This is a genomic window from Psychrobacillus mangrovi (assembly GCF_037104765.1).
Classification (GTDB): domain Bacteria; phylum Bacillota; class Bacilli; order Bacillales_A; family Planococcaceae; genus Psychrobacillus; species Psychrobacillus mangrovi.
The window spans coordinates 217,885-275,555 of the sequence record NZ_JBAWSY010000003.1 but is presented as its reverse complement, the minus strand read 5'-3'; the positions used below and the strand labels follow the sequence as shown (position 1 = coordinate 275,555).

The following is a 57,671-nucleotide window of genomic DNA, read 5'->3' as shown; positions in this document are numbered from 1 at the left end:
GTCAAGGTTATAACGCTGTTTTCTCATTTCTTTTTCATTGATGATACCATCTTTCATTATAATGGATGCCTTTCCTTCCATTGCGTCTCGAAAATACTTGCTTTTTAATGAAAAATAAGAAACCCCAACTTGAATTATTAATAATATAACCATAGGCACTACAGCATGAATAAACTTACTCTTAGGATCATCTAAGGCTAGAGCTCCAATTTCGGCAATTAATAAAAAAACAACTAAATCAAATATACTAAGCTCGCCGACTTCCCGTTTTCCCATTAACCGAAGAATACCTAAAATAATCCAATATAATAAAAAAGTACGCAAAATAATGATTAGAATATCGTTCATCCTATCACCTCATTAATACTCTGCCCAAAATAAAAGAACTTACTCACAAAAATGAGTAAGTTCTTTTTTTATTGTTCTGAGACAACTCGTCCTACTGCAACACGCTCAAACTGCAAACGAGTTCCATCTGCTACTACTACAAAAATAGTTGTATCATCTACTGCATCTATCTTCCCGTGTAAACCACCAACCGTAATAATTTGATCTCCACGTTTTAGATTATTTTGCATTTGTGACGTACTTTTTTGACGTTTTTGTGCTGGTCGAATGATAAAAAACCACATCACTGCGAACATAGCAATTATCGGCAATAAGCCTGCTAATGAATCCATATTAAATATCCCCTCCTTTTTCTCTCTATCTAGTATACAAGAATCAGAAATTTTTTGCATTTGGTTTATTATACCCATATTCTTCAAAAAACTCTTCTTTGAAATCTAACAAGCGATCTTCTCGAATTGCTTGTCGTACATCTTTCATAAGATTCATTAAAAAATGTAGATTATGATATGACGCTAATCGTAACCCAAAAGTTTCATCCGCTTTGAACAGATGACGAATATATGCTCGTGAGTAGTTTTGACAAGTGTAGCAATCACATTTCTCATCAATTGGTCCAAAATCACTTGCAAATGCTGCTCCTTTAATAACTAAGCGACCTTTTGATGTAAAAAATGTCCCGTTACGCGCTATGCGAGTAGGAAGTACGCAATCAAACATGTCGACACCACGAATAGAGCCATCAATTAATGAGTCTGGAGAGCCCACTCCCATTAAATAACGCGGTTTGTTTTCTGGCATCATTGGTGTAGTGAAATCTAACACACGATTCATGACATCTTTTGGTTCCCCAACTGATAATCCACCAATCGCGTAACCAGGAAAATCGAGTGACACTAAATCTTTTGCAGATTGACGACGTAATTCTTCATATTCTCCACCTTGAATAATACCAAATAAACCTTGCTTGTCTGTGTTAGTATGAGCAGTCAAACAACGCTCTGCCCAACGTGAAGTACGCTCTACCGAAGCTTTCATATATTCAAAAGTTGCAGGATATGGTGGACATTCATCAAATGCCATCATAATATCTGAGCCTAAAGCATTTTGAATTTCCATTGATTTCTCAGGACTTAAAAATAATTTATCCCCATTCAAATGATTGCGAAAATGAACTCCTTCTTCTTCAATTTTACGCATATCACTTAAGCTAAATACTTGAAATCCACCGGAATCTGTCAAAATTGCACGGTCCCAATTCATAAACTTATGTAGCCCACCTGCTTCCCGAATAATATCATGTCCAGGACGGAGCCATAGGTGATACGTATTACTTAAAATAATACCTGCTTCCATCTGTTTAATTTCTTCTGGAGCCATTGTCTTCACAGTAGCTTGGGTACCTACAGGCATAAATGTAGGTGTTTCAAACGATCCATGGGGCGTATGAACAATTCCTAGACGAGCCCCTGTTTGTTTATCTTTTTTTATTAACTCATACGTTATTGCAGCCATTTAATAGTTCCTTCCTTTTATAAACATAGCATCACCAAAGCTGAAAAATCGGTATTGTCGTTCAATTGCTTCTTGATATCCATTTAATATAAATTCTCTTGATGAGAGTGCGCTAACTAACATCACTAGCGTTGATTTCGGTAAGTGAAAATTAGTAATCATCCCATCAATACATTTAAACTCATAGCCAGGGTAAATGAAAATAGATGTCCAGCCACTATCTTCTTGTATTATGCCATCAAATTTTGTAGCGACAGTTTCCAACGTTCTTGTCGAAGTTGTTCCAACAGCAATAATTTTACCGCCAGCTTTTTTTGCCTCGTTGATTGTGTTAGCAGTATCACTAGAAACCCGATAAAATTCAGAATGCATTTCGTGATCATCTATTGAATCAACACTTACTGGACGAAAAGTTCCAAGACCAACATGGAGTGTTACAAATGCTATTTTAACACCTTTTGCACGAATTTCATCTAATAGCGCTTCAGTGAAATGAAGACCGGCAGTTGGTGCTGCTGCTGACCCTTGTTCTTTTGCGTAAACTGTTTGATAACGATCTTTATCTTCTAATTTTTCATGTATATACGGTGGTAGTGGCATTTCTCCAAGCTGATCAAGTACTTCAAAAAACACGCCTTTATATTCGAAGTTAAAAATTCTGCCGCCGTGGTCTTTTATTTCAGTACATACAGCTGTTAACAAGCCATCGCCAAATGATATTTTCGTTCCTACTTTTACTCGTTTAGCAGGCTTAACAAGCGTTTCCCAGTGGTTACCTTCTATTTGAGTTAATAATAATACTTCAACATGCGCACCTGTTTCTTCTTTTGTTCCCATTAAACGAGCAGGCATAACTTTAGTATCGTTTAGTACGAGGCAATCGCCTTCGTTTAACTCTTCAACAATCGAAGAAAAGGTTTCATGTTTAAATGTATTGGCTGGATAATCTGCTATCAGAAGCTTGCTACTTGTTCGTTCCAAAAGTGGGGTTTGTGCTATTAATTCCTCTGGTAATTCAAAATCGAAATCTTCTACTCTCATATTACTTACTTCCTTTATTTATTAGTTATCTCTTTCAATTGGTAATGGTATCCCTAAATGTTCATAAGCGAGGGGTGTAACAATTCTTCCTCTTGGAGATCGTTGAATAAATCCTATTTGCAATAAATAGGGCTCATATACATCTTCAATCGTTGTAGATTCTTCCCCAATGCTTGCAGCAATGGTGTCTAGACCAACAGGACCTCCTCTAAATCGCTCAATCATAGCTGTAATCAGTTTATGATCGATATGATCTAAACCTCTAGGATCAATTTGTAATAGTTCCAATGCTTCGCGGGCAAGTTCGATGGAAATATGTCCATTTCCTCGCACTTGAGCATAATCTCGAACTCGTTTTAATAAGCGATTTGCAATACGTGGGGTTCCTCTTGCACGTCTCGCGATTTCACCAGCAGACTCATGGTCAATCGACGCATTAAATAACTCTGCACTTCTGACAACAATGGATGTCAAAGCCTCTTCATCATAAAATTCAAGTCTTAATAACACGCCAAAGCGGTCTCGTAACGGCGCAGACAATGCCCCTGCTCGAGTCGTCGCACCTATTAAAGTAAATGGTGGTAAATCCAAACGAACACTTCGTGCAGTAGGACCTTTTCCAACGACGATGTCTAAACAGAAGTCTTCCATTGCAGGATATAAGACTTCTTCGATTGACCGATTTAAACGGTGAATTTCATCAATAAATAAGACATCCCCGGGTTCTAGTGAACTAACAATCGCAGCTAGATCTCCTGGTCGTTCAATTGCAGGACCGCTAGTCATACGAATTTGTACATCCATTTCATTTGCAATAACTGCTGCAAGAGTAGTCTTCCCAAGCCCAGGAGGTCCATACAGTAGACAATGATCTAAACTTTCATTTCTCATTCTAGCTGCTTCAATAAAGATTTCTAGATTATGTTTTATTTGATCTTGGCCAATATATTGTGATAATAATTGGGGGCGAAGTGATTGCTCAAACGGCTCATCATAATTAGAAATCTCACTTGAAATTACACGTTCCGTCATGCCTTGAACCTCCTTTCTTATTTACCTGAAAATAATAATTGAAGTGCTTTTTTCATAAAGTCATCTGTTTTTTGCAAGGATTCATTTCCTTTTAGGAGTGGGCGGATTTTTGATAGCTCACGTTCAGAATAGCCTAACGTAGCTAGAGCTAGCATTGCTTCTTCCAATTCATGATTAGCTTGTCCATCCTCAAACAAAGTTGGTTCGTCTTGTGTAAAATCAAAATGTTCAATATCAATTAGTTCATTTAATTTACCCTTTAAATCAAGAATCATTTGACGAGCAGTTTTTTTTCCTACTCCAGGAAATTTCACCAAATAGGACTCATCTTCACGTTCGATTGCTTGAATAACATGAGTTGGTTCTCCACTCGCTAAAATAGCAAGCGCTCCCTTTGGACCGATACCAGAAACGAGGATTAGTTTTCTAAATAACTCTCTTTGTGATAAATCCAAAAAACCCATCAGTTGCTGCGCATCTTCCCTAACATGTAAATACGTGTAAACTTGAATCATTTCTTCGCTTCTACGAAAAGAAAAAGGATTCGGGGTTAATAGTTGATACCCAATCCCTTGTTGTTCTATAACGACATACTCAGGTGTAACTCGTGTTACTTGACCTTTTATATAATCATACATAATTTATCCCTCACTATCGACAGTCCTATTATAGCATATTTAGAAATATGCACGTATACGAGAAAAGACATAAGTACTTTGAACACAAGAAAAAAGGTCGCTCTACTACAGAGCAACCTTCTCCAATTCTATTATAATCTGCTTAAATTATAGCATAGCTTTGGCCATTCTGTTAACGCTTTGTTAGTATACGGTATTAATTGGTCTATAAATTTCTGTTTTCTTTCCATTGGCAACGCGTACGCATAAAGCCATTCTCTATATAATTCATTTGGATACATCAAAGCTTCCTTATGCTTGGATGCAACCTTTTCTAACATAGGAAACTCACTGATCAATAAAAAAATGTCATAGTTAATTGCAGGAAGAACGCGGTGCATCCATAAAATTTCTTCCATTTCTTTTGGACCAATGACAGCAAGATCAAAATCAATAATCTTATATGCTTTTTCATTTGATAAAAAATTATGATGTACTACATCACCATGCAATATAGTATTATCTTGTTTGTTAAACAATTGCATATTTTTTAGAGCTATATCACCTAAGTGTAGTAGCATCCTTGTTTTTTTTTCACCCAAATAAAATTCCACAAAATAAGAGATCTCTTTCATTTTCAAAGAACGATTTTGCCATTTTGCGTATAAATCAAACGGCTGAAGCAGGTTCTGATTATCCCAATTAATACTTTTGTTTGTGTCATGTAACTGTTCTAACAGTGAAAAAACTTCCAAACGATCCATTTTAGTCCCATAATCAACTGGATGAGTTCCTTTGAACCAAGGCTGAATGATAAAGTCTTCCTGTGCGGATTCTAAAACTGGCAAAACAAAAGACTTATCAATTTGCTGTAATTTTTGATGAATTATTCGAATTTTTTCTGCATGTTCAACAGTCGGGTATTTTTTTACAGAAAAAAGTCCATTTTCATTTTCCCATTTCCATACATTCTTTTTTATTTGCCGAATGTAATTACTCACTTTTTAAAAGTGCTGATACGGATGAGGTGGACATGTACATACGGGTACGAAGCAAACATGAACGTATGGGTGACCACTCCATGGTTGCATATGTTGTTGCATTGGAGCCTGCATATATGGTTGCATTTGTTGGTCCATGTGTGGATGCATTTGCGGTTGCATGTATGGTTGCATTTGTTGATCCATACAGCCACAAGGATTCATTGGCTGATAGTGTTCAAAATGTTGCATTTGTGGGTACTCTTCAAATGGTTCCATCTCTTCGAATTCTGATGATACTTCTTCCATGGCTGGACTCACAAATTGTGGACTAGGTTCCATCGCTGGCATATGTTTTATTGGACTTTCTTCTTTTTCACTACTTTCATTGTGAATATTTATATGAATAGATGTAGACTCGATTAGTCTCCACCCCTGTGGTGATGGAGTCATATCTAAATCAGGAACTGGCATTATATGAAATGGCATTGAATAAGGTTGTGGCTGTTGTTGAACATGTTGAATTTGTTGAATATTTTGAACTGGTGGAGCTGGCGGTGCCATTGGAACTTGTTGTATATGTTGTACTGGTGGTGCCATTGGAACCATTTGAATTGGTTGAATCGGCATAGGCATAGGCATTGGAACAGGTTGCATCTGCTGTGCCTTTTTAACGGGTTGGACTTGTTGTGCCTTATGAACGGGTTGGACTTGTTGTGCCTTATGAACAGGTTGGACTTGTTGCTTTTTCATGTTGCTACCGGTTTGCGGCTTAATATGGACTTCCTCCTTTTTTAACATATCTTTTTTTACTGGTCGATCATCGGTAAATGGATGTCTCATAGACTCCTTTTTGCTCTTTTCAGGAATAAATATCTTCATTCCTGGCACAATGTATTCTGGGTTTGCAAGATGTGCATTTAATCTCTTTAACTCATCAAATGAAACGCCATATTTTCTTGATATTTTCCAAAGAGTATCCCCTTTTTGGACAATATGAGTTTGCACAGACTTCCTCCTTCCTTCCCTTTAAAATATGTACATCAATTTCAAATGGTCACATCTTTTTAAAACAATCTAACTACCCTTCATGTTAAACTTATGAAAAGACAGTAGACAGTTATGCAAGTTCGGAGGGTTTATTAATGAAAAAGTTAAAAGGGCCAGAGAGAAGAAATTGGATTTTTTCTTATTTAAAGGAGCAAAATCATCCAGTAACAGGTGGGGAGTTGTCAAAGCTAGCAAATGTGAGTAGACAAGTAATCGTAAATGACATCACCTTATTAAAAGCAACCAATATACCGATTGTATCGACTAGCCAAGGATATATTTTGTTGCCAGACAAAGAAATGAATGCATGCGTTTCTAAAAGAGTTGCATGCAATCACCAATCTAAAGATTCTGAGGATGAATTACAAACATTGGTAGATGCAGGTGTAACAGTTGAAAACGTTACTGTAGAACATCCCGTTTATGGAGAAATCACATCTTCCATTATGGTTTCCAATCGTCATGACGTTGAAATGTTTTTAAAGAAGGTACGAGAAACAGATGCTCCTTTCCTACTGGAGCTTACTTCGGGAGTACATCTACATCTATTATCTGCTCCTACAGAAGAAATATTGAATCGTGGAATTGATGCAATTCGAAAAAAGGGATATCTAATGGAGGAATAACTCATTAGGGATTATAAAAGCTAAATTTCTTATGGAATATACTTCTCTCCCAAATTTTGAAACAAGATATACGGATGTGCGCTTGCCGCACGTTACGTATGAGCCTCCGCAGGTTGAAATCGCTCCTTTACCGGATCCATACTCCGTGTATTGTGGCTTGTAAGGCGTACATCCTACATCCGTTGTTTTACATCAATAATCAGTTAACGCTGGATTGGCTAAAAGTAAGCATACAATAGTTGATTTCCGTTCCAGGCGGACGCTTTCCGCCGGCATGGCTTCAGCCGATTCCCTCGCTCCTGCGCAAGCTCGTCGCAAAAATTAATTTCGCTACGCTCAGTCCAGGGTCTTCAGCTCATGCACCTGCCGCTTCGCTTTCGGTGCAGAAAACATTTGCTATTCAGGCTGGAGTCGCCGCCTGAAACGAAAATCAACGGGGCCAGAGTATTTGAACGAAATGTCGTTAACATACTCGCTAAGAAATACCTTGAAGAGTTTTTCAGTGCCTCCTCCAAGCTTATAATTATCGAAGAATTTGCTAGCGCAAAAGATCGACTCATGGTGAGTAACCTTTCAATCCAGATATGTTCAATGAAGTTTTACATAGCCAATTAAAAAGAGCTGACCAAAAGGGTACCTTTCAGTAACCTTTTGTGTCAGCCTCTTCTTTTTTTTCTGTTTCATATGTATTGTAGGACCCAAGTGATTTTACATCACAACCTAAAGCTTTTAATTCTTCTATAGCACCAATCATCATTGGCATTTTTTCATCTTCTAACACATCCATAACGAAAAAATATTGTCCTAACCCAGTTTTTAGAGGACGGGACTCAATTTTACTTAAGTTGAGCTGTCTCCATGCAAAAACAGATAGCACTTGATGCAATGCTCCAGAACGATCATCTTTAGGTAAAGTAATCATAATGGTTGTTTTTATTTGGTCAATATGCCCTGACTTTTGAATACAATGATTTTTTTGGGAAAGTACAAAGAAACGTGTATGATTAAAATGGAAATCATGAATATTATGCTCTACAATTGCCAGGTTGTACTCACTCGCAGCCGAGGAATTCCCAATTGCTGCAATACATAGCTCCTCATTTTCCGAAACATACTTTGCTGCAGCTGCTGTAGAAGTCGATTGTTCCAGAGGAACTTTTCCAAATCGGTAATATAAATATTTATGACATTGCGCTAATGCGTGTGGATGAGAATAGATAGTTTTTATTTCTTCCCAATTTTTTTCATTATTTGGATGAACCATTAAATGCTGCTCAATTGGAACTTGAATTTCTGCAATCACATATAAGTTCGCCTCATGAAATAAATAATCTATCGTCAACGGAACAGTACCTTCTAATGCATTTTCAAGCGGCACGACAGCAATATCAACGCTCCCATTTGCTACTGCTTCTATGCATTCTGGAATAGTTCGAGTTGGAACAAGTAATTCATCTTGAAACAACGCTTTCGAAGCAAGGTGTGTAAAAGATGCTTCTGGCCCAAGGTAAGCCACTTTATTTGTACCCATTGTAAATCCTCCTTACAAAGCACCAGAGCTAATAACTTCAGCAGATTCCACAAAGTCTAGTCGCTTCATTTCATTTATAAATTCGTCTAATTGTTTGGTCATCGCCGTTACATCGAGAGACAAGGTAACGCTTGCCCTTCCTTGAATAGGAATCGTTTGATGAATTGTTAAAATGTTTATAGTCGAATCCGCAACAAGTTGCAAAAGTCTTGCAAGCGTGCCTTCTCTGTCCTCTAATTGCAAAAATATAGTTATTATTCTCTCCTGGACAATCGAATGGAAAGGAAATACCGCATCTCGATATTTATAAAAAGCACTTCTAGATAAATCTACCTCTTTAACTGCATCCCAAATGGAAGATACTTTACCAGATTGGAGAAGATGCTTTGCTTCCAAAGTTTTTTGCATTGCTTCGGTAAGCACATCCTCCCTTACTAAATAGAATCGCTGATGTGTAACATCTTTCATACGGTTTCCTCATTTCCCTATTCGATAAATTCAAACTCAAATTCTAATAGACGTACTGTATCTCCATCTTTTGCACCACGCTCGCGCAGTGCATCATCAATTCCCATTCCACGTAATTGTCTAGAAAATCTACGTATAGAATCTTCACGACTAAAGTCAGTCATTTTAAATAAGCGTTCCACTGTTCCTCCAGATAACACAAATGCACCATCATCGTCTCTTGAAATTGTGAAATCATCTTTTTTCGCTTCATGTTTATACATTACAGATGTTTCTGTTTCTTCTTCGGTTAAATCATGTAGAGGGAATTCAGGAGCCACTTCTAACATATCCGCAATTGCGAATAGTAAATCTTGTAACCCTTGACGTGAAATCGCAGATATTGGGAAGATTTTCACTTCTTTCCCTACTTTTTCTTGGAAGGTTTTTAAGTTTTCTTCAGATTCTGGCATATCCATTTTATTTGCTACAATGATTTGAGGTCTTTCAGTCAAACGAAGATTATATTGTTTTAACTCTTCATTAATCGTTACGTAATCTTCATAAGGATCTCGCCCTTCAAGTCCTGACATATCAATTACATGTACTATTACTCGTGTACGCTCAATATGACGTAGGAATTGATGTCCTAGACCTACACCTTCGTGTGCGCCTTCAATTAATCCTGGTAAATCTGCCATCGCAAAACTACGATGATCTTCCGTTTCCACCATTCCTAAATTAGGTACGATCGTTGTAAAATGATAAGGAGCAATTTTAGGCTTCGCAGACGATACTACGGATAATAAAGTCGATTTACCAACGCTTGGGAACCCAACTAATCCAACGTCCGCTAGGACTTTAAGCTCTAAAGTAACACTTAACTCCACGCCTGGCTCACCCTTCTCAGAAAGTTCTGGAGCTGGGTTTGCTGGAGTAGCGAAACGAGAATTACCTCTACCCCCACGTCCACCTTTAGCTATAATAGCTTTTTGGCCATGTTCTACTAAGTCAGCGATAACTTGTCCTGTTTCTTCATTCATTACAACCGTACCCGGTGGAACTTTAACCAACAAATCATCTGCATTAGCTCCGTGCATATTCTTGCTATGACCATGTTCTCCGCGAGTCGCTTTAAAATGTCGTTTGTAACGGAAATCCATTAGCGTACGTAATCCTTCGTCTACTACGAAAATTACATCTCCACCATTTCCTCCATCACCGCCTGCTGGACCTCCCATAGGCACATACTTTTCACGACGGAATCCTACCATTCCATCTCCGCCGTCTCCACCTTTAACATATATTTTCACGTGATCTACAAACATTTAATTCACTCCAACCTTTCCCTTGCAATTAATTTATATTTAATATGGGAATTTGTATTAATTTCTTGCTCCACTTCCATTAAACCATTAAACATTCCATCCACCCATGTATAAGATGACCATTCACCTTTTAATTCTACTTGTACTTCCAATACTTCCGCAGTTAGTATACAGACTTTAAGTATCTGTTCCTGATAGCCTTTAAGCAATGGATAAATTGTTTGTACAAACCGCTCTAAATAATCCTTTACTGGTTCATCGTATTTTTCTGCCCCTACTTGTTGAATAGAAGTTTCAAATTCCAATGTTATTTTATTGTAAGCTAAACTAAACGTTTGTAGCCACTCATTTGTATGAAGTAACCCAGCATTATTGACGTCGAAAAATTGAGTACACTTTAAAGAATACGTACGTATAAGATTTTTTGCTTCATCATATCTTTCCATATCTAAATTCATTTGAATCAGATGAAGATTATTTAAATAATCGTGCATCGTTTGACGCAATACTTCGTTTATTGTATTTTGTTTAGACTCCATATTTATATACACGCTCCGTATGTATGCTTTCCCTCTTTAGTATAACAGGTAAAACTCTTTTTATCTCAAAAGAAAACAAAAAGGACTGCAAAAATGCAGTCCTTTTATTTTTTGATTAAGCTTCTTGAGCTACAGGATATACACTTACTTTTTTCTTGTCACGACCGAAACGCTCAAAGCGTACTACACCGTCAACTTTTGCAAAAAGTGTGTCGTCTCCACCGCGTCCAACGTTTTCACCAGGGTGAATTTTAGTACCGCGTTGACGGTATAAAATAGATCCGCCTGATACGAATTGTCCGTCAGCGCGTTTAGCACCTAGACGTTTCGCTTGAGAGTCACGACCATTACGAGTCGAACCTACTCCTTTTTTGGATGCGAAAAACTGAAGATTCAATTTCAACATATGTTCCACCTCCTACTTTTTGAAGGTTATTTTTATATACTTACCATAGTCTTGTTCAATCGTTTGTAAAGATACAATCATCGCTTCAAGAATCAGCTGTATATTTGCAGCTTTTTCAAGGTTTGAAATACTTGGTACTTCGACGTATAAATAGCCTCCGTCACCTTTTTGCTTAATAATAGGTGTGATTTCTGTTAGTGATATGACAGCATTTACTGCACCAAATGATACAGCAGACGCACCTGCACAAACTAAATCTTTCCCATGTTCAGCAAAATCAGCATGTCCTTTCATTTCAAAAGAATGAATAAGACCTGATTGATCTCTTGTAACAGTCACTTTAATCATCTTATAAACTAATAGATTCTACTACTAATTTTGTGTATGGTTGACGGTGACCTTGTTTTTTACGATAATTCTTTTTCGCTTTGTATTTGAAAACGATGATTTTTTTAGCTTTGCCATTTTTTACAACTTTCGCTGTAACTTTAGCACCTTCCACGAATGGAGCACCAACTTTAACATCATCTCCACCTACGAATAAAACTTTGTCAAAAGTTACAACATCCTCAGCAGTTACATCTAATTTTTCAATGTAGATTTCTTGCCCTTGTTCAACTTTGATTTGTTTTCCACCTGTTTCAATAATTGCGTACATACCTGCACCTCCTCTTAGACTAAGACTCGCCTTCTTAAAGGTGATTCGATTACTCGAATGCTTAAACCTTTTCAGAGCGGTTGTAGCAACGGGTGCTGCTACAAACAATAACATTTAAATATTACTACATCTATAAAGCTACGTCAAGCACTTCTCGTGATATTATCAAATGCTAGCTTGTACTTTCGGAATCTCCAAAAAGAAATGTTTAGAATGAACAAGTATAAAAAGATTATACTGACTGATAGTAACCTAGGAAAGTAATACAAGCTCGCACAAAAGATCAAGAAGCTAAAAACTAAAGAGAATCCAACAAGATCATTATATCTAGTTGGATTAAATATATATAATACTCGTCCACCATCCAAAGGATAAATAGGAAGTAAATTTATACATAATATTAAAATTTGTGTTATTACAATGATATTTTTTTGAGGAATATCAATAATAGTAGTGAAAGCTAACAACAGCAATGTAAAGAAAGGACCAGAAATTACAATTAAAAATTGGTGTACTTTTTTAAATTTGGAAAACTGCTCTATTCTGATTTCCCCACCATAAGGCAATATAGTGCACGAAATAATTTTAACTCCAATTAGTTTTGCAGCCAATAAATGACCAAGCTCATGGAATAGTAATGATCCAAACACTATAGAATACACGGCAACTTCTCCAGATAAGTAAAAAAATATAAAAAAAGGTATCATAATTGGATGCACTCTATACATTTTACTATTCATCTTCAGGTGATAGCCATTCCACTAGTTCGGTTGTATCTAGTATCTCCCCATCTTTTTCTACTTTAACATACAGTAAGTTACTAGCAACAGACGCAAAAATATCTCCAGTATTGACCGTAGTATATGGTAATTGATTGAACTCTCCTAAAAACCCAAATGTCGCAGTTTCTCCAGTATCATACAAAATAGAAAGAGTCTTTCCTGTTCTTTTCGTATAACCCGTAAATATAATTAAGCCATTTTCTGCAGCAAAAAGCTCTTGTGCGTCATTAATAGATAAAATAGCTCCCTCTTCAAATGGTTGAATTGATTTATATTCAATTAATGGAGGAGTTGTAACAGGTGCACTTACACTTATTACGTCATCCGGTTGATTCACCCAAGCCATTATTTTATTATATACTTCACTTGGTTTTTGTGGTTCAAGTAGTGCAGTAGAGTAATTGGTTGATAGGACATCATTCTTTTCAAATTTAGACAGCGCAAAAAATAGTATGACAAATACAAATGCGAACATCCATTTTTTTCTCGATAGCATAACATTCCCCCTAGTAGGAATGTATGATGGCTAGGACAAATTCATGAACAAAATAAAGCCGACTTCCAAATTATTTGAAAGTCGGCTTAAAATTATTTAGAAAATATAGATTTAAGTATAGACATAACACCTTTTTTAGGCATGTCCATAGACATTAATGGTACAGACTCCCCTAGGATACGTCGGGCAATATTACGATACCCTAATGCCGCTCTATTCGACGGATCCATTACAACAGGTTCACCTTTGTTGGAAGATGTGATAACACTTTCATCATCTGCCACAATCCCTAATAAATCAATAGATAAATGCGTAGTAATCTCATTAATATCAAGTGCTTCACCTTTCGTCATTAAATGTTGACGAATACGGTTAATAATTAACTTCGGTGGATCAATTGATTCCTCTTGTTCTAATAAACCGATAATTCGGTCTGCATCACGGACTGCAGAAATTTCAGGTGTTGTGACAACTATTGCTTTGTCAGCACCAGCTATTGCATTTTTATACCCTTGCTCAATACCTGCAGGACAATCAATTAAAACATAATCATAATCACGTTTCAATTCGGTCACGAGCTCTTTCATCTGCTCCGGTGTAACTGCATTTTTATCTGTTGTTTGAGCTGCTGGCAACAAATATAATTTATCCTCAAAACGCTTATCTTTTACTAACGCTTGATGAACTTTACAACGACCTTCAACAACATCTACTAAATCATAAATGATTCTGTTTTCAAGTCCAAGTACAACATCTAAATTTCTTAAACCGATATCAGTATCCATTAAACAAACTTTTTTACCTTGAAGAGCCAATGCAGTTCCAAGGTTTGCAGTTGTAGTTGTTTTACCTACCCCACCTTTACCAGAAGTTATTACGATTGCTTCTCCCACATTAGCTTCCTCCTTTAAATGTCGATAGATTCGGTCTGATTAATCGAAGTTCTTGTAATCGATCTATTGCTATTGATCCATTTGTATGTAAATAAGCACATTCCATTTCTGGATGCTCCGATAAAACACTTAACTCGTCTGTCATCGTTTCTACTACATTATCAATTATTAAATGCGTGGCTTCTAACCAAGAGGCTGCAATAACAGCATCCCTTTTTCCATTAGATCCAGCATGTGCAATCCCTTTTAATCTACCTAGTACAAAGACATTCCCACCAGCGACTACTCTTCCGTTAGGATTAACATCACCAATTACCACTAAGTCACCTAAAGCAGTAATTACCTGACCAGACCTTACTATTCCTACATAAGTTTCTGACTGATTTTCAAGCAATTTTTTGTTGCATTCTTCTACAGTCATTACTTCACTTTGAATCTTCGATACTCGAAGATGTTCTGTTTGTTCTACACAGTTAATAATTTCTTTGGCCTGTTCATCGTTGCAATAACGATTTCCAAGTTGTAAAAGCACTTCAGCTTGACCTTCAAAACCTTCATCCGAAACCTTTTTGGCTAACTCTTCTAAAAGCTCTGCATATGAACACTGATCGTCTAGCCGTAATACAAGGCCCTCTTTCGTTCCTTTAATCGATATTAACTGCTTTTTTGTCAATCAAGCCACCTCAGATCCACTGTCTACCGAAAAGCTTTATTTTTGCATTAATAACGCCTTTTGATTAAACCGATTTAGAAGAATATATTTAAAACCCCACCCGAACATAGCTAAGAATACTAAATTTGCAATCATTGTCGGGAGAAGATTAAACTTATAAAAATCTACAAACGTCATACTTTTTATTCCAATAAAAGTATAAAAGAAAAATAATAATAACTCTACAACCGCTACTAAAACTAATGTTAATACTGTAGCCACTAGTAAATGCTGATGTACATATTTTACAACTAAACTAGCAACTAAACACATTAATGGATAAATAAAAGAATATAATCCAATAATATCAATGAAAAACACATCATACAAGAGTCCAAAAAACAATCCATATATCATTGCACGCTTTCGATCATAATAAATGGATACAAATATTAAATACATGATTAAAAAACGAGGAACTAAAACATAGAAATCCTCATTTATTTCAATAGGCGAGAAAAGTCCAAAAATCGGTTCCATATAAAATAATAGAACCGAAATGATAATAACTAAGAAACGAATCATGAGCCGTCCCCTGCGCCTTCTGTTAAATCTCTCTCGGTATTTTCTCCATCCGTTCCATCAATTGTAGACATAGAACGCTTAGAAATAATCACGTGGTCTAATATAGAAAAGTTTGCTGCTGGTTTAATATACGCTAGTTTTGTCAAACCATAATCATCCGTCGTTACTTCGGTCACTTCTCCGATTAATATACCCTTAGGAAAGATTCCACCTAATCCAGAAGTTGTCACCTTTTGACCTTTTTTCACATCAAAATCAGAGTCAATTCTCTTTAAAATAAGCTCTTTTCGCTTTTCATCATAGCCTTCTATTAATCCAAAAATCTCTTCTTTATCTGATATAACCGCGGACACTCGGTAGTTTGGATTTTGTGTAGATAAAAGCTCAATAGTAGAGGTGTATGGCGTAGTTAATATGACTTTCCCAATTAACCCTTGAGAAGTCATGACAGCCATGTTCACTTTTATTCCCTGTAATTCTCCTTTATCAATAATAAGCTTTTCTTCCCATTGGTCCGGATTTCTTGCGATAACTGTTGCTTGGACGGGATCATAAGCTCGAAGATTTTCTTCTTTATCAACAATATCTCGTAACTTCTGATTTTCATTTTCTAAATCATTGACATCTGCTTGTAACGAGGCATAATCCTCTAATCTTGCTTTCAATCGTTTATTTTCATCGTATGTATTAAGTAATGACTCTACATTATTAAAAACACCAGTAACATACTGAGTCGGCTTGGAGAAAAAGGATTGTCCAAGTCCGACCACATCTTTAATAAGTTGTTCTGGCATAGATGCATGATTCCGATCGCGCAATGAAAAGCTGATGAGTGCCACAAGAAATATCATCCCTACAAGCAGCAATATTAATCGCTTATTCGAAAAAAATTGTGGCATGGCTCACTTCCCCTTACTATTTCGTTCGTTGACGTTTTAATAATCCCATATGATCAAGTGCTTTACCAGTACCAATAGCCACACAATCTAAAGGATTTTCTGCAATAAATACAGGCATATTAGTCTGTTCACTTATTACTTTATCTAAATTTTTAAGCAGTGCTCCACCACCTGTAAGCATAATACCACGTTCCATTACATCTGCAGATAATTCTGGAGGTGTTTGTTCCAGTGTTTTCTTCACTCCATCAATAATGGATGTAATCGATTCACGAAGTGCGTTGGAAATTTCCTTAGAAGTGATGTCAATCGTTTTAGGTAAGCCAGTTACAAGGTCTCGTCCACGTATATCCATCGTGTCTTCCTCTGTCGTAACTCTTGCAGAACCAATTTCGATTTTAATCGCTTCCGCAGTACGCTCACCAATTGTTAGGTTATACGTTTTACGTACATAACTTGTAATAGCTTGGTCCATTGCATCGCCACCTACTCTAACCGACTCGCTAGTCACGATACCACCAAGTGAAATTACAGCTACTTCCGTCGTCCCCCCACCTATATCAACGACCATACTTCCAGTAGGTTCCCATACAGGTAAATTGGATCCTATCGCCGCTGCAAAAGGTTCTTCAATCGTTAACGCATCACGAGCTCCTGCTTGTTTCGCTGCATCGATTACTGCACGCTGTTCCACAGAAGTAATACCATAAGGTACACAAATCATTACATTTGGTTTGCTCCAAGACATGCCAGAAGCTTTCATAGCATTTTTCAAATAATATTCTATCATCGCAGATGTAGTATCAAAATCGGCGATTACCCCATCTTTCATTGGACGAATAGCTACGATTGAGCCTGGTGTACGCCCTATCATATTTTTTGCATCATTTCCAACTGCAACAATATCTCCATTTTGTACATTTTTAGCAACTACGGAAGGCTCTCTCAACACAATACCCTTCCCTTTAATAAAAACAAGCGTATTCGCTGTTCCTAAATCAATACCTACATCTCTTGATCCAAATCCAAACACTATTTTTTACTCCCTTTCCATTTAACGCAAGTTTCATTTAATTGATACAAAGTCATAACTCCCATTATAACGGAAAGAATGGAAAATGCACAGTGTCACATGTACCCCTTTTCTTTTAAACTAATAAATTGATGATCTCCAATGATAACATGATCGAGTAATTCGATTCCCATAATCTGTCCAGCCTCTAGTAGTCGTTTAGTCACGTCAATATCTTCTGATGATGGGGATGGATTACCGGAAGGGTGATTATGTGCACATATAATAGATGCTGCTGATCTTTTTACAGCTTCGCGGAAAATCTCTCGAGGATGAACAATCGACGCATTAAGCGAGCCGATGAAGATTGTCTGTTTATGGAGAATTTGATTCTTTACATTAAGGAATAATACAACAAAATGCTCTTGAGTTAAAGAAGTCATATCAGTCATTAAATATGCTGCTGCATCTTTTGGAGAGCGAATCGTAAACTTTTCATCTGTTTTTTGCTGTGATAATCTTCTACCTAGCTCAACCGCCGCAAGTAGCTGGACAGCTTTTGCTTGACCTATGCCTTTTACCGACATAATTTCTTCTAACGTGGCATTTTTTAATTCTTGGATTTGTTCTATAAAATTGAGAACACGATTTGCTAAGTGAAGCACAGACTCTTGCTTCGTACCAGTACGAAGCAAGATGGCTATCAATTCTTGGTTTGACAAACTTTGAGCACCCTGCCTTATCAATCTCTCCCGAGGGCGATCAGCTATATGGACATCACGAATCATTAGCGCTGGAGTTAAATCTACAGTCATTTTGTAGTCTCCTTAGCAAATTCTATTACGCCAAGTCTTAATAGCGTTTGATATAATCGACTTATAGGAAGGCCTACAACATTGTTATAATCACCTTGAATCTTTTCAACAAAAAGTCCTCCCATCGTTTGAATACCATACCCACCTGCTTTATCTAATGGATCACCAGATTCTACATAAGCATTCACTTCTTCATCTGAAAGCTCATAAAATTTAACTGAAGTAGTTTCAGAAAATGCAAGATTGATATCTGGTCCTATAATAGAAACTCCAGTAATCACATGATGAACATTCCCAGATAAGAGTTTGATAAACTTTTTCGCCTGAGCATTATTAGTAGGCTTAGTTAATAATGCTTGTCCTATTCGAACAGTTGTATCAGCAGCAATGACGATTGCTCCTGGATTACTCTGCGCAATCTCATTCGCTTTTAAATCCGCAATTGCTATAGCAAATTCCTCTGGCCCATAAATACTATCTAACTTTTCATCAACCCCAGCAGGCTGGATCTCAAATGGTACGCCTAATTTACTAAAAAGTTCTTTTCTTCTCGGAGACTCACTAGCTAAAATTATTTTATCTTTTGTAATAAGATTCATTCTTATTCCCCCTTTTTAATAGGATACAAAAGTTTAGAAGAAAGGGAAATTGTGTATAAATCCATTACAATTCCATTTTGGTCAGATTTTCATATCAAAAATTCAATTTTACGCAATCATTCAGCTCCAAATAATGCGTCAAAACATGTAATCTTATAACAGATGAAATGTCTGAAAACGTTGATACAGCAGTCACTATATTCATCATATCCTCTGGATAATCTTCTTTTTTGGCAATAGAGTCAAAATAATTTTTTGATAGTTTTTCTTCCTGTAATATATTAATGATATTTTTCACCTTAGGATCCGCACAAGCATTTGCGGAAATATTGATTGTTTTAAGAAACGTAGGAAGAACTTCACCTTCGCTTGTACTTACCTCATTTACAAAAAGCTCACTCCACACATAAAATTCGTTTCCCACTCGGACAATACTTGCTTTTTCAAGACTAGGTTGAGTGCTAATAAAGGACATTGCGCTGTCCTTTGAAGTAAACATACCATATTGCTTTGCTTTAAATGGTAGAGCAGCCTCCCCAGTTACTTCAATTTTCTCTTCTTGTTCTTCCTCGATTGCAGGGCTTGAAACTTGTTCTTGCTCTTCCACTTTCTTTTCATTCGACATGTTTAATATGAAACCAAATAACAATACTCCTACGACTCCAATAACTAATCCTTGTATACCCGCTAAAATTACTTTTTTTCTCGGGTTTCGCCTTCTAATCGGCATTTGCTCACCCCTTTTACCCACAACCTTATCACTAAGTACATAAAAAAAGACGAGACCTATGTCGGCTCGCCCAAAAAACTTATCGAGTTAAAAAAACATATTCATATACCAATCGACAAGGGAATTGCCGAAAAAGTAAGCAATAATAGCAGCAATTGCAATAGAAGGTCCAAAAGGTATTGGTGTTTTACGACCTTTTTTAGCTATTCTCAAAGTTATAACACCCACAATCGCTCCTATAAGAGAAGCTAAAAAGAGCGTCAATAGCGTATGCGTAGTACCTAAAACAAGTCCAATCACAAAAAATAATTTAATATCCCCGCCGCCCATACCACCTTTCGACAATACGGCGATTAGAAACAATATCCCAAACCCAATAATAGCTCCTAAAATACTATCCCACCAGGGAGTTAAAGGGGAGAAGATTCTAAAAACTATTAAAGGAATTAAAAAGAATAGAAGAATTTTATCAGGAATGAGCATATACGCTATATCAGAAATGGTAATAATGACAAGCAAAGAAATGAACAAGATTGCCACAGCCAACTCTAAAGTAAAACCAAGTTGAAAATAAGCAAAAGCAAATAAGAGTCCGGTGACAAGTTCCATCACTGGATACATCCAATGAATCTTCGTCCCGCAGCCACGACATTTTCCTCTTAAAAACAAATAGGAAAAGACAGGCACCAAATCACGAGTAGTGAGGTTCCGATCACAGACAGTACAATGGGAAGGTGGACGTACAATTGACTCCCCTTTTGGAATGCGTAATCCAACCACATTGAAAAAAGAGCCAAAAATTAGGCCGTATATGAAAAATAATATAGTTATTACTATTTCCATGTAGTAAACACCTTACTTCTCTCCATCGTGATAAAACGTGGTTACTTGAATTTCAGCATATGCAGTCTTCTTTGAATCTATGTCGTAATTTTGTTCTTCACCTGGCATATTAAATTCTATTCGATCAACACGGACTATTCTTTCTAATTTCTCTAGTTCCTTTATAAAAACTATTAACTGGTCATAATCTTTTGTTAACAGCGTTATATTAAATGTTATTAACTTAAGCTGAGGAGGTAATGAAATATTAGCCATTGGCGATACGGGAGTTACTATTTCAGATTCAGTTAAAGTTCCATCCTCCAAAATTTCTGTTTCTGTTGAAGTATCACCTTCTAAATTCCCTGTAACTGTCTCTTCGTCATTTTGTGTGTGAGCTAGATTAGATTCAGCGACAACCTCGTCATAGTTATTAAAACTAATAGATTCTATTTTTGATTCACTAATAAGATCAACTTTTTCTATGGAACGAATTAACCTGTCTAATTCTCGAGTAAGTGGAACTTTTTTCTCTAAAGAAAACGTATTTACTTCACTTTCTTCTACTTCAGGAGAAGCTAATTCTGATTGCAACACAGCAACCTCTGTTCGCACATTATTGACAGCTACTTCTTTTAATTGCTTTTCTTCATTGAGAGGATATATTAGAAAATAATAGATTGCACCAATAACGACAAACACTAAAGCAACAACTATGAGGAAACCCGTCTTCTTATCACTAAATAATTCATTCACTAGCGGGCACCTCACTTAAATATGTTTGATCAATAGTTAGTTTTATTTTGGCAGAGTAACGAGATTGAATATCAAAATCTATAATTGCACTTTCTTCTGTACTTCCTGGAGGGACAAAATTATTAATCTCTTGTACTTGCACATCTGTAAAGTATTCACTGTTTAATAACTTTTCCACATATATAGAAATATCATTCATTGTTTCAAAATCCACGTCGAAGATAATCTCTGATTCCCCAAACTCATAATTACGCAAGTATGTATTTAAAAGCAAAAGCGAATGAATTTCCTCTATTAATGGACTAACAGGATAGGAAACACTTTCTACAAAAGAAACAGAATCAGAAAGACTCCCTTGGTATCCTGTATTTGCTGATGAGACTTGAGCAACTAAAACATCACGTTCAGCAACAATTTTAGTTTCTTCAGTAGTTAAAGTGCTTATATCTTTCTTTAAAGATAAAAATTGAATGCTTAAAAATAAAATAAGAGCTCCTACCAAAATAATACTCAGTATGATTATAAGGTTATTGGACTTTTTACTTTCCATCTTGGGAAGTAAATTTATTTCAGGAACCATTACAATACCTCCTTCAAAGCAAGTCCAATAAGTGGTACATGTTTAGCTTTAAAATTCGGATAAATAGATTGTACAGTACTATCATCAATAAGCTTAATCGGGGTTACATAATTCGAACGCAATTCAGTTACTATAAAGTCCATTTCAGTAGAATCACCTAAAACAATTATTTCGTCTACTCCCTTTTCTCCCTTATTCAATGAAAATAGGTAAAAGTTTAAGATTCTTTCAATCTCAGCAATTTGATCGATCAATAGCACACGGTAGTCTTCTGTTTCTCCTTCATAAACAGATTGAACCTCTTGCTCACTAACTTGTCGACTCTGCCATTTTTGCATAGGAGTATCAATTGTTTGATATCGAAGAAATTCAAGATTACCCGGTGTATAAATACTGATGGACACACCTGTAATGGACCAATCTGTGATCAGGTAACTTTTTTTCTCAATAAACATGTTCATTCGTTCCAATAATCGAATCGTTGATAATGAGCGTACATCCGCTACTGTTGGGGTTAAAAACAAATCATCAAATAAACCAGACATTTTAATAACTTCCTCAGAAGGAGCGGCAAATAGAGTCGCCTCCCCGTCATTTGGTTTGTCATCATACACATCAATCAGTGGATAGGAAAAAGGCAAATGAATGGTCTGTCCTAATTCCATCTCCACAAAAGCTTTTAATTTATCAGAAGTCACATCTTTTGGATGTTCAAATGTCTTCATCATCACAGAACTATCAGGTACAAAAAAACGCACCTCATTTCGTTTAATCCCCCAAGTATTTACAAGCTGTTTCAACTCATCATACAAAGCCATTTCATCACGAATTGTATCATCTTCAATAATTCCTAATCTTAACTGGTGCTCATAAACTTTTGCTTGATTGGGATCTTGGCTATTCATCACGAACGCTCTTATTACGTATTCATTTATTTCTAAAGCAATAAAACGCTTCTTTTTTTTACTTTTGAACATAGCTAGTAACCCCCATTTATTCCTTTAATCCGTTGGTGTTATTTTCACGTTTCAGAAAACGATTGTTCGTTTGCTCAAGGGTGAAAATAAGGGAGAATACAGCAGACTGGGTCTGCTGTATATATTATTAATTGTTTAAATTTGTGTTTAATTCTGTTTCAGACATTGTTGTATCACTTGTTCCTAAACCTGTTTTATAATCAGTACCTTTAATATCATCAAACTTCGAATATGTTACACTCCAAGCATCTGAGGTTTTGGCAGCTGAATAAGTAATACCTGAGCCAGTAATTCCTTCAACATAATCTTCCAAAACGGTTTGATCACAAGAAATAGTACCTGCGGTTGTAGTATCATCACATTTATTATCGATTACAGCGAGTTTAGCACCAGCTAAAATATTTGAAGCATCAGCTAATATAGCTTTATCTCTAGAATTGCTTATAATATTTCCAATCGCAGGCACAGCAATTGCTGCAACAATAGCTAAAATTACGATAACTGCAAGAAGCTCGATAAGGGTTAAACCTTTTTGATTTTTAAGTATTTTATTAAATTTTTTCATTTTCATATTCCTCCTCGTGTTGATTTCATTCAATTCATATGGTGGTTCAAGACACTTTAATTTTACAGCTTATCACCCCTTCCAATGGAAATTAATTATTAAATTTGCTCATACATACTAAACATCGGTACCATAATAGCCATCACAATCGTTCCAACAACCGCCGCTAAAAAGACAATCATGAGTGGTTCGATTAGTGATTTGAGGGTATCCACTGTTCGATCAACATCATCCTCATAAAAATCTGCAATTTTTTCGAGCATATAATCTAATGAACCAGTCTGTTCACCAATTGCCGTCATTTGAGTCACAAGTGGTGGGAAAATCCAACTTTTTGCAAGTGGTGCAGAAAGTGTACTTCCTTGTTCAAGGCTTGTCCGTGATTCTCTAACTACTTTCCCTATCACTGGATTACCAATTACATTTTCTACAATTGTTAATGCATGTAAAATTGGAACAGAACTACTAAATAAAGAAGAAAGAGTTCGAGTCATTCTTGCAAGCGCTGATTTCTGAAGCAATTTACCAAATACAGGAATCTTCAATAATATCAAGTGAATGGTATAATTAAATGAATCATTCTTTTTATACAAATAGTTAAAAACGATTAATATGATTAGAATAAACCCCAAAAAGATATACCAGGATGATTGTAGGTATTCACTTAAATTCATCACTATTTTTGTTATTAAAGGGAGTTCCGCACCCATATCGTTAAACATCGATACAAACTGCGGTACGATTGTTAACATTAAAAATACTGTGACGATCATTGTGAGAAATAATAAAATAACTGGATAAGCCATCGTAGATTGTACTTTTTTCTTTAATTTAAATTGTTTTTCATATGAAAAAGCTAAGCGCTCTAACGATTCATCCAAATTCCCTGTTGCTTCTCCAGCCCTAATCATATTTACAAACAATGTAGGGAAAACTTTTGGATTTTTGGATGCTGCATCTGAAAATGATACCCCTGAACGAACATCCTCTTCTATTGCCTGTAGTCCCTTTTTTAATGTCTTACTAGAAGTCTGTTCGGCTAATATTTTAGTAGATTCTAATATGGAAACACCCGCACGTATCAAAGTTGCAAATTGACGACTATAAATAACAAAATCCTCATTTTTTACTCTGCTTCCAAACGAAAGTTCTTTGTGCAATATACTCTTTGACTCTTCTATTTCCCTTGGATTTATTCCTTGTGCTCGTAATTTAGATATAGCTAATTGTTTACTGGAAGCATCAACTACACCTTTTTTTACAATTCCTCTGGACGTTCTTCCACTGTACTTAAAGACAACCATCAATAGTCACCTACCATATAAGGCTGAGCTGATTCCAGTGAAATTTTACCTTTTAGAACCAATTGCTGAATAGATGATTCAAGTGTATGCATACCAAGTGCTCTACTAGTTTGCATAACATTTTGAATCTGATGTACTTTTTCATTACGAATAAGATTTGCTACGGAAGGAGTTTGAACCAAAATTTCTGTAGCTACAATTCGGCCTTCCATATCTTTTCGAATAAAAAGTCTCTGTGAAATAATTCCTTGTAGAACATTTGCTAATTGTATTCGAATTTGTCCTTGTTGATGTGGTGGAAATACATCAATTATACGGTCGATGGTAGTAGGCGCACTGCTTGTATGCAATGTAGCCATGACTAAGTGTCCTGTTTCAGCTGCAGTAATTGCAGTTGAAATTGTTTCTAAGTCACGCATTTCTCCAACTAAGATAACATCTGGATCTTGTCGTAAAGCCGCGCGTAACCCATTGGCGAAGCTCTTCGTATCAGCACCAACTTCTCTTTGATTAATAATCGATTTTTTATGTGAATGCACATACTCGATTGGATCTTCAAGTGTGATAATATGTTTAGATTTTGTCGAGTTAATATAATCCAGCATAGAAGCGAGTGTCGTTGATTTCCCTGAACCTGTTGGGCCAGTCACTAAAATAAGACCCTGGGGTTTATCCGCGAGTGTATAAAGAAGGTTCGGCATTCCAAGATCTTCAATCGAAGGTATCTTGGATTCAATCATACGTATAGCTATAGCAACATTACTTTGTTGGTGATACGCATTTATACGAAATCGACATAATCCTGGCAATTCAAAACTAAAGTCCAATTCTCCTTTTTCATTAAACTCCTCTAGCTTGTCCATAGGTAGTAATTCTTGCAACATTGTTTTTGTATCATTTTCCAAAAGATTAGTATCACCATAGTTTCTTAATTGCCCGTGAACCCGAAAAATTGGTGGTAAACCAACTGTTAAATGAAGATCAGAAGCTTTATGTTGATAAGTCGCTTCTAGCAATTCTAAAATTGTTTTTTCCATATTTATTCACCTCAATTAACAGTAGCAACCCGAAGTACTTCTTCTGTAGTTGTTAATCCATCTCTAACTTTTAATAATCCATCATCTAATAAACTGTAATAGCCAGTTTCTTTCATATAGTCATTTAAAAGTAAGGGACTTTTACCTGTAAGGATAATATCTTTTACAAAGTCATCCACTTTTAACACTTCATGAATGGCAATTCTGCCTCTATATCCTGATTGATTACAAGCAGGGCAGCCTCTGCCACGCCTTACTTTCTCAACCGATATTTCTCGACTCTCAAATATTTCCTTTTCCCGAGCATTCGGTAATACATATTCTCCACAATCTCTACACACTTTCCGAACTAATCGCTGAGCAACAATTCCAACTAAAGAGGAAGAAAGTAAGAACGGTTCAATACCCATGTCTCTAAGTCTAGTGACAGATTCAACTGCACTATTCGTATGAAGCGTACTTAAAACTAAGTGACCTGTTAAGGATGCACGAACGGCTATTTGTGCAGTATCCAAATCACGTATTTCTCCAACCATTACGAAATCAGGATCTTGACGTAATATAGATCGAAGTCCTGCAGAAAAAGTAAGACCAACCTCTTCACGAACTTGTATTTGGTTTATGCCTTCAAGTTGATATTCAACTGGATCTTCTACCGTAATGATATTAACATTCTCATCGTTTAGCTTATTTAGAGCTGCATATAATGTAGAAGATTTTCCTGACCCAGTAGGACCGGTAAGTAAAACAATTCCGTTTGAATAATTAATCATTTCATTGAAAGCTTTAAGATTTTTTTCATTAAAACCAAGTTTGTTCAAATTATTTAATGCATTACTTAGATCTAAAATACGCATTACTACTTTTTCGCCATAGATTGTAGGCAATGTTGATAGTCGAATATCTATGTCCTTCATATTAACGGTCAACTTTATTCTTCCATCCTGAGGAATTCTGTTTTCTGTAATGTTTAAATTCCCCATAATTTTAATCCGAGCAATAATTATATTTTGCATATACTTTGGAATTGAACGTTCCGTCTTTAGCATTCCATCTACGCGATACCTTACCCGCAATTCATTTTCTTGAGGATCAAAATGTATGTCACTCGATCTCTGAGCAACCGCACTTGCAATAATTTGATTTACTAACCTAACAATTGGAGAATCATCATCTGTGATTTGCGTATCATTCTCTAATTCAGTTGGTGTCATATCTATTAATGCTTGGTCCATAGACTCTTGCAAGTCATAGTACTTTGTAATGGTTCGATACAAATCATCTTTTGTTGCGATACTTGTCTCTATTTGACATCCCGTTGCCATTCTAACCTCTTCTATCGCGAAGTAATCCATCGGATCTGCCATGGCGATCAAGAGTTTATTTCTCTCTTTTCTAATTGGCATAATATTAGCTCGTTTTGCTAACTCTTTAGGAACTAATTGTATAAGTTCAGGATTAATCGAAAATTGGTTTAAACTAACATGTGGAATCCCTAATTGAAACTCTAGCACCTCAATCAATTGTTGCTCAGTTAACAAATTCTCTCTAATTAAAAAGTCTCCTAATTTTTCTTCACGACTTTTATGGGACAGTGCATAATCTAACTGTTCATTGTTTATCACATGGGACTCAACAAGTAAATCGCCTAATCGTTTACGTGCATTGTTTTTCATTATACGACCCCCACATGGTATTATTTTGATTCTGGATGGATAATATTACCGGCTTTATCATAATAACTACCCTCTGGCAATTCCTCAGAAACATTTTCATTTGGTGATTCTTCTGAGATATTCGCGTTATTTGAATTAGAAGATGGGGAGGTATTAATATCTGATAACCCATCTCCATTCATATCAATGTCCAAGTCAGAATCAGTTATAGATGTGCTTTCAGGAATTACAGAAGATGTTAGTACTATCCTATTTACTGGTGGATAAAAATCTTGACTGATTAAATCTTCTTTTTCAAATGGACCCGACTTTTCAGAAATTGTACGATTCAAAGAAACACGAAGTCCGGCCACTCCTTCTTGAACAAGTTCCTCTTGACCTGGATTCAGATCAGAAGAATAACGATAAATTGTTCTTGGCTTAACTTCTAAACGATCTCTAACTTGGTAACTAGCAGTCGTCTCAGAAGGGATAGAATATATTTCGATTAATAAGCTTGAATCTTTTAAAGTTAATTTTAGCGTTGCTTGGGTATTATTTTGATTAATAAACTTCAAATCTTCATTAGAGCTTTTGCTAATTTTAGCTTCCACTCCAGGTTCTAAATAAGGAGGGATTACACCTTGTGAATACCGCTCCACTATTTCAAAGTTCGTTTGAAGTAAAACGCTGTATAAAATAGAAGCAACAAAATCAGCACTTTCATTATTATTCCCAAAGTTAACTTCCTCTAAGTGTTCTAACAAAGAAAATACCTCTCCACTTTCAATAACCTGATCATTTAACTTAGAAATAATATCGTTTAATCCACTCGAATTAATCGAAATTTTTTCTATATCAAAAGCAATACGTTCCGATTGAAATACTGAAGAATCCAAAGCAGCCGTTTCTATGGGTTTAGTTGATAAAATCCCTACTTGGTTTTTAATGTTAGCCATTGTTTCTTCTACATTTAAATGCCCCTGTTTTTCAATTAAACTAGTTAACTCTGAATCTATAGAAAATTGAAGTGGTATATGTACTGTTGGTGGAGATTTCCAAAAAACATACCAAGGTGTATCAACTTGATTAAAATATTCATTTACCGACGCTTCGACATCGAATGAAAACCACTCAGGGAGTAAACTTAATTCAATACTATTTCCAATTAATAAAATAGGTTTTTCTTTCCACTCGTTTATTTGAGTATTTAACAATGAAATAACTTCTTCTTTATTTAGAGACTCTACTTCTAGACCACCTATTGTTGAACTAGATAGGTTGTTTTCTGCTTTGACATTTTGATTAAAAATTACGTAATTACTTGTCCATATATATAATAGAAAAACTGTTAATGTAGTGAGGATCATAGTTTTCCAAATAATTTTCATTAGCCAGTCTCCATTTCAAGAAAATGTTAATTTCTAAATCCAAACATCACGCAAACATAATAGGTAAAAATACTTATAAAAAATAAATCTTAAACGAAAATTTCGTGATGGCATCAATTAAATAGAACTAATTTTATTAAAAAAATTGAATCTATTTCCTTATTTATATATGATTATATTATAAAACTCAGTAGAAATAAATGGGTTAAAACTAAAAATCTAGTCTAAAAGGAAGTAACTATATGAAAAAAAAGCTATCTAATCAAGAAGCTGGATTTACACTAATTGAAATAATTGCATCTGTTTTACTTCTTACAGTTGTAATAACCCTATTTATAACACTAATCCCTCAAATGTTTAATATGAACATTCGCACAGAAGAAAATTTGTCTGCAGTGTCTATAGGTAAAAAAGTATTAGCTGATATAAAAGAAAACAAATATGATTCAGAGATAACTCAATTAAAAAACTCTTCTGCCATTGATACAAATTTAACTATAACTTCATACAATCCTTATAAGGTAGTTGTGACTTTTTCACCTACCCCTGATGTAGAAGGTTCTATCCAAACCCTTTATCCCTTAAAAATTAGTATAGAAGATAGTTCAGGCAAACAACTAACTACTACTTATGGATATTCCGATTGATTAGGAGGAAGAAAATATGGCTAGTAAACAAAACCAAAATGGTTTGACGCTTGTTGAATTGTTAGCTGCTATCGTAATATTCAGTGTTATTTCTCTTATACTTTGGCGTTTCTTTTTCCAAACAATTGAATTTAGCGATGATGCTATGTCTAAGAATCAATTACAAAAAGAAGCTAACATTATACTTAATACGATACAACAAATGCATACCCAATCAGATTTGAAATCGATTAAAATTAATAATGATTCAACCTCTCTTACTTTAGAGAGTAATTTAGATACTGTTGTTTTTAATAACCCTGGGATCATCTATCAAACTTCTCAGTATACTTTTAATGAAAATCCTGTTTCCTTTAAATTTGAAATCTTACTTTCTTCTTCAAAGAATCCATCAATTACTTATAAAACTAATACTACTTTTCGTAAACTAACAGCAAAATAGAAATGGAGGATTCAATTTGCAAGTAATAAAGAACAATAAGGGATATACGTTATTACTGACTCTTATAATAATCGTCGTACTAATAATTTTATTTTCTAGTTTTACGTTAAGTGCATTGAGTCAACAAAAACAAGTTGAAAACACCGATGATTCTTTTGAAGCGACGGCACTTGCTGAGATGGGAGTTGAATACTATCGTGCCAAAATTATTAATATGACCCATGATCAAGGAATCCTTCTAGCACTCGAATTACAAAATAATCAGAAAAAACTTCCTAAAGATAGAGAATCAGAAGAAACTATAAAAATTAGACATATGAATTTATTGATCAATAATATTAAAAGCTTAATAACTTCAGATTCTACACATACAGTAGACAGTATAAATAATTCTACAAAATCTTTTAAATTGCTTAAAACACCTAATTACATGGGAAATAATTCTATTGAAATTGAGGTACAAGGGGCATTGTTAAATAAAAAGAAAGATATTACTGCTGAATTCAAAATACCTGATGATTTAGTAGTACCCAAAGCCTCTGATTCAAACAACGAGAACCCTATGGACGGGAGAAAAAATTTAATAATCCTGCCTCCAAAGCCAACCAACTTATGTAACGGTATGAAAGTAAATCCTTGCTACACTTCTGAAACACCTGATACTAAATCAATTAGTAATATTAAAATGTGGATTGAAAATACGTCTATAAATTTTAATAATGACACAGGTAAATATCAGAACTTTAATTCAACTCTTTATCTATTTGGACAAACAACTTTTAATCATATTAACGGTTCTAATTTAAATCTTTATTCAAATCAAAATATAACTTTCGATAAACATGTTTCTTTAGTAAACTCTAAAATTGAATTGGCAGGACAATTAAAACTAAATTTCAATTCATCGGGTAATAACAATAAAACGTCATTTTCTGCTAGCACAATTTTAGCAGATGGTATCTATATAAATACACAGAACAAAAACTATTATTTAAACCTTACAAATGGATCTAAGCTGTGTTTAAGAAACAAGAGTTTTAGTGCTGATCACAATAAAATTAAAAAAGATAATTCTAGTTTTGTTTATATCCTTGATCCATCAATTACTGGAAAACCAGTTAATGTAGGCACTGAAACAAATACAAAATATGTGTCTGAAGTAGATTTTAAAAACTTATGTGGTCTAACAGATACTTCTTCTACGGAATATATAATTAATAGCCCAACACTAGATAATTTCACCAAGAAAATAATATATAAATAAAAAAATCGAGAGAAGCTTTAACATAAAGCCTTCTCTCGATTTTTCATCTCACATATTCCGCAACCCTATTCCTACCAGCCTGCTTTGCCCCAATATATAGCGCTCGATCGGCGTTTCGAAGAAGTGACATACCTTCATCACTATCTTCAGGTGCTGTAGAAACTCCAATGCTAGCGGTGATGAAAATAATTTCTTCCTGTGAAACTTCATCTAGGTCCAATTCGACCATAAATGGTGTTTGTTCAATTTTTCGTCGTAATCTTTCGGCAATATTTGTGGCTTCCACTTTCGTGTAGTTTGGAAGTAAGATTACAAATTCTTCTCCCCCATACCTTGCTACAGTTCCATTCGACCCAATTTCATCCTTTATCACTCTTGCAAACTCTTTTAAAATAATATTTCCGCTATGATGCCCATATGTATCATTGACTGATTTAAAATGGTCGATGTCCATCATTATTAATGATACTGTTTTATATTCACCTAGGGATAATTTTTCCATAAAAAATTCCAATCGCTTGTCTAGGTAACGATAATTATATAAATTAGTTAATTCACAGCGTTCACTTCTTGCCAATGCGTTTCTCACATACTTTGCTTTCTCCACGGAAACAGCGAAATATGAACATAATAAATGCACCATTTTTAGTTGGTATGCCTCGAAAGCATATTTTTTACGTGAAGCGAGTACTAGAATACTCTCTATTTTTTGATTTCGATAGATCGGTACGCACATGACACTTTGCATATCCGATGCAAGAAATGGAGGTTTCATATTAATCCATTCGCTTTGTTTATCAAATAAAGTTGGTATCCCTTTTTTATATATGACACCAGCAAGACTATTATCCAAATCCTCCGGAGCAAAAAAGAGTTCTACATTTTCTCCGTCTTCTCTGGCGCGTAATATTTGAAATTTACCATATAAATCATCGACTATATATGCCGAATCTATAGGGAACATCTTCGTAATACGCTCCATGAACATATCGATTATCTCTTTACCAGTCATACGCTCAGCAAGTTCATGCCCAAATTGACTTGCCTCATTAAGATCCGCATTTACTTTCTCCGAATTACTATATAGACGAACTAATAAAGTAATCATTAAAAAGGGTAAGCCTAATAATACAAATGCTATGGTTCCTATGTAGCTTTCTAAAAAATATAAGCTTATCCCAAAAGGCAATGTAATCGTTAATCCAATTACATCCCAAATGGTAGACTGGTCTACTAATTTTGGACTATTTCCTGTCGAAGAATCTCTCAAATAAATGAGCGCATGGTTTAAAATTACATCACAAAGAGCATAAATTGTACCAAAGAGAAGTAAATCTTTCACTTCTAGCGAGCCTAGATTGTAACCAAGTAAGTGAACAACAACACCACAAACAACTGAAATAATGAAGAACATCAATGAGCTAAAAGCGATTCGATAGAAATTATCTTTGTTAACTTTTATATGATAGGCTATCGGTAATATACTCAATTGCATAAGAATCATTTCTGCAAATATCCCATAATTCAGAAAAGCTGCAAGCGATACCCATTGACTAAGAAACATAGTATTTCCAGAGATAAAAAACGGAAAACTTGATGTTAATAGCATTAATAACAAGAGTATTAAATAAGCATCCCATTCAACATGCCTGCTAGGTGCATATTGATAAACTAGAATAGACCCTAAGGGTACGACTAATAACCACAGTATGAAAATATTTCTTTTGGCTTTTACTGATATATTCATAGGACTATTTTTCTCCCCTTAATATTGCTTTCTATTACTATTAGCTTATTACTCGATTATTTAAATTATATCACTTAAATCTCTGAAAATTTCAACTACTATTTACCTGTTTTTAATCTTAGTTCCGATATAAAATATAATGAACCCGTGACAATAGTAATATCATTATTATGTGATTTTTTAAACTGAAAATCTTCTATATCTTTAGTAATACTTTTTTCATCGTGTAAACAGTGTTTATACAATACATTAGGTGGTAATGCCCTTTCATGATGAAATTCTACAAATTCAAAAGATGTACCTACTTCCTCCAATTTTCTTAGCATATATACATAATCTTTGTCTTTTAGAATTCCTACAATAAAATGAATATTATTATGTGGGAAATTAAGCTTTATTGTGTCGACTAATGCATCAACGCTCGCTTTGTTATGAGCACCATCAAAATACAGATCTTCCCCTACTCTTTCCATTCTGCCCGGTATACAAGCATGTCTAACAGCCTGTTGCACTTTATTTTCATCTAACAGAAAATTACTCTCCAATAAAGCGGTTATTGCCAAAGCCATATTGGATTGCTGATGTTTCCCTAGCATAATCGGGTTTAACCCTTCAATATGAGTCTTGTCATAAGTATATGAGTTATTATGTAGGAAAAAATCATTTCCATATTCAATTATGATACCGTTCTTTTCTAAAGTTTCTCGGAGAAAAACAGTTTTTGCTTGTTGATCCAATTGACCTATAATTAATTTGCTATCTTCTTTCAATATTCCTGCTTTATGCCAACTAATTTTTTCTATTGTATCACCTAAAAATTTTGTATGATCAATAGAGATGCTTGGTATAACAGCAATCGATTTTTGTAATACATTTGTACTATCAAATCTACCACCCATTCCAGCCTCTATAAACACAATATCTAATTTTTCGGATTCAAAAACTAAAAATGCTGCTACAGTTAATAATTCAAAATCAGTAAGCATACCACTTAGATTAGCTCGTTGAATCTTTTCGAATGCCATATCCATTTGTTCTGTCTTAACATTTACACCGTTTAATTGGATTTGGTCATGCACATCAATAATACTTGGTGAAGTAAAGGATCCGTATCTTAAACCGTGTTCCTTTGCGATTGCTCTCATAAATGCAATGGTTGAACCTTTCCCATTCGTACCTGCGACATGAATGGTTCTGTGTTTATTTTGAGGATTACCAAGCTTCTCTAGTGCTTTCTGTATGGAATCTAATCCAGGTTTAATAACAGATTCACTTTTTACATTCCATTTATTTTTATATAAATTAAAATTATTTATTTCCACGCCGTTCACCCTATTCCTTCTGTTATAATTTCATGCTAAACTTCTTTATAAACAGTATTATATCACGCACTAGCGGAGGTCAATCATTATGCAAACATGTTGGATTGTATACAACGGAAGTCTTACAGATGAAAAATTTATCGACCAGGCTCTTCTTCTTCAAGAAGCAGCAATTAAACAAGGCATACAAGCAACATTAATAAGGAATTATGAATTATTAATGGACGTCCAGCTAGGATTAAACACTAGACCTGATTTTGTCATCTTTTTAGATAAAGACATATTATTAGCGAAGTTCTTAAAAAATGAAGGTATTCCTGTCTTCAATGATCCCGATATAATTGAAATATGTGATAACAAAGCACGCCAGTATATGTTACTTGCAAAAGCACAAGTTCCATTGCCTCGAACAATCATTGCGCCAAAAGTGTACACAGACTTTACAATTCAGCATACTGGTTATTACGAACAGGTATTAGAAACAATTAAATTACCTATGATTATAAAAGAAGCACATGGCTCTTTTGGTTTTAAAGTTTATTTAATAGAAACTAAAGAACAATTTTTTGAAAAAGTAGAAGAACTTAATGGAAAAGAATACGTTTTTCAAGAGTTTATTGAAAATAGTAGAGGTCGTGACATTCGAGTAAATGTTGTAGGCGGTCAGGTAATAGCTTGTATGCATCGCCATTCTGAAACAGATTTTCGTGCAAATATAACAAACGGTGGAACTGCCTCACAAATAGAGCTTACAGAAAGACAAAAAGAAGTGGCTATTCTTGCTGCTCATGCGCTTAATGCAGAGTTTGCAGGAGTAGATTTATTATTTGGAGAAGATGAAGAACCACTTGTATGCGAAGTAAATGGTGTAGCTCATATTCGTAATATTTACAATGTGACTGGTATTAATGTTGGTGACGCTATGATTAGCTATGCCCTTTCAAAAGTAGGTCATGTTCTTATATGAAAGGCTTACTAATTTACGAGTTAAATGAAATTGAAAGAAATAGAAGCTTTATAGATCGGCTTATAAAAGCTGGCGAAAATTATAGTCTTTCCATTACAGTGATAGATGATCAAAGTTCCTCTATTCCTGATGCAGATTTCATCTTTTTCAGAGCAAGAAACCCTCAACTTTCAAAACAATTAGAACAACGGAATATTCCAATGTTTAATCGTGCGGAAGTAAATGTAGTTGCGAATGATAAATTGAAAGCAATACAGCTAGTACAGCTACTCGGAATTCAAACAGTGCCTACTAGAAAAATAAAATCAGTATCAGATATTCCTCACTATCCGATTGTAGTAAAAACAATCGATGGTCATGGTGGATCACAGGTAGAATTATGCCATACTGAAGAGCAAGCCAATGTTTTTATTAGTGAGCATGATTCTAAAACGATTATTGCTCAAAAGTATATCGAAACAAATGCAACAGATGTCCGAGTATTTATGCTTGGAACGGAAGTAGTCGGAGCGGTAAAGCGAATTGGTGCAGAAAACAGTTTTAAATCAAATTATACTCTTGGCGGTACCGTAGAAAAATACGATTTAAATAGTAGCCAGATTAAAGATGTGGAAAAAATAGCTAGGTCATTAAAAAGTGATTACATTGGCATCGACTTTCTTTTGCTACCTGATGGTAGTTGGTTGTTTAATGAATTAGAAGATCCCGTAGGTGCAAGATCTTACTTTGCAACAACGAATAAAGACATTGCCATCCCGATCATGGAATATATTAATAAGAAATTAACTGAAAAAGAGTGAGCTGAATTTTTCATTAGCTCACTCTTTTGTGTTTTCCAACTAAACTCATTAATATTCCAACTAAAGCGTCAATTTTTCCAACTAAATGCTCAATTATTCCAACTAAAGGTCATTACTTCAAACTAAAAGAGTGCGCGATTAATAATCGACACACTCTTCTTTAAATTACATGTTTTTAAGTTCTTCTAATCGTTTTAATACCGTAGCTTGTTTTTCTAGGTAATCTTGTTCTTTTGCACGTTCTTCTGCAACAACAGCTTCTGGTGCTTTGGAAACGAAGCGTTCGTTCGATAATTTTCCTTGAACTAATTTCACTTCTTTTGTCCATTTTTCAAGTTCTTTTTCTAAACGAGCTTTTTCTGCATCGATATCGATTAGTCCTTGTAATGGTAAGAATAATTCTGCACCTGTTACTACTGCAGACATTGATTGGCCTGGTGCTTCAATACCTTGCCCGATTACTAATGGCTCTGGATTACAGAAACGCTCTAAATATTTCGCATTTGCTTCTAACACTTCTAAAGTGTCAGCATCTTTTGCTGAAATGTATAACGGCACTTTTTTACTCATTGGCGTTTGTACTTCCGCACGGATATTACGAACAGAACGGATAATTTCAGCTAGTAATTTCATGCTGGCAGCTTCTTCTTTATTAGATAAAACTTCGTTAACAGTTGGCCAAGCTGCTAATGTAATTGACTCCCCTTCATGAGGAAGGTTTTGCCAAATCTCTTCTGTTATGAATGGCATAAATGGATGTAATAATCGCATAGTATTATCTAAAACATATGCTAGTACTGAGCGAGTCATCTTCTTCGCTTCTTCATCGTCACCATTTAAAGGAAGTTTCGACATTTCAATATACCAGTCACAGAAATCATCCCAAATGAAGTTATATAGTGCGCGTCCTACTTCACCAAATTCATATTTATCGGAAAGTCTCGTTACTTGTTCAATTGTTTCATTCAAACGAGTTAAGATCCATGCATCTGCAACAGATTTTTTACCGTCTAGATTAATCTCTTCAAATTTTAATCCATCCATATTCATTAGTGCAAAGCGTGATGCATTCCATATTTTATTGGCAAAATTCCAAACAGCTTCTACTTTTTCTGTAGAGAAACGTAAATCTTGGCCTGGAGATGATCCTGTACTTAAGAAATAACGAAGAGAATCTGCGCCATACTGAGCAATAATATCCATCGGATCTACACCGTTGCCAAGTGATTTTGACATTTTTCGTCCATCTTCTGCACGAACAAGTCCATGGATTAAAACATCTTCAAATGGACGAGTACCTGTAAATTCAATTCCTTGGAAAATCATGCGTGATACCCAGAAGAAAATAATATCATATCCAGTTACTAGTGTATTTGTTGGATAATATTTTTTAAATTCTTCGTTTTGTGCATTCGGCCAACCTAAAGTTGAAAATGGCCAAAGAGCAGATGAGAACCATGTATCTAAAACATCTTCATCTTGTTTCCAGTTTTCCGCATCAGCAGGAGCTTCATGCCCAACATATACTTCCCCTGTTTCATTATGGTACCAGGCAGGAATTCGATGTCCCCACCATAATTGACGAGAAATACACCAATCATGAATGTTTTCCATCCATTGTAAATAAGTTTTTTCGAAACGGTCTGGAACGAAGTTTACTTTACCCTCAGTTTGTTGTAATTTAATCGCCTCATCTGCTAGCGGTTGCATTTTTACAAACCATTGAGTTGATAAATATGGTTCTACAACTGCTCCACTACGCTCCGAATGCCCTACTGAATGTAAGTGCTCTTCAATTTTGAATAAAACTCCTGCATCTTGTAAGTCCTTAACGATTTGTTTACGGCATGCAAAGCGGTCCATTCCATCGTACTGAGCGGCATTATTATTCATCGTACCATCTTCATTCATTACCAAAATGCGTTGTAAATTATGTCGATTACCTATTTCAAAGTCATTAGGATCATGTGCAGGTGTAATTTTAACTGCCCCACTACCAAATTCCATATCAACGTAATCGTCCCCTACAATTGGGATTTCACGATTTGTAATAGGTAGGATAACAGTTTTGCCTATTAAATGTTTATATCGTACATCTTCTGGGTGAACTGCAACTGCACTATCCCCTAACATTGTTTCCGGTCTAGTTGTAGCTACATCGATTGTTCCAGTACCATCTGCAAGTGGGTAATGCATATGATAGAATGCACCCTGTACATCTTTATGAATTACTTCGATGTCAGAAAGAGCCGTTTTTGTCGCCGGATCCCAGTTAATAATATATTCGCCACGGTAGATTAACCCTTTGTTATATAACTTTACGAATACTTCTTTAACTGCATTCGAAAGGCCTTCGTCTAATGTGAAACGTTCACGTGAGTAGTCTAATCCTAATCCTAGTTTTGACCACTGCTCGCGAATATGACCAGCGTATTCTTCTTTCCATTTCCATGTTTCTTCTACAAATTTTTCGCGACCTAAATCATACCTCGAGATATTTTGTGATCGAAGCTTCTCTTCTACTTTTGCCTGTGTTGCAATTCCTGCATGGTCCATACCAGGTAACCAAAGAGCATCGTATCCTTGCATACGTTTCATGCGTATTAAAATATCTTGTAATGTTGTATCCCATGCATGACCTAAGTGTAATTTACCTGTTACGTTTGGTGGTGGAATTACAATCGTATAAGGTTCTTTTTCACTTTCTGGATGTGCTTCAAAGAACTTTCCTTTTAGCCACCATTCATACCGACCTTTTTCAATTGATTGCGGATCATACTTAGTTGACATCGTTGTCTCATTTGTCATATTTGTTCCTCCTAAAAAAGAATATAAAAAAACTCCTGTCGTCATTAAAGGACGAAGGAGTTTGTTCGCGGTACCACCTTTATTCGCAGATGCAAAAAATAGCATCACGCTCTCAATTAGATAACGGCTTCAAACCGGCAATTGCTACTGTTAGTTCACAAAAGCTGCTCTTGGGCTACCTTCAAATGGCCGTTAACAGAAACATTTCAGCAAATTGTTTCCTTTCTTTCGATAACATACTCATTTTACTCTTCCCATTCATAGCATCCATATTTTAATCGTATTCACATTTAAGAATAAGAATAATGCCTTTAGCGGATGCCACAGATTTAAAATCTGTGCAAAAATACGCCAAGGCGAATTTGATTATTTGTTCATATTGTACCTAATCTTATGATATGGCGTCAAGTCTAGTCTCGTGAAAGGAGAATTTCTAATGAGAAAAGGATATAACCCGTATTTATTACCCGATTGGCTTAGAAGAACACGTTTTTATTGCAAAGGAATTATTATTCCTATTTGTGGTTTTCAGCTTATCCGTGTATTAATCGTTCCAACTACATGGGATTTTATTTTACTTGTCTTTTTGTTATTCCTCTGCTTCTTGCTTTACAAAGACATAATTTGATGGAAACGTAAGTTTTGACATTCCATCATCCAAATCAAAAATAAATTGAAGCTCCGATTCCACACTATTTGGACTTTCTACCATCTCTACTTCATTCGATGCTTCTTCTCTATTTACCTCTTTCTCAACTACCTTTGGAGCTTCATATTCACAATAAACAGACCAACCAATTTCAACAGCTGCATGATCTGTTGTCTTTGAATTTACGCGGCGAACATCTAAAGAAGGGGTATATCCTTCTTGTATTTTATCTTTAGATATTTCTACACTCATTGGTACAGCATATTCAAAATAACCTACTTCTCCTTGAACGTCTAAATCCTCTATTTGAGTAAATTCACTTGTGGCATGATGCTCATGCTCTCCTTCTTCAAATTCCACATGACATGTTATGTGATAGATCCCATTTATTTGAATCGTGTCCTCTGTTTCACTTTGCTCATATTGTGGAGTAACTTCCACTGTTTTTATCTCTTTTGGAATTCCAAAACTTGCAGGAAAAAGAAACTGTTCTTTTACATCCCATACTTTCACTTCCATTTTTTCATCCTCCTTCATATAGGACAAATTATGATAGAAACTCATGAAATATGAAAAATGCTCGCAAAATAATTACGAGGACAGATTGTCTACAAAAGGTATCAAAGATGTCCATTCGGTACCAATTGTCATTATATTAATAATAAATGAAGAGGTTATGCTCTCTACAAGGTATACTCTTAGAGTATTTTTCACCATCATCTCGAAAGTAATGTTCATTTTATAGATTTTATTTTTATGGAGCATTCAGTAGACTGGACGGAGGGTACTGAAAAACCTACGTTTTATATGAGATAATTTTTTTTTGAACAGAAATTGACTAATTTCTTTATCTATTTGTAAATCACCATGTATGTACTTAAATTGAGGGTTTCTTGGATTGAGGTCATTGGGAGCACCTAACTGCATTTTCCTTAATTTATTTTTCCGAAAAACGTTTTTTTTAATAGAAGAAAGGTTTAATTGTAAGCATACAATAGTTGATTTTCGTTTCAGGCGGCGACTCCAGCCGGAATAGTATGAGCTGAAGACCCTAGACTGAGCATAGCGAGGGAAGCGGCTGAAGCCATGCCGGCGGAAAGCGTCCGCCTGGAACGGAAATCAACGAGGCCAGACAAAAAGCGTCCTCCTGGAGTGTAATCAATGATATTATTAATCAAATATTAAAAGCCTCGCAAATAATTGCGAGGCTCATCTTTATTTATTTTGTAGATAATTTTTCAAACACAGTATGGAATGCTGCAATTGTTTTTTCTATATGTTCTTCCGTATGAGCGCTAGATAAGAACAATCCTTCAAATTGGGAAGGTGGTAAATAAATGCCCTCTTCAGCCATTAGTCGGAAGTATTTAGCAAACAACTCTAAATCGGAAGTTTTAGCCGTATCAAAATTAATAACATCCTCATTCGTTAAGAAAAATCCTATCATTGATCCTGCACGATTCACCGTATGTGGGATATTATATTTTGTTGCAGCTTCACGGAAACCTTTTTCGAGTAAATCACCAAGTTTAATAAAATACTCATAAGACTTCTCATCTAAACGAGATAATGTCTCATATCCTGCTGTCATAGCAAGTGGGTTACCAGAAAGAGTCCCAGCCTGATAAACAGGGCCGCTAGGGGCAATTAGTTCCATTATTTCACGTTTCCCGCCAAAAGCTCCTACTGGAAGACCCCCACCAATTACTTTTCCTAAGCATGTTAAATCAGGTGTAATTCCAAAGTAACCTTGCGCACAATTATAACCTACACGGAAACCGGTCATTACTTCGTCAAAAATCAATACCGTACCATGTTTTTCTGTTAATTCGCGAAGACCTTCTAAGAATCCTTCGACTGGTGGTACAACACCCATATTTCCTGCAACTGGTTCTACGATAACAGCAGCTAAGTCGTCTCCGAAGTTTTCGAACACATGACGTACGCTTTCTAAGTCATTATAAGGTACAGCAATCGTGTTTTTTGCGATTGACTCGGGTACACCAGGACTGTCAGGTAAACCAAGTGTAGCAACTCCAGAACCCGCTTTAATTAGTAAGCTATCACCATGCCCATGGTAACTACCTTCAAATTTTAATATTTTATTTCTTCCTGTGTACCCTCTCGCTAAACGAAGTGCACTCATTGTCGCTTCAGTACCTGATGAGACCATACGCACCATTTCGATAGATGGAACACGTTCCATTACGAGTTTTGCAAGTTGGTTTTCAATTAACGTAGAAGCACCAAAACTAGTGCCTGATTCAGCAACTTGTTGAATTGCTTTAACAACGTTTGGTTCTGCATGTCCTAAAATTAGAGGTCCCCATGATAAAACATAATCGATATATTCGTTTCCATCGATATCTTTTAAAATAGCTCCTTTTCCACTTTCCATGAAAATAGGATCCATATCTACAGATTTAAATGCACGAACTGGGCTATTTACTCCCCCTGGCATTAATTCTTTTGCTTCTGTGAATGCTTGTTTAGATAAGTCATAAGTTTTTTTCATTACTTCTCCTCCAACCAACGCGCAACATCTTTTGCATGATACGTTAAAATAATATCTGCACCTGCACGTTTCATCCCTGTTAAAGTTTCTAGTACAGTTTCTTTTTCATTGATCCAGCCATTAATTGCAGCTGCTTTTACCATTGCATATTCTCCACTTACGTTATATGCGACAATTGGAACATCAAAGTTATTTCTCACGTCACGAATAATATCTAAGTAGGAAAGTGCTGGTTTTACAATTAGCATATCTGCTCCTTCTTCAATGTCAGATGTTGCTTCACGAATTGCTTCCATACGATTGGAATAATCCATTTGGTATGTTTTACGATCACCAAATTTAGGGGCACCATCTGCCGCTTCTCGGAATGGACCATAATATGCTGAAGCATATTTAACTGCATAAGACATGATTGGCACATCAGCAAAGCCTGCCTCGTCTAAACCTTGACGAATAGCAGTAACGAACCCGTCCATCATATTAGACGGTGCAATAATATCTGCGCCTGCTTTTGCTTGACTAATCGCTGTTTTTGCTAATAAATCAAGGGATGGATCATTAAGAATTTGCTCATTTGCATCTACTACACCACAATGTCCATGATCGGTATACTCACATAAACATGTATCTGCAATGACAACAAGTTCTGGGTGACGATTTTTGATAAAACGAATTCCTTCTTGCACAATTCCGTGGTCATGGAACGCTTGTGAACCTATTTCATCTTTTTCAAGAGGAAGACCAAACAAAATAACCGAAGGAATTCCTAGTTCTACTACTTCATCCACTTCTTCTGCTAAACGGTCTATTGAAAATTGAAATACACCTGGCATTGATTTTACTTCATTTCTAATATTTTCTCCCTCAGCAACAAAAATTGGATAAATTAAATCCTCTTTATGTAAATAAGTTTCTTTCACCATTGCTCGTATTCCTGCTGTTTTTCTTAAACGACGATGACGTTGAAATTCTGTCATAACTCTCTCCCTTTCCACTCCAATAATGCATGGATCACATCTGTTAATGTATAGGTTTCTGGCATTACTTGAACTATTGCTCCTAAAGATTCTAAATATTCTTTTGTAATATGACCAATTGCGCAAACTGTAAGTTTTTTGTACCCCGTTTGAACCCCAATGGTTTCATGAAATACTTTTACTGTAGATGGACTTGTAAAGATAATGGAGCAGCTCGGTTCATTTTCAATTAAATAGTGAATATGCTCCTTATTCTCTTCCACTTTTATAGTCTCGTAGATAACCCACTCATCTACATTATTCCTTAAACCTTTTGTAATGGTGTCTTTCGCAAGACTGCCTTTAAAAAACAAACAGGTTTCAGTAGATGAAGAAAATGCAGGAAATTCTTTCACAAAAACATCTGCACTATATATAGTAGGGGTAAAATCTACCCGTAATCCGATTGACTCAATCGCGCATGCAGTTTTCGAACCGACTACTGCAATTTTTGCTTTTATCTCAGAAGGATTTAACCCGAATTTTTTCATTTTCGAATGAAAAGCATGCACACTACTTTGACTTGTGAATATAAACCAGTCATAATCTTTGCAATTTTGTAGCTTATATTCGTCATCTTCAAAAACTATCTCCTGGGTTGCAATAAGTGGGGCAATAACTGGGTTTCCTCCATACATCAAGGTAAGATCAATAGCTTCTGATGATCTCAAAATCCCAGTAAATATGACATTCTCTCCTAGTAAAGGCATCTCCTTAGACATTTAAATCGGTCTTTACTTTTTGTATAAGATCATATGCTCCTTGCTCTGTAACTAAACGCGCTACTTCTTTACCTGCTTCTTCTGGATCTTTACTTTTTACTACTTCTTTATAAACAACCGAACCATCCGGTGCAGCAACTAAACCTGTCATTGTAATTTCATTGCCATTGATTACTGCATGTCCGGCAATCGGTACTTGACAGCCACCATCCATCGCAGCTAAAAATGCACGCTCTGCATGAACTGCATTCCATGTATCTTCATCAGATAATTTTCTAAGCTCAGCTAGTAATTCAGCATCATCTTCTCGACATTCAATTGCTAGTGCTCCTTGGCCAACTGCTGGAACACAGTCCTCTGTGGATATGTATTCCGTTACTACTTCGTCACTCCACCCAAGACGCTTTAATCCTGCAGCCGCTAAAATAATTGCATCATATTCACCGTCTTTAAGCTTTTGGAGTCTCGTATCTACATTTCCGCGTATCCACTTAATTTCGATATCAGGACGCAACAGTAATAATTGAGCACTTCTTCTTAAACTACTTGTCCCTACAATTGCACCTTTTGGAAGATCGGCAAATTTTACATGTCCTGTAGAAATAAATGCATCTCGTTCATCCACTCGCTTAGGTGTACATCCCATCACTAGGCCTGGTGGTAAAACAGAAGGCATATCTTTCATACTGTGCACTGCAAAATCAATCTCTTTATCATATAATGCTTGTTCAATTTCTTTAACAAATAAACCTTTTCCACCAACTTTTGATAAGGTTACATCTAATATTTGATCACCCTTTGTCACGATTTCTTTCACTTCGAACTCAAAGGGTGCTCCCATATCTTTCATTTGCTGAATAAACCAATTCGTTTGGGTTAATGCTAATTTACTTCTTCTCGAACCTACTATAATTTTACGCATTGCTTCGCTACCTTTCTTTAATACCAGAAATGGAATTGTGATAATTGACTACCTAATAAAAAATTTATCAAAACAAATAGAAATGCATATATATGGATCCATGCATAGTTTGTTCCTTTAAATTTCGCTTTATTTCTTAATAGAAGCACAACTATATAGATTAACAATAAAATAACAGAACTAACAATTTTAAAATCAAAAACGGTAAATATATCTAATGATACATATGCCCATTCTAACCCAAGAACTAAACTTACAAACAATAAAGGAATACCTGTCATAATAGACAAAGTCATTCCAGTTTCCGCTTGCTTTAATGATGGCAATCGAGAAAACTGCTTCGTCCATTTTTTCTTTTTAAGCACACGATATAATATTAAATATAAGGACGAAAATACAAACGATAAGGAAAATGCTGCATAAGCTAGCATTGCAAATGTAATATGAATAAATAATAATTCAGAGAGTAGAGCTTCTCCAACAGCTGATTGATCCATTTGATTTGGTGCGAAAGTATGTATCGTCATAAAAATGAATCCAATAATATTTAAAAAGAATGCCGGCAAATCTAGTTTGAATACCACCTGTAATACAATCGATAGAGTAATAATTAGCCAGGCATAAAAATATATCCCTTCAAATAGCGAAAGAATCGGGAATCTTTTGGTTTCTATGATATACATAACTAAAAACACCGTTTGCAGAAATGACACGATGGAAAGTAGCCATACTGCTATACGATGTGCCCGACGATCTTTATTCAAATAATCGATAAAATAAAAAACAAGGCTAACGGATTGTAGAATGACCATTATCTCGTGTAGCCTTGTCATTCCAAGATCAGTCATAATAAGCTCCTTTATAAATTAAAAGCGTAAGCGCCTAAGTTTGATAAAACAAGCAAGTACATTAAAAAAAGACGTCTCCATATCTATTATGACACATACAGATACAAAAACGCCTCCTTTTTACTTACTCCATCAAAATGACATTTCTTCCTTTAAGTTTTGGGATGCCACTTTAGTTTGTTTTAAATTTATTTTTGATTTTTCTACCTGAGCAGTGAATTCATTTTTTACTTCTTCCTCAATACCAAAAATCTGTTGGAATAATTGAAGTTGTTCTGCTGAATCTTTTGCAGTAGATAATTCTTTTACTTGCAAAATTGGATCTTTTAATAATTGATTAATAATTGATTTTGTGTGTTTATTTAAAATTTTGCGTTCACGATCCGACAGATTCGGCATTTTATTTTCAATAGAAACCATTGTTTCCTCTTGAATTCGATTAGCTTTTTGTCTAAGCGCAGAAATAATCGGCACAACTCCTAATGTTGTAACCCACTCATTGAACTGCTCAATTTCAGTATGAATCATTGCTTTAATTTGATCAGCAGCTCGTTCGCGTTCTGCTAAATTTGCTTCTACAATACCTTGTAAATCATCTATATCATATAGGAAAACATTCGCTAAATCACCAATTTTCGGATCTAAATCCCTTGGTACAGCAATGTCTACCATAAATAATGGTTTTCCTTTTCGAAGACGTTCGACAAACTGCATTAACTCATAGTCAATTACATATTCAGTGGAACCAGTTGAACTAATTAAAATATCTGCTTCTAATAACGCACATTGTAACTCATCCATTGGTTTCGCAGTACCATCAAATTTAGATGCCAATACTTCCGCTTTCTCAAACGTACGGTTAAAGACGGTCACTTTTCCTGCACCACTACCATACAGGTTTTTAATAGCAAGTTCACCCATTTTTCCCGCACCGACAATTACAACATGTTTATGGTTTAAAGAACCAAAAATTTTCTTTCCTAACTCAACTGCAGCATAAGAGACAGAAACTGCATTCTCACCTATAGCTGTTTCTGAATGGGCACGTTTAGCAAAAGTAACAGCTTGCTTAAACAACTGATTGAAAACTGTTCCCGTAGTACCGTTTTCTTGTCCATTTAGAAAGCTCTTCTTCACCTGACCTAATATTTGGGTCTCACCAAGTACCATCGAATCTACACCAGCAGTCACTTGGAACAAATGGCTGTTCGCCTGGTCATCTTCGTGAATAAATAAATAGCGGGAGAGATTTTCTAATGGAATATCAAACCAGTTAGCTAAAAACTGTTTTACATAGTATTTCCCTGTATGTAATTGATCTACAGTCGCATAGATTTCTGTGCGATTACAAGTAGAAACAATGACATTCTCTAATATGCTTTTTTGTTCCTGTAATGCTTGCATGGCATTCGGAAGTTCTGCTTCTACAAACGATAGCTTTTCACGAATTTCCACAGGAGCAGTACGGTAATTGACACCTACCACGATTGTATGCATGGAATCATGTCACCCTTTCACGTTCATTTCATAATCCAATTATACCATAGCTTTTCTTGCATGATTGTAAGCATTTGTGAACAAGCTATGAAATAACCTTCATCTTAATTAGAATTATTATAAACTAATATTAACAAACAATAAGTACGATTACAAGGAAACTGACCGATGTTCTAATAGACGCATTTTTCTAACTAATTCGCTATCTAATGCCTCAAAGAAAAACTGATTGCTTAGAAGAAGTTATTCCCTAAACAATCAGTTTTAATCTTATTTTTTATGAATTACATTCTACTTTCAATTTCTGCCCAAGCTGCATCGAAGCCAAGACCAGTTTCAGATGAAAAGACTACAAGAGGATCACTTTTTTCCATTTGCAATTCATCCTTGACTATTTTCTTATGCTTATCCCACTTACCTTTTGGAATTTTATCAGCCTTCGTAGCAACAACTATACATGGTATATTATAATGCTTTAAGAAATCGTACATCATGCAATCGTCTGCAGTTGGAGGATGTCTCAAATCGACAATTAAAACTACTGCTTTTAAAACTGATCGAGACGTGAAATATGTTTCAATCATTTTCCCCCATGCAGCTCTTTCTGTTTTAGAGACCTTTGCATACCCATACCCTGGAACATCGACAAATAATAAATCTTCTTCTAATTTATAAAAATTTAACGTTTGAGTCTTCCCAGGTTTGGAAGAAATTCGAGCCATGCTTTTTCGACCAATCATTTTATTGATAAAAGAAGATTTACCGACATTGGATCTTCCAGCTAATGCAAATTCAGGTAAATCTCCTTCTGGGTATTGAGCTGGTCTTACAGCACTTATTAGTAGTTCTACGTTATTGACTTTCATGCTTTCACTCCTCTAATGCTATTTGAAGTACCTCTTCAGCATCGGAAACAAGCTTAAAAGTTAAGACCTCTCGAACACTCTCTGGTATATCTTCAATATCACGCTCATTGTCTTTTGGACAAATGATTGTAGTTAATCCTGCGCGATGTGCACTTAATGTTTTTTCTTTTAATCCACCGATAGGTAATACTCGTCCTCTTAGTGTCACTTCCCCAGTCATCCCGACTTCTCGTCGTATTGGACGTTTGGATAAAGCAGAAACTAAAGCAGTAACGATTGTAATACCTGCTGATGGTCCATCTTTTGGAACTGCTCCCTCTGGAACGTGAATATGAATATCATGTTTCTCATGGAAATTTGGATCTATACCGATTGATTCAGCTTTTGAACGAACAAAAGATAAGGCTGTTTGTGCCGATTCCTTCATAACATCTCCAAGCTTCCCTGTTAACTGTAACTTACCATTACCAGGAGATAAGGACACCTCGATTTGTAAGGTGTCTCCCCCAACTGTAGTATAAGCTAGGCCAGTTGCAACACCTATTTGGTTTTCGGTTTCAGCTTGTCCGTAACGGAATTTTTTCTTTCCAATTGTATCTTCCAAGGTTTTCGACGATATCGTCACACGTTTCTTTGTACCAGATACAATTTGTAAAGCAGCTTTTCTACATATATTTGCTAGTACACGCTCTAGACTTCTAACCCCAGCCTCACGAGTGTAATGACGAATTACGTCTACTATTGCCTCATCTTTCACTTGTAGCTGGGCTTTCGTAAGACCATGCTCTTTTGCTTGTTTCGGTAATAAATGATTTTTGGCAATAGATAGTTTTTCTATTTCTGTATAACCTGCTATTGATATAATTTCCATTCTATCGCGCAATGGGCCAGGAATAGTGCTTAAGTCGTTTGCAGTCGCTATAAATAAAACATTAGATAAATCATACGTCTCTTCAATATAATGATCGCTAAATGAATTATTTTGCTCAGGATCTAGTACTTCTAGCATTGCTGCGGATGGATCTCCTCTAAAATCATTCGACATTTTGTCAATTTCATCCAATAAAATTAGTGGGTTAATTGTTCCTGCTTTCTTCATCGCTTGAATAATGCGACCCGGCATGGAGCCAACGTAAGTTCTACGATGTCCGCGAATTTCGGATTCGTCGCGAACTCCTCCCAATGAAATACGAACAAAATTGCGTCCTAATGATTCCGCAATAGATTTAGCCAAGGATGTTTTACCTACTCCTGGAGGACCAGCCAAACATAGGATTGGACCACGTAGAGATTTAGTTAACTGACGAACAGCTAGATATTCTAACACTCTTTCCTTTACCGATTCTAGTCCATCATGATCTCGATTTAGAATTTTCTCAGAACGTTTAATATCTAGTTGATCTGCCGTTGATTTGGACCAAGGAATCGATACCATCCATTCAATATAATTTCGTATGACTCCACTCTCAGGCGCTTGTGTAGGCAGTTTCTCATAACGATCTAATTCTTTTAACACATTCTTTTTAGTAGTTTCCGGCAAACCTGCTTCTTCAATTCTTTTTTTCAGGTCAGCAACTTCACCAGTTTTACCCTCTTTATCTCCTAGCTCTGTTTGAATCGCCTTCATTTGCTCACGAAGATAAAATTCCTTTTGTGTTCTTTCCATCGCATGCTTTACTCGTGTATTTATTTTCTTCTCTAAATTTAATATTTCTTGTTCATTATATAAACGATTAATTAATATTTCTAAACGTTCTTTTACATCCATTATTTCTAATATTTCTTGTTTACCTGAAACTTTTAATGGTAAATGAGAAGCGATCATATCAGCTAGTCTACCTGGCTCTTGGATATCCATAACCGATTTATAAGTTTCTTCTGATATGCTTTTCGATGCTTTTGAATACTTTTCAAAGTTATGTATTAAAGTTCGCATAAGCGCTTCATGCTCATGATCTGCTTCCGTCGGCTCGATAAAGGCAGTCACTGAAACTTCATCATACATATCACTTTCTTTGTAATCATCCCAAATAGCCCTTTGCAGTCCTTCGACTAACACACGATACGTTCCATTTGGCAGCTTCACCATTTGCTTGACAAATGCTAAAATTCCGACATCATATAAATCTTCTGGAGTAGGTTGTTCTATATTCATATCTCTTTGTGCTACAAGAAATACTTTTTCTTCGCGTAGCATCGCTTCATTTAAAGCGGCAACTGATCTCTCTCGTCCAACATCCACATGCAACACCATTGTCGGGTATACTAAAAGACCTCTAAGTGGTAGTACAGGATAATATCTATCATTTATTTTCGCCATATTGGGAAGTCACCTCCTTCTAATTCTGTCCGTTTTTCTGCTAATTAAACAGCATAACTTTTCTATATGTACAAGTAAGTATAAATCATTCATTTTTTCCTATATAAGGAGAAAAAGCCGACATCCTTGATTGCACTTAGCAGCGCATATTGGAAGCCAGCTTATTCAATGGCATAATTAAGCCGATGTTTTTTCGTTGTCTTTTTCTACTTCAGAACCATCTGCTAATAAAAGCTTAGGAGATACTTTTTCAGTAATTGTTTCTTTGGTAATTACACATTCTACAATATCTTCTCTTGACGGAAGTTCGAACATCACATCAAGCATGATATTTTCAATTATAGAACGAAGTCCACGTGCACCTGTTTTACGTTCAATAGCTTGTTTCGCTATTTCTTCTAATGCATCATCTTCAAAAGTTAATTTCACATTATCTAGTTCAATCATTTTTTGGTATTGTTTTGCAAGTGCATTTTTAGGTTCAGTTAAAATTTGTACTAGAGCATTCACGTCTAATTGTTCTAAGCTAGCTAATACAGGTAAACGACCAATAAACTCTGGTATCAAACCGAATTTCAATAAATCTTCTGGAATTAATTGTGATAATGGAGTACCTTGGTCTAGTTCTACTTTGTTTGGATCAGCACCAAAACCAATTACTTTTTCACCTAAACGGCGTTTAATAATTTGCTCGATTCCATCAAATGCCCCACCAACGATAAACAAAATATTCGTTGTATCGATTTGAATGAATTCTTGATGCGGATGCTTACGTCCTCCTTGTGGGGGAACACTTGCTACAGTTCCTTCTAATATTTTTAGAAGGGCTTGTTGTACACCTTCACCAGAAACATCACGAGTAATAGAAGGATTTTCAGATTTACGTGCTACTTTATCTATTTCGTCAATATAAATAATACCCTTTTCCGCTCGTTCAATATCATAGTCCGCAGACTGAATAAGCTTAAGAAGAATATTTTCTACATCTTCTCCCACATAACCTGCTTCTGTTAATGATGTAGCATCTGCAATTGCAAATGGTACGTTTAGAATTCGTGCAAGAGTCTGAGCAAGTAATGTTTTACCACTACCTGTTGGTCCTATTAAGACTATGTTTGACTTAGATAATTCTACTTCGTCAATCACGCTATTTGAATTGATTCGTTTGTAATGGTTATAGACAGCTACCGCAAGTGATTTTTTTGCTCGTTCTTGGCCTATTACATACTCATCTAGTATCGCTAAAATTTCTTTTGGTTTAGGAACTTCTTTAAATTCTACTTCTTCTTCTACTCCAAGCTCTTCTTCTACAATTTCAGAACATAAGTCGATACATTCATCACAAATATATACGCCAGGTCCTGCAACTAGTTTTCGAACTTGTTCTTGTGGTTTACCACAAAAAGAACATTTTAAGTTCCCTTTTTCATCATTAAATTTGAACAAAATATTCACCCCTATTCAAGCAATTATCTTACAAGATTCTTTACAAGGAATCAAATAATAAGTTTAAGTATGTTTTTAATTATCCGAAAATCTATGTATGGATAAAACAAGGCACAGACATTTTTTGCTGTACCTTGTTCTATTTATTATAACGCGTTTATGTGAAATTATGAAATTTTAGCGTTTTCTACTAAGAATTCAACTGTTTTTTGGAAACGAACGTCATTTTCAAGAACAGAAGTACCACCAAGTGCATTTTTAATATCTTCAGCAGACATATTGAATTGAGCTCCCATTTTTTCAAGCTCTGTATTAATATCTTCTTCTGTTACTTGAAGATTTTCTTTTTCTGCAATAGCTTCTAATGTTAGCGAAACTTGAACGCGTTTTTTAGCATCCTCTGCCATTTGACCACGAAGTGCATCTTCGTCTTGACCAGAGAATTGATAGTAAAGGTCTAAGTTCATACCTTGTTGTTGTAAACGTTGACCAAATTCTTGTAGCATGCGATCTGTTTCAGTTTGAATCATTGCTTCAGGAATATCAATTGTTGCATTTTCTGCAGCAGCTTCCACTAATGTATCACGAAGTGTTTGAGCAGCTAATTGTTTTTTCTCTTCAGCAGTTACTTCTTTAAGTTTAGCACGTAGAGCGTCGATACCATCTACTTCAGCATCTACTTCTTTAGCAAAGTCATCATTAAGTTCAGGTAGTTCTTTACCTTTAACTTCTTTAACAGTTACTTTAAAAGTAGCAGCTTTACCAGCTAATTCAGCAGCATGGTACTCTTCCGGGAATGTTACTTCAACATCTTTCGCATCTCCAGTTTTTGAACCAACTAATTGCTCTTCGAAACCAGGAATGAATGAGTTAGAACCGATTTCTAATGGATAATCTGTTCCAGCTCCACCTTCAAATGCAACTTCATCAACGAATCCTTCGAAGTCGATTACAGCAGTATCGCCTTCAACGATTGCATCTTCTTTTACAACAAGTTCAGCTAAACGAGCTTGTTGGCTTTGTAGTTGCTCATCGATTTCTTCGTCAGTTACAGTTTCTTCTAATTTTGTTACTTCCAGACCTTTATAGTCTCCTAGAGTTACTTCTGGTTTTACAACAACTTTAGCAGTGAAAACTAAAGGCTGACCTTTTTCCATTGTAACGATATCGATTTCTGGTTGATCCACTGGGTTAATTCCAGCATCTTCAACAGCATGCCCATAAGCATGTGGAAGAATGATATCTAATGCATCTTGGAATAATGATTCTACACCATACATTTTTTCGAACATTTGACGTGGCATTTTCCCTTTACGGAAACCTGGTACGTTAATCTGTTTAACTACTTTTTTAAACGCTTGATCTAACCCTTTTGCTACTTCTTCTGCAGTAACTTCTACTGTTAATAAACCATTATTGCCTTCTTGTTTTTCCCATTTTACAGACAAATCCATTGACATATATTCTACCTCCAAAAAATAATTTACAATAATTTAGCATCTGTATAATACACTCATACATACAGAACAGTTTTTCACTAATTATATTGACAACTTGTATATTATAGCATAGATGCATATACTTTCAACATTATTCCTCTTCAACTATTACTGTTGATTTTTCTAACAATTTGATCAGTTCATTTAATTCATCTGCTTGTCCAGACTCATCTCCGAATAATGATTCGACAAAATCCACATACCCTTTTGCAACTATTTGATCACTATATCCAAACCAATCAAACGGGAACAGTGCATACGCATGACTATGAACTAATCCGATCGTCATTTCAAATTTAGAAGGATCTTTTTCTAAAAATTCATGTATATGTTGATTAATAGATTCTATACGGTCGACTGCATTTGGAGTAGGTGGATTAACAGGGTTAACCTTTTCTTTATACCCATATTTTTCAATCGTTACTTCGTCTGTTTCACCAAGAGCTCCAAGTACTAAAAGCGCAAGGGATCGAATGGCTGGATATATATTTCTATTTTCTGCTATATCCCTAATGTTTGGAACGATATCTGTAACGTCTCGAAAAAAAGATTCTTGTAACAATTGTTCCTGCTCTTCAATGCTTAGCTTTGTAAATTTATTCATAATAAACTTTTCATTGTCGGGTTTGGATGAATGATCCGTGTCTAGTAGACTTTCTTGTTCTTTGGCGAGTTTTCCACTTAGTTCTTTCAGTTGAAGAAAATTTTGCTTTCGATCATTTGGAAATCTTCTATCGACAAGCAATTTGTTTAATACTTTATCTACTTCACCATATTCCTTCAAATCAAGTAATATTGTCAAATATAATTCAACGATTTGTTCAAACATTGGCGACCTTTTCTTCATTAAATCCTCACATATTTCCTTCGCTTCCTGTTGCCTTTTCGTTTCTAATAGAGCGAGAATATATATACTTATAATCATGTCATCTAATTCAACATACTTCTTTGCTTCATCAAAACATTCTGTTGCTTTTATATAATTATTTTCTTCAGCAAATGCTAAACCGTCTTCAATTAGTTTATCAATCATTCCCGGAAAAAATATAATATTCTCATTGTTTTTTAGGCTATAATGTTTTTTTTTCAACTAACTCGCCTACCTTTACAATCGCTAATATGTATATACTATCTCACTTTTGTACTTTTTCCTATTCATAATTGTATCCAATTGTAAATACCCTCCTTTTTATTTGATATAAGGAGGGTCTGTGGCAAACTCAATTTGGGGTGCCTAGAGTTGTATATTAAATTCGGCAAGGACCACCACTTCGCTTTCCGTAGGCTTGGCTTCAGCCTCCTCGTCTACTCGCGTGAGGGCACTGAAAAACTCTTCAAGGTATCTCTTAGCGAGTATGTGTACCGTTGATTTCCGTTCCTGGCGGACGCTTTCCGCCGGCATGGCTTCAGCCGCTTCCCTCGCTCCTGCGCAAGCTCGTCGCAAAAATTAATTTCGCTACGCTCAGTCTAGGGTCTTCAGCTCATGCTATTCTGGCTGGAGTCGCCGCCTGAAACGAATATCAACTATTGTATGCTTCTATATAGAGAAGGCACTTTCTGTTCAAAAAACAATTAAGTAATTTAAAACCTTATTTTTTCAGTGTCCTCACTCGCGTTCCTGCGGGGTCTTCTGCTCTAGCAGTTTCCACTGGAGTCCTTGTGGTAGTCCTTACTTTACTAAACAATTCCTTATAGATATCTACTATCTTTACTTTTAATTGGACAATGAAACCCCTTAGGAAGATTTATTATTATTCATAACGTGTCGTTAAGTCACACCCTCCTATTTATTTGATAAAAAGGAGGGTATTTTTATAATGAATAAACTAACGAATGTTTAATTATTCTAATTTCAGGGAAGTAGATTAATAGTTTAATAACTAGAAAGGGGAGGACAAATTTGCAAAAAAATATATTATTTATTTCAGATCATGGTGATCCCCTCGCTCCCTTAGGTAGTGAGCAAGCTGGCGGTCAAAATAATTATGTAAAGCAACTTGCTTTATCCCTTGAAAAAGAAGGAAACAGAGTGGATGTCATTACACATTGGTGTAACCCATTAGATCCTCAAATTGAAAATTTTGGTTACTCTTGTCGGGTTATTAGAATAGGAGCAGGCAAGAAAACCTACGTTCCTAAAAGTGAACTATATGATTTACTCCCTGCATTTTACAAGGAAATGAAAGAAACAATTGATATTAATACGTACGATTTAGTACACACACATTACTGGCTTTCAGGACTTTTAGGTTCATACGTAAAAGCTGATTACATGATACCATGGGTTCATACGAATCATTCGTTGGCTGTGGCGAAAGAAGAAGCCACTGGAATTTCAGAACCTGTAAGACTCTTCACAGAGAAAATGATTTTAAGCTCTGTAGACTCGATTGTTGCCACTACAAAGAATGAAAAAAATCTCATCCATCGTTTTGTTGATAACCCATCTCCTATCAAAGTAATTCCTATCGGAGTCGATCAAGCTTTCCGTCCATTAAATAGAGCTAGGACGGAACGCAAAAATCCTTATTTTGCATTTGCAGGAAGATTACAAAAAACAAAAGGAATCTATACCCTTCTAAATGCATTCCGTCTTCTTGTCGAGAAAAATGACATTGAACCTACTACGAAACTTCTAATTGCTGGAGGGGATTCAGAATGTGTGGATTCATATAGCAAATTACCGAAGGATAGAAACCTCCGTGCTGCTATAAGAGGTCTTGAACAGAGAGTTGAATTTGTAGGTGCGAAATCTCAAAAACAACTTGCTACAATATTTAATAATGCCACTGCAGTAGTAGTACCCTCTTTCTATGAATCATTTGGGATGGTTGCTGCAGAAGCACAGGCTTGCGGATGTCCTGTTATCGCATCTAAAGTTGGTGGATTAAAAGATGTAGTACAAAATAAAGTTACCGGATTGCATATTGAAAAAGGAAATGAACATAATTTAGCCCAGGCAATGAGTACCGTATTATTCAATAGAAACTTCACGAACAAACTAGGTAGAAGTGCTGCTATTTTTGCAAATCAAGAATTCAATTGGACCACTTTGGCCAAAAAAATGAATTCATTATACGAGGTGGTCATTAGTGAGAAAAAAACCATATATGTTAGCAACTGATCTCGATGGAACACTTGTAGGTGATCAATCGGCACTTCAGAGATTATTGCAACATTATGAAGAATCTTCGATTGAGGTAGAACTTGTCTATATTACAGGTAGACATTATACATCTGCTACTTCTTTAATTGCTTTAGAGAATTTACCGAAGCCGGACATTCTTATAACAGATGTTGGTGCGGCAATATATTCTTCAGAAAAACTTACAGAAGATACTACATGGGAAAAAAAAATGCTTATGAACTGGCATCCTGAACGTATTATCAGGCTTTCCAGTTTTTTTCCTGCACTTAAACGTCAAACACTTCCAAGTACAAAGAGAATTTCATTTACCATCGATCAGAATGATGGAATCGTAAAGCAGTTTGAAAATGCTCTAGTGGAAGAGAATATTCCGCATAAGCTTATTTATAGTTCCAATCGGGATGTAGATATTCTTCCCGAAAATAGTGGAAAAGGTGAGGCTTTATCTTATATTCTTCAAAATTACGCAAACGATGATGTTAAAGTTCTTATTGCAGGGGACTCTGGAAATGATATAGACATGCTTACTTTGGGCCACCCATCTGTCATAGTAGGGAATGCCCAGCTGGAACTTATTCAAATGGAGAATCATCCTTATCTTTACCGGGCTACTGAGCATTTTGCAGGAGGTATACATGAGGCATGGTTACATTTTTATAAATAGAAAAAATGCCAACTGGATTATAGGACCGGTTGGCATTTTATTTTAAGCAATTTGTATAGCGTGTTCTGCTACAAGCTTTTCATATAAATACAAGTCTTCTTGGTATATTTCTCTGTATGTTCCTAGGCTATATTTTTTGATAGCTTCAAAACATTCCTCATCGACAACTTGAAACTCTTGGTTAAGTTTTTGTGCATTTTCCCAAGCGGTTTCTTCAAAAATAATATTCATTTCATGTTCTTCTATAATCATTGAAAGTAAATCTACACTATTATAAAGCTCATACAATGAATGATTTCTTTTCGCATCGAAAATTTCCATCGTTCGGTCTAACGTGGCTAATAGAGCTTTACGATCAATGGCGTGACCTAGCTCGTGCATTGTTATGGTTTTTATATATAACTCTAGTGAGATAGTTTTTTGCATTTCCTCTTTTGCTTTTATTAATCGTTCGGCATCAAAACCTACATAATCTCCGATAAAGTTATAACTCATATTTACTCCTGAGTTATCTTGCTTTAATGGAACATTCATCCCAACTGATTGCATCGTGGCATTTATCAATTCACAAAGGTTTTTCTCTGTATACTTATGGTTCATTTACTCTTCGTTCTTCTCCTTATAACTCAAAATTAATAATTTATATATAATAAGAATTTGAGACTAACTATGTTTTTCATGTTTTTTCCAACAGGAATTAATATATAACATTTTCTATATTATTTCAATCTTTATGTACTGAGTTTTTTCTTTGGGTAATACCTGTTTTCAATCGTTTCCTGAGTGCTGTGGACAGACATTTGCTACATCATTACCGTATGATTTTTAAGAGGGGAGGGTCGTGACTGCAATTGACGACCCACCCCACTTTTTTAGATAAACTGTTGGCGATTG

58 protein-coding genes and 2 other annotated features (1 of these 60 running past the window's edge) are annotated in these 57,671 nt (G+C 35.5%); of the genes, 8 read left to right on the top strand and 50 right to left on the bottom strand.

The genetic code is table 11. The annotated features are described in order from the left end of the window. From WAX74_RS07260 to WAX74_RS07225, 8 genes are all read right to left on the bottom strand, one after another. On the bottom strand, positions 1-348 hold the 5' portion of the coding sequence (locus tag WAX74_RS07260) for a DUF421 domain-containing protein (RefSeq protein ID WP_336496988.1). It extends 291 nt beyond the left edge of the window; 348 of the gene's 639 nt are visible here — the first part of the coding sequence; it begins with the start codon at positions 346-348; its stop codon lies beyond the left edge, outside the window. Between the two features lie 68 nt (positions 349-416). After that, the gene (gene yajC, locus WAX74_RS07255) at positions 417-680 is read right to left on the bottom strand and encodes a preprotein translocase subunit YajC (RefSeq protein ID WP_336496987.1); all 264 of its coding nucleotides are present in this window, start codon (positions 678-680) and stop codon (positions 417-419) included. A 43-nt stretch (positions 681-723) separates the two neighbouring features. Then, positions 724-1,863: a tRNA guanosine(34) transglycosylase Tgt gene (gene tgt, locus WAX74_RS07250; protein ID WP_336496986.1), complete on the bottom strand. Its 1,140-nt coding sequence runs from the start codon at positions 1,861-1,863 to the stop codon at positions 724-726. Next, positions 1,864-2,904 (bottom strand): tRNA preQ1(34) S-adenosylmethionine ribosyltransferase-isomerase QueA, encoded by a 1,041-nt coding sequence (queA, locus tag WAX74_RS07245; protein ID WP_336496985.1) that lies wholly within the window; start codon positions 2,902-2,904, stop codon positions 1,864-1,866. A 21-nt stretch (positions 2,905-2,925) separates the two neighbouring features. Then, positions 2,926-3,936, bottom strand: coding sequence for a Holliday junction branch migration DNA helicase RuvB (gene ruvB, locus WAX74_RS07240; protein WP_336496984.1), 1,011 nt, complete (start codon positions 3,934-3,936; stop codon positions 2,926-2,928). A 17-nt stretch (positions 3,937-3,953) separates the two neighbouring features. Beyond that, on the bottom strand, positions 3,954-4,574 hold the full coding sequence (ruvA, locus tag WAX74_RS07235) for a Holliday junction branch migration protein RuvA (RefSeq protein WP_336496983.1): 621 nt from the start codon (positions 4,572-4,574) through the stop codon (positions 3,954-3,956). A gap of 131 nt (positions 4,575-4,705) precedes the next feature. Next, positions 4,706-5,554, bottom strand: coding sequence for a phosphotransferase (locus WAX74_RS07230; protein ID WP_336496982.1), 849 nt, complete (start codon positions 5,552-5,554; stop codon positions 4,706-4,708). Between the two features lie 3 nt (positions 5,555-5,557). Beyond that, a complete protein-coding gene (locus WAX74_RS07225) occupies positions 5,558-6,541 on the bottom strand; it encodes a LysM peptidoglycan-binding domain-containing protein (RefSeq protein WP_336496981.1) in 984 nt (327 codons plus the stop codon). A 137-nt stretch (positions 6,542-6,678) separates the two neighbouring features. On the opposite strand from WAX74_RS07225, the gene WAX74_RS07220 reads away from it, so the two are divergent. Further along, the gene (locus tag WAX74_RS07220) at positions 6,679-7,209 is read left to right on the top strand and encodes a transcription repressor NadR (RefSeq protein ID WP_336496980.1); all 531 of its coding nucleotides are present in this window, start codon (positions 6,679-6,681) and stop codon (positions 7,207-7,209) included. A 640-nt stretch (positions 7,210-7,849) separates the two neighbouring features. Here the strand turns inward: WAX74_RS07220 and pheA are convergent. The 26 genes from pheA to WAX74_RS07090 form a co-directional block, all read right to left on the bottom strand. Then, positions 7,850-8,740 carry a prephenate dehydratase gene (gene pheA, locus WAX74_RS07215; protein WP_336496979.1) on the bottom strand — a complete coding sequence of 297 codons (891 nt, stop codon included), beginning with the start codon at positions 8,738-8,740 and terminating at the stop codon, positions 7,850-7,852. A 12-nt stretch (positions 8,741-8,752) separates the two neighbouring features. Further along, positions 8,753-9,208 (bottom strand): ACT domain-containing protein, encoded by a 456-nt coding sequence (locus WAX74_RS07210; RefSeq protein ID WP_336496978.1) that lies wholly within the window; start codon positions 9,206-9,208, stop codon positions 8,753-8,755. Positions 9,209-9,225: 17 nt separating this feature from the next. Further along, positions 9,226-10,515 carry a GTPase ObgE gene (obgE, locus tag WAX74_RS07205; RefSeq protein WP_336496977.1) on the bottom strand — a complete coding sequence of 430 codons (1,290 nt, stop codon included), beginning with the start codon at positions 10,513-10,515 and terminating at the stop codon, positions 9,226-9,228. Positions 10,516-10,520: 5 nt separating this feature from the next. Next, complete coding sequence (locus tag WAX74_RS07200; protein WP_336496976.1) at positions 10,521-11,054, bottom strand: Spo0B domain-containing protein; 534 nt, start codon at positions 11,052-11,054, stop codon at positions 10,521-10,523. 115 nt (positions 11,055-11,169) lie between these two features. Then, positions 11,170-11,460 (bottom strand): 50S ribosomal protein L27, encoded by a 291-nt coding sequence (rpmA, locus tag WAX74_RS07195; RefSeq protein WP_053588770.1) that lies wholly within the window; start codon positions 11,458-11,460, stop codon positions 11,170-11,172. Between the two features lie 12 nt (positions 11,461-11,472). After that, positions 11,473-11,808, bottom strand: a complete 336-nt coding sequence (locus WAX74_RS07190; protein WP_336496975.1) for a ribosomal-processing cysteine protease Prp — start codon at positions 11,806-11,808, stop codon at positions 11,473-11,475. 1 nt (position 11,809) lies between these two features. Beyond that, positions 11,810-12,118, bottom strand: a complete 309-nt coding sequence (gene rplU / locus WAX74_RS07185; RefSeq protein WP_336496974.1) for a 50S ribosomal protein L21 — start codon at positions 12,116-12,118, stop codon at positions 11,810-11,812. 12 nt (positions 12,119-12,130) lie between these two features. Continuing rightward, positions 12,131-12,210, bottom strand: a sequence feature (ribosomal protein L21 leader region). Positions 12,211-12,261: 51 nt separating this feature from the next. After that, entirely contained in the window at positions 12,262-12,858 is a 597-nt protein-coding gene (locus WAX74_RS07180) for a site-2 protease family protein (protein WP_336496973.1), read from the bottom strand. Next, positions 12,851-13,396, bottom strand: coding sequence for a hypothetical protein (locus WAX74_RS07175; protein ID WP_336496972.1), 546 nt, complete (start codon positions 13,394-13,396; stop codon positions 12,851-12,853). Before WAX74_RS07175 ends, WAX74_RS07180 begins: the two co-directional genes overlap by 8 nt. 92 nt (positions 13,397-13,488) lie before the next feature. Then, positions 13,489-14,289 (bottom strand): septum site-determining protein MinD, encoded by an 801-nt coding sequence (gene minD / locus WAX74_RS07170; protein WP_336496971.1) that lies wholly within the window; start codon positions 14,287-14,289, stop codon positions 13,489-13,491. A gap of 1 nt (position 14,290) precedes the next feature. Beyond that, positions 14,291-14,962, bottom strand: coding sequence for a septum site-determining protein MinC (gene minC / locus WAX74_RS07165; protein WP_336496970.1), 672 nt, complete (start codon positions 14,960-14,962; stop codon positions 14,291-14,293). Positions 14,963-14,998: 36 nt separating this feature from the next. Further along, positions 14,999-15,526 carry a rod shape-determining protein MreD gene (mreD, locus tag WAX74_RS07160; protein ID WP_336496969.1) on the bottom strand — a complete coding sequence of 176 codons (528 nt, stop codon included), beginning with the start codon at positions 15,524-15,526 and terminating at the stop codon, positions 14,999-15,001. Next, a complete protein-coding gene (mreC, locus tag WAX74_RS07155; protein ID WP_336496968.1) occupies positions 15,523-16,425 on the bottom strand; it encodes a rod shape-determining protein MreC in 903 nt (300 codons plus the stop codon). The genes mreD and mreC overlap by 4 nt, the downstream gene beginning before the upstream one ends. A gap of 16 nt (positions 16,426-16,441) precedes the next feature. Beyond that, positions 16,442-17,458 (bottom strand): rod shape-determining protein, encoded by a 1,017-nt coding sequence (locus WAX74_RS07150; protein WP_336496967.1) that lies wholly within the window; start codon positions 17,456-17,458, stop codon positions 16,442-16,444. 95 nt (positions 17,459-17,553) lie between these two features. Next, positions 17,554-18,252 (bottom strand): RadC family protein, encoded by a 699-nt coding sequence (gene radC, locus WAX74_RS07145; protein ID WP_336496966.1) that lies wholly within the window; start codon positions 18,250-18,252, stop codon positions 17,554-17,556. Continuing rightward, positions 18,249-18,851, bottom strand: a complete 603-nt coding sequence (locus WAX74_RS07140) for a Maf family protein (protein WP_336496965.1) — start codon at positions 18,849-18,851, stop codon at positions 18,249-18,251. The genes radC and WAX74_RS07140 overlap by 4 nt, the downstream gene beginning before the upstream one ends. 94 nt (positions 18,852-18,945) lie before the next feature. Next, positions 18,946-19,581: a hypothetical protein gene (locus tag WAX74_RS07135; RefSeq protein ID WP_336496964.1), complete on the bottom strand. Its 636-nt coding sequence runs from the start codon at positions 19,579-19,581 to the stop codon at positions 18,946-18,948. Positions 19,582-19,668: 87 nt separating this feature from the next. After that, positions 19,669-20,424 carry a prepilin peptidase gene (locus WAX74_RS07130; RefSeq protein WP_336496963.1) on the bottom strand — a complete coding sequence of 252 codons (756 nt, stop codon included), beginning with the start codon at positions 20,422-20,424 and terminating at the stop codon, positions 19,669-19,671. 12 nt (positions 20,425-20,436) lie between these two features. Further along, positions 20,437-21,159 carry a hypothetical protein gene (locus WAX74_RS07125; protein ID WP_336496962.1) on the bottom strand — a complete coding sequence of 241 codons (723 nt, stop codon included), beginning with the start codon at positions 21,157-21,159 and terminating at the stop codon, positions 20,437-20,439. After that, entirely contained in the window at positions 21,152-21,739 is a 588-nt protein-coding gene (locus tag WAX74_RS07120; protein WP_336496961.1) for a hypothetical protein, read from the bottom strand. The genes WAX74_RS07125 and WAX74_RS07120 overlap by 8 nt, the downstream gene beginning before the upstream one ends. Then, a complete protein-coding gene (gene pilM / locus WAX74_RS07115; protein WP_336496960.1) occupies positions 21,739-22,716 on the bottom strand; it encodes a type IV pilus biogenesis protein PilM in 978 nt (325 codons plus the stop codon). The genes WAX74_RS07120 and pilM overlap by 1 nt, the downstream gene beginning before the upstream one ends. Before the next feature lie 127 nt (positions 22,717-22,843). Further along, positions 22,844-23,281 carry a type II secretion system protein gene (locus WAX74_RS07110; RefSeq protein WP_336496959.1) on the bottom strand — a complete coding sequence of 146 codons (438 nt, stop codon included), beginning with the start codon at positions 23,279-23,281 and terminating at the stop codon, positions 22,844-22,846. A gap of 98 nt (positions 23,282-23,379) precedes the next feature. Further along, positions 23,380-24,585: a type II secretion system F family protein gene (locus WAX74_RS07105; RefSeq protein WP_336496958.1), complete on the bottom strand. Its 1,206-nt coding sequence runs from the start codon at positions 24,583-24,585 to the stop codon at positions 23,380-23,382. Further along, positions 24,585-25,622, bottom strand: a complete 1,038-nt coding sequence (locus WAX74_RS07100) for a type IV pilus twitching motility protein PilT (protein ID WP_336496957.1) — start codon at positions 25,620-25,622, stop codon at positions 24,585-24,587. The genes WAX74_RS07105 and WAX74_RS07100 overlap by 1 nt, the downstream gene beginning before the upstream one ends. An 11-nt stretch (positions 25,623-25,633) precedes the next feature. After that, positions 25,634-27,298: a GspE/PulE family protein gene (locus WAX74_RS07095; protein ID WP_336496956.1), complete on the bottom strand. Its 1,665-nt coding sequence runs from the start codon at positions 27,296-27,298 to the stop codon at positions 25,634-25,636. 20 nt (positions 27,299-27,318) lie between these two features. Beyond that, complete coding sequence (locus WAX74_RS07090) at positions 27,319-28,668, bottom strand: VanW family protein (RefSeq protein ID WP_336496955.1); 1,350 nt, start codon at positions 28,666-28,668, stop codon at positions 27,319-27,321. Between the two features lie 242 nt (positions 28,669-28,910). Here WAX74_RS07090 and WAX74_RS07085 point away from each other — a divergent pair, with 242 nt between their 5' ends. From WAX74_RS07085 to WAX74_RS07075, 3 genes are read left to right on the top strand one after another with little or no spacing between them, the layout of a single operon-like run. Beyond that, positions 28,911-29,315, top strand: coding sequence for a type IV pilus modification PilV family protein (locus WAX74_RS07085; RefSeq protein WP_336496954.1), 405 nt, complete (start codon positions 28,911-28,913; stop codon positions 29,313-29,315). A 16-nt stretch (positions 29,316-29,331) separates the two neighbouring features. Beyond that, positions 29,332-29,757: a PulJ/GspJ family protein gene (locus WAX74_RS07080; protein WP_336496953.1), complete on the top strand. Its 426-nt coding sequence runs from the start codon at positions 29,332-29,334 to the stop codon at positions 29,755-29,757. A 16-nt stretch (positions 29,758-29,773) separates the two neighbouring features. Beyond that, positions 29,774-31,021 carry a hypothetical protein gene (locus WAX74_RS07075; RefSeq protein ID WP_336496952.1) on the top strand — a complete coding sequence of 416 codons (1,248 nt, stop codon included), beginning with the start codon at positions 29,774-29,776 and terminating at the stop codon, positions 31,019-31,021. 43 nt (positions 31,022-31,064) lie between these two features. Here the strand turns inward: WAX74_RS07075 and WAX74_RS07070 are convergent, their stop codons facing one another. Together WAX74_RS07070 and WAX74_RS07065 are read right to left on the bottom strand one after the other, a co-directional pair. Further along, positions 31,065-32,768, bottom strand: a complete 1,704-nt coding sequence (locus WAX74_RS07070) for a sensor domain-containing diguanylate cyclase (RefSeq protein WP_336496951.1) — start codon at positions 32,766-32,768, stop codon at positions 31,065-31,067. 98 nt (positions 32,769-32,866) lie between these two features. Beyond that, a complete protein-coding gene (locus WAX74_RS07065; RefSeq protein ID WP_336496950.1) occupies positions 32,867-34,090 on the bottom strand; it encodes a bifunctional folylpolyglutamate synthase/dihydrofolate synthase in 1,224 nt (407 codons plus the stop codon). Between the two features lie 88 nt (positions 34,091-34,178). Between WAX74_RS07065 and WAX74_RS07060 the strand changes: the two genes are divergently transcribed. Both WAX74_RS07060 and WAX74_RS07055 read left to right on the top strand, forming a co-directional pair. Next, on the top strand, positions 34,179-35,057 hold the full coding sequence (locus WAX74_RS07060; protein ID WP_336496949.1) for an ATP-grasp domain-containing protein: 879 nt from the start codon (positions 34,179-34,181) through the stop codon (positions 35,055-35,057). Next, positions 35,054-35,857 carry an ATP-grasp domain-containing protein gene (locus WAX74_RS07055; protein WP_336496948.1) on the top strand — a complete coding sequence of 268 codons (804 nt, stop codon included), beginning with the start codon at positions 35,054-35,056 and terminating at the stop codon, positions 35,855-35,857. Before WAX74_RS07060 ends, WAX74_RS07055 begins: the two co-directional genes overlap by 4 nt. Before the next feature lie 165 nt (positions 35,858-36,022). On the opposite strand, the gene WAX74_RS07050 is transcribed toward WAX74_RS07055, so the two are convergent. From WAX74_RS07050 to WAX74_RS06990, 13 genes are all read right to left on the bottom strand, one after another. Beyond that, a complete protein-coding gene (locus tag WAX74_RS07050; RefSeq protein WP_336496947.1) occupies positions 36,023-38,665 on the bottom strand; it encodes a valine--tRNA ligase in 2,643 nt (880 codons plus the stop codon). A 44-nt stretch (positions 38,666-38,709) separates the two neighbouring features. After that, positions 38,710-38,936 (bottom strand) — a binding site (T-box leader). A 318-nt stretch (positions 38,937-39,254) separates the two neighbouring features. Continuing rightward, entirely contained in the window at positions 39,255-39,833 is a 579-nt protein-coding gene (locus tag WAX74_RS07045; protein ID WP_336496946.1) for a hypothetical protein, read from the bottom strand. Between the two features lie 700 nt (positions 39,834-40,533). Beyond that, a complete protein-coding gene (gene hemL / locus WAX74_RS07040) occupies positions 40,534-41,829 on the bottom strand; it encodes a glutamate-1-semialdehyde 2,1-aminomutase (RefSeq protein ID WP_336496945.1) in 1,296 nt (431 codons plus the stop codon). Then, a complete protein-coding gene (gene hemB / locus WAX74_RS07035) occupies positions 41,829-42,806 on the bottom strand; it encodes a porphobilinogen synthase (RefSeq protein ID WP_336496944.1) in 978 nt (325 codons plus the stop codon). The genes hemL and hemB overlap by 1 nt, the downstream gene beginning before the upstream one ends. Next, the gene (locus WAX74_RS07030) at positions 42,803-43,567 is read right to left on the bottom strand and encodes a uroporphyrinogen-III synthase (RefSeq protein WP_336496943.1); all 765 of its coding nucleotides are present in this window, start codon (positions 43,565-43,567) and stop codon (positions 42,803-42,805) included. Before WAX74_RS07030 ends, hemB begins: the two co-directional genes overlap by 4 nt. Beyond that, positions 43,560-44,489, bottom strand: a complete 930-nt coding sequence (gene hemC / locus WAX74_RS07025; protein WP_336496942.1) for a hydroxymethylbilane synthase — start codon at positions 44,487-44,489, stop codon at positions 43,560-43,562. Before hemC ends, WAX74_RS07030 begins: the two co-directional genes overlap by 8 nt. Positions 44,490-44,506: 17 nt before the next feature. Then, positions 44,507-45,337, bottom strand: coding sequence for a cytochrome c biogenesis protein CcsA (gene ccsA / locus WAX74_RS07020; RefSeq protein WP_336496941.1), 831 nt, complete (start codon positions 45,335-45,337; stop codon positions 44,507-44,509). A 132-nt stretch (positions 45,338-45,469) separates the two neighbouring features. Further along, the gene (hemA, locus tag WAX74_RS07015; RefSeq protein ID WP_336496940.1) at positions 45,470-46,834 is read right to left on the bottom strand and encodes a glutamyl-tRNA reductase; all 1,365 of its coding nucleotides are present in this window, start codon (positions 46,832-46,834) and stop codon (positions 45,470-45,472) included. 284 nt (positions 46,835-47,118) lie between these two features. Continuing rightward, positions 47,119-47,700, bottom strand: coding sequence for a ribosome biogenesis GTP-binding protein YihA/YsxC (gene yihA, locus WAX74_RS07010; RefSeq protein WP_053588735.1), 582 nt, complete (start codon positions 47,698-47,700; stop codon positions 47,119-47,121). Positions 47,701-47,704: 4 nt separating this feature from the next. Continuing rightward, on the bottom strand, positions 47,705-50,020 hold the full coding sequence (gene lon, locus WAX74_RS07005) for an endopeptidase La (protein WP_336496939.1): 2,316 nt from the start codon (positions 50,018-50,020) through the stop codon (positions 47,705-47,707). Between the two features lie 177 nt (positions 50,021-50,197). Then, complete coding sequence (gene clpX / locus WAX74_RS07000; RefSeq protein ID WP_336496938.1) at positions 50,198-51,466, bottom strand: ATP-dependent protease ATP-binding subunit ClpX; 1,269 nt, start codon at positions 51,464-51,466, stop codon at positions 50,198-50,200. A gap of 167 nt (positions 51,467-51,633) precedes the next feature. Further along, the gene (gene tig / locus WAX74_RS06995; protein ID WP_336497079.1) at positions 51,634-52,914 is read right to left on the bottom strand and encodes a trigger factor; all 1,281 of its coding nucleotides are present in this window, start codon (positions 52,912-52,914) and stop codon (positions 51,634-51,636) included. A 142-nt stretch (positions 52,915-53,056) separates the two neighbouring features. Next, the gene (locus WAX74_RS06990; RefSeq protein ID WP_336496937.1) at positions 53,057-53,998 is read right to left on the bottom strand and encodes a hypothetical protein; all 942 of its coding nucleotides are present in this window, start codon (positions 53,996-53,998) and stop codon (positions 53,057-53,059) included. A gap of 867 nt (positions 53,999-54,865) precedes the next feature. Here WAX74_RS06990 and WAX74_RS06985 point away from each other — a divergent pair. Together WAX74_RS06985 and WAX74_RS06980 are read left to right on the top strand one after the other, a co-directional pair. Further along, entirely contained in the window at positions 54,866-56,089 is a 1,224-nt protein-coding gene (locus WAX74_RS06985; RefSeq protein WP_336496936.1) for a glycosyltransferase, read from the top strand. Further along, positions 56,058-56,777, top strand: coding sequence for an HAD-IIB family hydrolase (locus tag WAX74_RS06980; protein ID WP_336496935.1), 720 nt, complete (start codon positions 56,058-56,060; stop codon positions 56,775-56,777). Before WAX74_RS06985 ends, WAX74_RS06980 begins: the two co-directional genes overlap by 32 nt. Positions 56,778-56,819: 42 nt before the next feature. Here the strand turns inward: WAX74_RS06980 and WAX74_RS06975 are convergent, their stop codons facing one another. Next, complete coding sequence (locus tag WAX74_RS06975; protein WP_336496934.1) at positions 56,820-57,377, bottom strand: integrase; 558 nt, start codon at positions 57,375-57,377, stop codon at positions 56,820-56,822. Positions 57,378-57,671: the final 294 nt, after the last annotated feature.

What these genes read in the sequence shown, in the direction of transcription:
- WAX74_RS06990 (WP_336496937.1), bottom strand. Translation starts at nt 53,998, where the DNA reads ATGATTGATAAACTAATTGAAGACGGTTTAGCATTTGCTGAAGAAAAT.
- WAX74_RS07085 (WP_336496954.1), top strand. Translation starts at nt 28,911, where the DNA reads ATGAAAAAAAAGCTATCTAATCAAGAAGCTGGATTTACACTAATTGAA.
- pheA (WP_336496979.1), bottom strand. Translation starts at nt 8,740, where the DNA reads ATGGGTACAAATAAAGTGGCTTACCTTGGGCCAGAAGCATCTTTTACA.
- mreD (WP_336496969.1), bottom strand. Translation starts at nt 15,526, where the DNA reads ATGATTCGTTTCTTAGTTATTATCATTTCGGTTCTATTATTTTATATG.
- yajC (WP_336496987.1), bottom strand. Translation starts at nt 680, where the DNA reads ATGGATTCATTAGCAGGCTTATTGCCGATAATTGCTATGTTCGCAGTG.
- WAX74_RS07190 (WP_336496975.1), bottom strand. Translation starts at nt 11,808, where the DNA reads ATGATTAAAGTGACTGTTACAAGAGATCAATCAGGTCTTATTCATTCT.
- rplU (WP_336496974.1), bottom strand. Translation starts at nt 12,118, where the DNA reads ATGTACGCAATTATTGAAACAGGTGGAAAACAAATCAAAGTTGAACAA.
- yihA (WP_053588735.1), bottom strand. Translation starts at nt 47,700, where the DNA reads ATGAAAGTCAATAACGTAGAACTACTAATAAGTGCTGTAAGACCAGCT.
- lon (WP_336496939.1), bottom strand. Translation starts at nt 50,020, where the DNA reads ATGGCGAAAATAAATGATAGATATTATCCTGTACTACCACTTAGAGGT.
- WAX74_RS07095 (WP_336496956.1), bottom strand. Translation starts at nt 27,298, where the DNA reads ATGAAAAACAATGCACGTAAACGATTAGGCGATTTACTTGTTGAGTCC.
- ccsA (WP_336496941.1), bottom strand. Translation starts at nt 45,337, where the DNA reads ATGACTGATCTTGGAATGACAAGGCTACACGAGATAATGGTCATTCTA.
- WAX74_RS07060 (WP_336496949.1), top strand. Translation starts at nt 34,179, where the DNA reads ATGCAAACATGTTGGATTGTATACAACGGAAGTCTTACAGATGAAAAA.
- obgE (WP_336496977.1), bottom strand. Translation starts at nt 10,515, where the DNA reads ATGTTTGTAGATCACGTGAAAATATATGTTAAAGGTGGAGACGGCGGA.
- WAX74_RS07050 (WP_336496947.1), bottom strand. Translation starts at nt 38,665, where the DNA reads ATGACAAATGAGACAACGATGTCAACTAAGTATGATCCGCAATCAATT.
- WAX74_RS07210 (WP_336496978.1), bottom strand. Translation starts at nt 9,208, where the DNA reads ATGAAAGATGTTACACATCAGCGATTCTATTTAGTAAGGGAGGATGTG.
- WAX74_RS07180 (WP_336496973.1), bottom strand. Translation starts at nt 12,858, where the DNA reads ATGAATAGTAAAATGTATAGAGTGCATCCAATTATGATACCTTTTTTT.
- WAX74_RS07130 (WP_336496963.1), bottom strand. Translation starts at nt 20,424, where the DNA reads ATGGAAATAGTAATAACTATATTATTTTTCATATACGGCCTAATTTTT.
- WAX74_RS07135 (WP_336496964.1), bottom strand. Translation starts at nt 19,581, where the DNA reads ATGCCGATTAGAAGGCGAAACCCGAGAAAAAAAGTAATTTTAGCGGGT.
- hemC (WP_336496942.1), bottom strand. Translation starts at nt 44,489, where the DNA reads ATGCGTAAAATTATAGTAGGTTCGAGAAGAAGTAAATTAGCATTAACC.
- ruvB (WP_336496984.1), bottom strand. Translation starts at nt 3,936, where the DNA reads ATGACGGAACGTGTAATTTCAAGTGAGATTTCTAATTATGATGAGCCG.
- mreC (WP_336496968.1), bottom strand. Translation starts at nt 16,425, where the DNA reads ATGCCACAATTTTTTTCGAATAAGCGATTAATATTGCTGCTTGTAGGG.
- WAX74_RS07055 (WP_336496948.1), top strand. Translation starts at nt 35,054, where the DNA reads ATGAAAGGCTTACTAATTTACGAGTTAAATGAAATTGAAAGAAATAGA.
- rpmA (WP_053588770.1), bottom strand. Translation starts at nt 11,460, where the DNA reads ATGTTGAAATTGAATCTTCAGTTTTTCGCATCCAAAAAAGGAGTAGGT.
- WAX74_RS07105 (WP_336496958.1), bottom strand. Translation starts at nt 24,585, where the DNA reads ATGGTTGTCTTTAAGTACAGTGGAAGAACGTCCAGAGGAATTGTAAAA.
- WAX74_RS07110 (WP_336496959.1), bottom strand. Translation starts at nt 23,281, where the DNA reads ATGAAAAAATTTAATAAAATACTTAAAAATCAAAAAGGTTTAACCCTT.
- WAX74_RS07030 (WP_336496943.1), bottom strand. Translation starts at nt 43,567, where the DNA reads ATGTCTAAGGAGATGCCTTTACTAGGAGAGAATGTCATATTTACTGGG.
- WAX74_RS07080 (WP_336496953.1), top strand. Translation starts at nt 29,332, where the DNA reads ATGGCTAGTAAACAAAACCAAAATGGTTTGACGCTTGTTGAATTGTTA.
- radC (WP_336496966.1), bottom strand. Translation starts at nt 18,252, where the DNA reads ATGACTGTAGATTTAACTCCAGCGCTAATGATTCGTGATGTCCATATA.
- tgt (WP_336496986.1), bottom strand. Translation starts at nt 1,863, where the DNA reads ATGGCTGCAATAACGTATGAGTTAATAAAAAAAGATAAACAAACAGGG.
- WAX74_RS07140 (WP_336496965.1), bottom strand. Translation starts at nt 18,851, where the DNA reads ATGAATCTTATTACAAAAGATAAAATAATTTTAGCTAGTGAGTCTCCG.
- ruvA (WP_336496983.1), bottom strand. Translation starts at nt 4,574, where the DNA reads ATGTATGATTATATAAAAGGTCAAGTAACACGAGTTACACCTGAGTAT.
- WAX74_RS07100 (WP_336496957.1), bottom strand. Translation starts at nt 25,622, where the DNA reads ATGGAAAAAACAATTTTAGAATTGCTAGAAGCGACTTATCAACATAAA.
- WAX74_RS06975 (WP_336496934.1), bottom strand. Translation starts at nt 57,377, where the DNA reads ATGAACCATAAGTATACAGAGAAAAACCTTTGTGAATTGATAAATGCC.
- WAX74_RS07220 (WP_336496980.1), top strand. Translation starts at nt 6,679, where the DNA reads ATGAAAAAGTTAAAAGGGCCAGAGAGAAGAAATTGGATTTTTTCTTAT.
- WAX74_RS07120 (WP_336496961.1), bottom strand. Translation starts at nt 21,739, where the DNA reads ATGGTTCCTGAAATAAATTTACTTCCCAAGATGGAAAGTAAAAAGTCC.
- pilM (WP_336496960.1), bottom strand. Translation starts at nt 22,716, where the DNA reads ATGTTCAAAAGTAAAAAAAAGAAGCGTTTTATTGCTTTAGAAATAAAT.
- WAX74_RS07070 (WP_336496951.1), bottom strand. Translation starts at nt 32,768, where the DNA reads ATGAATATATCAGTAAAAGCCAAAAGAAATATTTTCATACTGTGGTTA.
- hemL (WP_336496945.1), bottom strand. Translation starts at nt 41,829, where the DNA reads ATGAAAAAAACTTATGACTTATCTAAACAAGCATTCACAGAAGCAAAA.
- WAX74_RS07200 (WP_336496976.1), bottom strand. Translation starts at nt 11,054, where the DNA reads ATGGAGTCTAAACAAAATACAATAAACGAAGTATTGCGTCAAACGATG.
- hemB (WP_336496944.1), bottom strand. Translation starts at nt 42,806, where the DNA reads ATGACAGAATTTCAACGTCATCGTCGTTTAAGAAAAACAGCAGGAATA.
- WAX74_RS07090 (WP_336496955.1), bottom strand. Translation starts at nt 28,668, where the DNA reads ATGAAAATTATTTGGAAAACTATGATCCTCACTACATTAACAGTTTTT.
- queA (WP_336496985.1), bottom strand. Translation starts at nt 2,904, where the DNA reads ATGAGAGTAGAAGATTTCGATTTTGAATTACCAGAGGAATTAATAGCA.
- WAX74_RS07175 (WP_336496972.1), bottom strand. Translation starts at nt 13,396, where the DNA reads ATGCTATCGAGAAAAAAATGGATGTTCGCATTTGTATTTGTCATACTA.
- WAX74_RS07045 (WP_336496946.1), bottom strand. Translation starts at nt 39,833, where the DNA reads ATGGAAGTGAAAGTATGGGATGTAAAAGAACAGTTTCTTTTTCCTGCA.
- hemA (WP_336496940.1), bottom strand. Translation starts at nt 46,834, where the DNA reads ATGCATACAATCGTGGTAGGTGTCAATTACCGTACTGCTCCTGTGGAA.